This window comes from Reyranella sp. GW821-FHT12G01, from assembly GCF_058806575.1.
Genome location: NZ_JBXAPV010000002.1, coordinates 949,455 through 1,003,284, shown reverse-complemented (window position 1 = coordinate 1,003,284; position 53,830 = coordinate 949,455). Strand labels below are relative to the sequence as shown.

The window sequence follows — 53,830 nt, the reverse complement described above, 5'->3', positions numbered from 1 at the left end:
GGGCAGGATGCCCTGCGCGATGGCCGCGCGAATGTCGTCGTTCAGCGCCTTCGCGAGCGCCCGCACGTCGGGCTTGTCGAGGAGCGTGCGCACGGCAGTGAAGCTCGAGCGCGCCAGCGCCAGCAGCTCGGGATCCTCGGCCAGGAAGTTGAAATAGGCGGCGTAGTGCAGGCGCACGAATTCCTCGGTCGAGGTCGCCTTGGCGCGACCCTCGTTGTGGCGCTGCAGCAGAACGCTGGTGAGCTCGCCCACCACCGCCTCGAAGATTTCGTCCTTGTCCTTGAAGTAATTGTAGAATGTGCCCGAGGCTAAATCCGTGCGGCGCACGATGTCGCGCACGCTGGCCGCGCCATAACCCATCTCGGCGAACACCGCGCGCGCCGCCTTCAGGAGCGCGATACGGTTCTCCGCCTTGTTCTGTTCGCGGCGCCCGGCCCGTTCGCCGCGCGGCTCCGGCGTTGCTCCATCACCCATGTCCCGATGCCCCTTCCGGCTCTCGATCATCGTCCAAGCTGCGCGAGTTCGTGGCGCAGGCCCGCCACCATGTCGTCCATAGCCCGTGCCCCCGCATGCAATGCACCGCGCATGCCAATGAAGCCGTGGATCAGCGTGTCGAACTCGCGATGGATCACCTTGACGCCCGCGTCACGCAGCTTCCGGGCGTAGGCCTGGCCCTCGTCGCGCAGCGGATCAAAGCCCGCGGTGAAGACCAGCGCCGGCGCCACGCCGGCGAGATCGGCGGCGCGCAGCGGCGAGGCGCGCGGATCGTCGATCTCGGTATCGCCATTCAGATAGTGCGTGCGGAACCAGGCCATGTCGGCCTGGGTGAGCAGGAAGCCGTCGGCGCAACTGCGGTGCGAGGGCGTGTCGCCCGCCATGTCGGTCGCGGGATAGATCAGCCATTGCAGGCAGGGCGGATGCGGCTCGTGGCGCACTTCGCGGGCGACCACGGCGGCGAGCGTCCCGCCGGCCGAATCGCCCGCCACGACGATGCGGTCGGGGTCGAGCCCGAGCGTGGCGGCGTCGCCCGCCAGCCAGCGATAGGCGGCCAGCGCATCGTCCACCGCGGCGGGGAACTTGTGCTCGGGCGCCAGCCGGTAATCGACGGCGACGACCGCGCAGCCCGAGCGTGCGCAGAAATAGCGGCAGGCGAGGTCGTACCCTTCGAGGCTGCCGATGACCCAGCCGCCGCCATGGAAATAGACGATCGTCGGCAGCAGGCGCGCCACGCTGCCGGCCGGCCGGTAGATGCGGACGCGCATCGAGCTGGCGGGACCGGGGCCGGGAATCGTGCGGTCGAGGATCTCGCTGACCGGTGCGGGCTTGCCGCCCAGCATCTGCATGAAGGCGTCGTAATCCTCGCGGGCCTCGACCACGCTCATCGTGTGCGCGGCCGGCTGGCCGCTATAGGCGAGAAGCTTCAGGAACCACTGGGCACGGCCGTCCAGCGTCCGGCCGTCGACCTCGACGGGCGGACCGGCCAGGATATTGACCCACGAAATCGGCATGCGCAGGGCCAGGTTGGCGACCTTGCCTTGAACCTCGCGCGCGATCTCCTTCATCGACATGGGATTGTACCTAGCACCGCGACCGCCCGTTGTGGAGCCCGCCGGGTCTGGCTAGTTTGGCGCACGATGGCTGCCGCGGCGCCCGACTTCTTCTCCGATGCGCTTCGCCGCGAGATCATCCGCAGCGAGCAGCAGCGCATGCGCGCGGTATCGATCATCCTGGCCGCGCTGCTCGCGATCACGCTGATCGTCGCCAATTTCTTCCCCGACTATTCCTCCCGCATGTTCGAGCGCGACGTGCCGGGCTGGATGCCGCTGGTGGGCGTCGCTCCCTTCCTGATCTACGAGCTGGGATCGCTCACTTTCCTCCGATACCGTGCGGCGAAGGACCTCGACTTCCCGCGGGTGGCGCGCTTCGGCAATGCCCTGATCGAGACGTCGCTGCCGGCCGCCATCATCGTCACCCTCAGCCACTACATGGACCCGCTGCTGGTCTTCGGGTTCTGGCCGCCGCTGCTCTATTTCATCTTCATCCTGCTCTCGACCCTGCGCCTCGATTTCTGGCTGTCGGTGTGGACGGGGACCGTCGCGGCCCTGCAGCAGATGGTGCTGGTCCTGTGGCTGCTGCCGCTGGAGCCGTGGGGCAACATTCCGCAGGAGACCTTGCTGTTCCATTTCAGCCGCACCTTGGTCCTGTTCGGCAGCGGTCTGGTGGCGGGCTTCGTGGCCAACAGCCTGCGCACCCAGTTCGAGAAGTCGGTGCGGGCGGTGGCGGCGCGCGACCGGGTCACCAACCTGTTCGGCCAGCATGTCTCGCCCGCAGTCGTCGACCGGCTGCTGGCGACGCGGACCGACCCGCCGAGCGAGATGCGCACGGTCTGCGTGCTGTTCCTCGACATTCGCGGCTTCACGGCGATGACGCGCAAGCGCTCGGCCGAGGAGACGGTGGCGCTGCTCAACGCCTTCTTTGCCCAGATGATCGACGTGGTGGATCGCAACAACGGCATCATCAACAAGTTCCTGGGCGATGGTTTCCTCGCGCTGTTCGGCGCACCGCTCGCCGATCCCTCGGCGGCGCAGAACGCGCTGGCCGCGGCGCGGTCGATGATCGACACGGTCGAGGCCTGGAACGGCACGCATCCCGGCTGGGCGCTGCGGGTCGGCATCGGCATCCATCTCGGCCAGGCGGTGACCGGCACGGTGGGCTCGCCGCAGCGCAAGGAATACACGGTGATCGGCGACACGGTGAACCTGGCAGCCAGGCTCGAGCAGCTCACCAAGGATGTCGGCGCGCGGCTCTTGGTCTCGCAGTCGGTGCACGATGCCACGCCCTGCGACGGCGCCGTCGATCTCGGCCCTATCGCGATCCGCGGTTACGAGGAAAAGGTGCGGGTATGGCGGATGGCCTGACCTGGTACTTCGCCTACGGCTCCAACATGGATGCCGCGCGCCTGTTCGACCAGCGCCTCGGGCCAAAGGGCGTGCCGCGCGGCGAGCGGATCGCGGGCCGGCTCGACGGCTGGAAGCTCGCCTTCGACAAGCCCTCGCGGCTCCTGAAAGGCGGATCGGCCGCCAACATCGTGATGGCCGAGGGTGGTGTGGTCCACGGCACGCTGAACGCCCTGCCGGAAGCCGGCTTCGAGGTGCTCGACATCTATGAAGGCGTCGTTGCGGGTCACTATGAGCGCCGCACGATCCGCGTCGTGCGCTCCGACACCGGCGAGGAAGTCGAGGCGATCGTGTATGTCGCGCTGATCCAGGGCGAGGGCCTCAAGCCGCCGCGCGCCTACCTCGATTGCCTGCTGGCTGGTCGTGACCTTCTGCCGCCTGATTATTGGGAACAGCTCGCCGCGACGCCGACGTTCGATTGATCACCCACCCAGCAGGTGCCGTCGCACGTAGCCCTTCAGGTCTTCCATCGATTGCTTCGCCGCAGCGTCGTTGCCGCCGCCGCTGACGCCCAGCGTCTTGCAGGCGGCCATCGCCTTGGCCAGCGCGCCGGGGATCGGCTTGCCGTCGGGGCCGAAGGTCATGATGCCGCTGTCTCGGGAGATCCACGACTTGTCAGGCTGCTGCTGGTTCACGCACTTCGAATAGTTCTCGCCGCGCGGATTGGAGTAGGGCGGGCCGTAGTCGAAGCCGTGCATCGCGCCGGGGAAGATTTTGGTCTGGATCGTGGCGCCCGAGGCGCGCAGTGCCTCGCCGTAGGTCTGGCAGGGCTCGAAGCCGACATAGGTGTCGGCACCGCCCAGCAACTGATAGATCGGCGCGCCCGTGGTGCGCGGCTGGTAATACTGCGCGCTGCACGACGGATAGAAGGGCACGTGCAGCGCATAGCGCGGCCCGCCCGGCGTGCCGCCGGCGGCGAGGATGAGCTGCTCGTGCGAGGCCATCAGCGCCGAGGTACCGCCCTTTGAGAAGCCCATGATGCCGATGCGCTGGCGATTGATGCGCGGATTGGCGGCCAGCGCCTTGAGCGCGGCGAGCGCATCGAGGTTGAAGTCCTGGCCGGTGACGGCGGACTGGTCGAGCACGGTCGAGGTGACGCCGCGCGGTTTGAACGAGTCGATCACCACGGTGGCGACGCCCATCGGCACCAGCTCGCGCACGTAGCGCGCCTCGCGCTCGCCGAGGCCGCCGCTGCCGTGATGGATGACCATCGCCGGCACCGGGCCCGCATTTGCCGGCCAGGTGATCTCGGCCGTGACCTGGACGGGCTGGCCTTTCTGGCGGCTCTCGAAGGAAATGGTTTCGCGCTGCTGCGCCTGCGCACTCGTCCAAAACGCTACGCAGGCGAGCAGTGTGCAGGCAGCAGAGAATGCTGCCCGTCGCATCTCAGGCCGGGACCTTCTGCTTCTCGGCCATGATCTTGTTGCTCATCGGGTCGTAGCCCTTGAGCTCGGCCACGTCTTCCTCGTGCCAGAAGTTCAGCTCGATCATCACGCCGTCGGGGTCGTGCACGAAGACCTGCTGCAGCGGACGCGCCGGGACCTTCTTCACCTCGAAGGCCACGCCGTCCTTCTTGATCTGGTCGATGGTGCCGCGAATGTCGGCGCAGTTGATGGCGATATGGTCGATCGCGCCGCTGCCGGTGTCGGTGCGGCCGCTCTCGGAGATGAGATGCAGGATCGCCTTCTCGCCCGCGTACATCCACGCGCCGGGGAAGGGGAAGGGCGGACGGTCGCCGTTGGTCAGGCCGACATAGCGCTCGTAGAAGCGCACGGTGGCCTCGAGGTCGTTGCAGTAGATGTTGTAATGGTCGAGCGAGAGTGCAGGCATGAGGGCTTCTCCCAAACTGGATGGCGCCCAGCCTACAACAGTCCGGCCCACCCGTCCTACCCGTCGGGGCAGCGGGAACCGCCGGCTTCAGCCGCTCTGCGTTACGGGCTCGGCGTGGCCCAGGACAGCGTTGAAGACCGTCGGCGGGACCGCGACGCGGCTGTCATCGTAAGCCGCGCGCAATCCCTCTGGATCGTCGTCGGGACGGCTCGACAGGGCGGCGAGCCGGTCGATGAAGGCGAAATCGATCTCGGCGTCGACCAGGGTCATGCCACCCCACACGTCCCACGGCAGCATCTCGCGGTTGTTGAGGGCGGCCACGTCGCGGATGACGTTGCTGGCGATGAACCAGAGGCCGAACATGTCGAGAACTCCGAACGCCTGCGGATCGGCCTTGCCGTCGCGGCACAGCGGCCAGGCATCGCCCGCCACCAGGAATTTCTCGCGCGGTACGTCCATCGTGTCGAAGTCGATGCCGAACGTTGCGCGCTGCGGGGCGTCGATCTGGGAGTCGACCAGCACCCAGCGCTGCTGCGTCTCGTTGAAATACTCCGTTACCCAGTGGTCGATGAACATGTCCTTCACGAAGTAGGCGCCGAAGCCGCAGCGCGCCCGTGCCGCGATCCCCTTGTTCCGGAGCATGGCGACATGCATCAGCGTGTAATGGCGGCAGCAGCCGGCGAAGCGCTCGCCGGGCGGGCGGGCCTGCGACAGCGGTCGCGGATCGTGGAGGGCGATCCGTTCCAGGATCTGCTCGGTGCCGCGGACATGCGGCTCGCCGCGCTGGCGGTCCGAGAGCGTGACGCCGTAGAAGTCCGGCATGTGCTCGTGGATGAGCAGGCCCTGCAGGACGCTGGCCAGCTTGCCGACATCGTCGGGCAAGGCGGCGAACTGCAGCGCCCAGATGCCGGCGTCGCTCATGGCGACGGGCGTGCGGAAGGGGGCGAGGTTCACGCAAAGACCCTTTCCAGATTGTCGAGCGCCATGGTCCAGCCGCCGCGATGGCCGTCGCGCGCCTTCTCGTCGAAGAACTGCTCGTGCGTCAGGGTGAGGATCGTGCCGTCATTGTCCGGCTTGAGGTCGACCGTGACCTGCGACTCGCGCTCCGGCGTGCTCTGCCAGGCCCAGGAGAAGACGAGTCGGGTCGGCGGCACGATCTCGCGATAGACGCCGCTCACGCTGTGATGCTCGTCGTCGGGCGTCCAGAACTGGACGCGGAAGCGGCCGCCGACGCGCAGGTCGGTCTCGGCGATGGGTGTCCTGTGGCCGGTGTATCCCCACCACTGGATCATTTTCTCCGGCTGCGTCCAGGCTTCGTAGACTTTCTCGGGCGAGGCTTTGAGGCGGCGCTTGAGGGCGAGGCTGGGCTTGCTGGCCATTTGTCTTCTTCCTCTAAAAATGCGGCGAGACGGTCGAGCTGTTGAGTCCAGTAGCGTTCGTAGTGGGCGAGCCAGTTCATCGCCTGCTCCATCGGCTCGGCCTTGAGCTGGCAGGTGACGGTGCGGCCCGACTTGGAGCGCACGATCAGGCCGGCGTCGGAGAGCACGTCGAGATGCTTCATGATGGCGGGCAGCGAGACCGGGAAGGGCCGCGCCAGTTCGCTGACGGTGACGCCTTCTTCGCTGTCGAGGCGGGCGAGGAGCGCGCGGCGCGTTGGGTCGGCCAGGGCTGCGAAGGTGCGGTCGAGGACGGCGCTTTGATTGTTAACCATAGAGTTAACAATTAGGCATTGGCACCCATCGAGTCAAGACATACGGTCCGGGCTTCCCGAGGAGAGTTTTACGATGAGCCAGCGTCTCGACTACCAGAAGCTATCACCCGCCGGCGTGCGCGCGCTTGGTGGCGTCTACATGTATGTGGCCAACAGCGGCCTGCCCAAGGTGCTGCTCGACCTGGTGTTCCTGCGGGCATCGCAGATCAACGGCTGCGCCTACTGCATCGACTCCCACACGCGTGACCTGGTGAAGGAAGGCGTACCGCTCGAGAAGCTGATGCTGCTGTCGGCGTGGCGCGAGGCCGGTGACATGTTCTCGGAGAAGGAGCGCGCGGCGCTTCAGTGGACGGAGTCGGTGACCCTGATCGCGGCGACCTCGGCGCCCGACGACGCTTTCGCGGCGGCGCAGGCCCAGTTCGAGCCCAAGGAACTGAGCGACCTCACGATCGCGATCGGCCTGATCAACACTTATAACCGCATCGCCATCTCGATGCGCCGCGGCCCGGAGGGCAAGGGCGCGCATTAGGGCGATCACATTTGCCCGTCGTCCTGAGCGGAGCGCAGCGTAGTCGAAGGACCTCTTTTCATTTCCACGAACGTGCGCTGGAAAAGAGGTCCCTCGGCTGCGCTCGGGACGACGGAGTGATCAACCGACCTTCTTCATCAGCGCCTGCGCGGCGGCAGGGTTGCGGACCTTGGCGCCGGAGATGAAGTAGACGAAGGCATCGCCCTTCTTCGCCCAGGCCTTGGCGCGCTTGGCCCACTTGTCGATGTCGGCGGGCTTGTAGCCGGTTTTCACCTTTTCCTCGGACTGCATCAGGCGTGCGTAGGTGAAATCGGCGGTGGGCTCGTCGATCTCGGGGAAGTCCTTGTCGTGGGCATAGACGATCGCGGCGTTGTATTTGCGCGCGAGATCGTAGAAGCGCTCGTCCTTGAAACTGTCGTGCCGCACTTCGAGCGCGTGGCGCAGCGGCAACTTGCCGACTTCGCGCGGCAACAACTTCAGGAACGCCTCGAAATCTTCAGGATCGAATTTCTTCGTTCCCATGAACTGCCAGTTGATCGGGCCGAGCCGATCCTTCAGCTCGACCAGACCCTGCGTCACGAAGCGCTGCACCGATTCGCCGGCATCCGCCAGCACGCGACGGTTGGTGCAGAAACGCGACGCCTTCACCGCGAAGACGAATCCGTCCGGCGTGTCGTCGCGCCACTTCGCCCAGCTCGCGGGCTTGAAGCTCGAATAATAGGTGCCGTTGATCTCGATCGAGGTCAGTTGGCGGCTGGCATATTCCAGCTCGCGCTTCTGCGTGAGGTCGTCGGGATAGAAGACGCCACGCCACGGTTCGAAGGTCCAGCCACCGATGCCGACAAGAATTTTTCCGCTCATGGCGAAACTATAGACAGGTTCGTGGGCAACTGCCTGTGAGTTTGCGGCATTTGTTGAATCATGACGATGGCGACTCCCGCGCAGTCCGAGGCGAACCTCCGCATCGCGCAGTGTGCAAAGTGAAAGCAGTGCTGGCGATGGATGCCAGCGCTCTCGTCGTCCGCCACCCTTCCAATAAGCACAGCTTCTCTTCGTTCAATAAGGCGGCTGAGAAAGTTGCCTTTGGACTGAAATATGACGGTTTTTGTGCCGGAAAATATGAAGAAATTTCGAGTCGTGATTTCGGATGATTGATCCGAGGTCCGTCTTCCCGCGTAATGAGTGGGCGACCGTGGGAAGTCGCAAATACGATGAGGTGTGTGGTGTTGGATTCCAGTGAGACTTGGTCGGGTGGCCTTTCAATTCTCGTTGTGGAAAGCGACCCTGCGGCGAGAAGCGTCCTCGTGAAGCATTTGGCCCAACAAGGGTTCAGGATCTTCGAATCGGAACATGGTGGCCCGTCCATCCGGATGGCCTACCTGCAGGCGTTCGATTACATGGTGGCCGATCTGGATTGGCGCGGCGTCAGCGATGGCGCAACGCTTGCCCGGTGGATGCGCACCAACCGGCCCGATACGCGGGTCGTCCTGACCTCGGTGACCTTGTCACACTGGTTTCCTTCAAACTGCTCGATGGTCGGCCTGCCGATCATCAAGAAGCCATTCGCGCAGGAAGACCTGGAACTCCATCTGGCGCCCGTCGCGGTTCCGGCCATCCCGGGTTCCTGAAACCGCGATCTCTCGGCGGTCGATCAGAGAGAGGGACAGCGCCAAGAGCCGGTGACGGTGATGTATTCGCTCGGCGCCATTCTTCCGTGGGCGACATGCGGCTCGACGGCGGTCAGGCGAAAACGACCGCCGCGTCCGTCGGGATCGAGCGTGACCGACCCGGACGTATTCTGATCGCCCTCGACGAAGCGGCCTTGCCAGGCGCCGCGCGCGGTCAGGCCGATCGAAAAGGATCGCGACAGCCTGATCGGCCCTGATGACTTGAGTTGATCGGGCAGCGGCTCGATCTCCAGCGAAAAGTAGCTCACGACCGCATTGTCGAGCGCCGGCAGGCCCGGGACGGTGCCCATTGGCACGGTCGAGCCGCCTTGTTCCAGTGTCGAAGGATCAGGGCCGAACATCACGGCATAGCCCGTGGCGTGATTGGGGGGCGCATCGGGAGAAGGCCTCGGCATCTCGGCCGTCGGCAGCCTGATCCGGCCCGGTTGGATGCAGCGATGCCTGTCGTCGCCGGGATGAACGAAGGTCTTCGTGAAGTCGAGCTGGGCGTTCTGCAGCCGCACCGTGATCGACAGGTCGCGGTTCGACGGGGGAGCGGCCTTCCCGAGATTGGCAGAAGCCATCACCGGGGCGAACACAGCCAGTGCCAGGACGTGTTTCAGCTTGAGAGTCATGTCGCCTAGAGATCGACCCGGTAGAGGCGCCAGCGCTTCGGCACGCCCTTGAGCTGGTGGACGCCGCGATCCTTGAAGCGCGCTTCGGAGTCCGACAGCAGGTCGCGGACCGCGCTCGAGACCAGGACCTCGCCCGCGCGCGCCTTGGCGGCGACGCGCGAGCCGATGTGCAGCGCAAGACCGACCACGTCCGAGCCGCTTACCTTGTATTCACCGACATGCAGGCCGGCGCGGATTTCCAGGCCGAGCGTGCGCACGGCCTCGCGGATGGCGTGGGCGCACTGAACACCGGCCGCCGGCGCCGCGAACGTCGCGAGCATGCCGTCGCCGGTCGTGACGACTTCCTTGCCGCGCTGGCTCTTCAGTTCCTTGCGAACGGCGGCGTAGTAGTGGTTCATCACCTGGGTCCAGCGCGCATCGCCCAGCCGCGCGGCCTTTTCCGTGGACTGCACGATGTCGACGATCAGGATCGTGGCGAGCGTCTGTTCGAGGTCAGCGCCGCGGTTTGCGGGACGCCGCCGGATCGCGATGCTCGACGCCAGTGGCTCGTAGCTGTGGCTGCGCCGCCGCGTGATGGCGTTCTTCACATAGTCGGTGGCTTCCTTCACCGAGCGGCAGCGGATCTCCTTCTCGCGCGGAGGGACCGTCCAGTAGACCTTGCGTGCGTCACCAACGCCCTGCACCTCGACCGCACCCCATTTCAGGAGAACCGTCGGGCCAACGCGGCGAATCCACCACGCCTTCGACGTGTAGCCGGAGACGTTGGATTGATGGACGCCGATGCGAAGGAACTTGGACATGTGCGGGTGACACGACTGTTCAGGGGGCTCGGCAGACGAATGTGGTCGCGCCTCTCCGTGCTGGCAACACCGTTCGTTCGTCTCTGGTATAGGATGGGTGGCATCGTGGTTGCGGCATCTGCGGTCGCCCTGCCTCTGGCCTGGTACGGCCTGACCGATGAGGCGCTCAGCCCAAGGCCGAAAGAGATCTACGAATACGGCGGCTCTACGCCAGCAACCCGAGGCTCCTGAAGCTCGCGTGGCCCTTGCGGCCGATCACGAGATGATCGTGGATCGTGATGCCCAGCGCCTCCGATGCCGCCTTGATCTCTCGCGTCATCTCGATGTCGTCGCGACTGGGCTTGGGATCGCCGCTGGGATGATTGTGCACCAGGATCAACGCGGCTGCATTCAGTGCCAGCGCGCGCTTCACCACTTCGCGCGGATAGACCGGCGTGTGATCGATCGTGCCGCGCTGCTGCACCTCGTCGGCGATCAGCACGTTCTTGCGGTCGAGGAAGAGGATGCGGAACTGCTCGGTCTTCTCGTGTGCGAGGGCTGCGTGACAGTAGTCGATGAGCTGCTGCCAGTTGGTCAGCACCGGCATGTCCTTGACCTTGCGTTCGGCCAGCCGCCGGCCCACTTCGCGCATCGCCTTGAAGTGGACGAGGGTGCGCTGGTCGATGTCGAACTCGCGGAGCTGCGCGGGCTCGGCGGCGAAGACGTCGCCCAAGGTGCCGAAGCGTTCGAGCAGCGCCTTGGCCATCGGCTTGGTGTCGATCCGCTCGATCGAATAGAAGAGCAGCAGCTCCAGCAGTTCGTAGTCTGCCAGCGCCTCGACGCCGGCCTTCATCACGCGTTCGCGCACCCGGCCGCGATGGCCGTGATAGTGCGGCTTGGGCGCTTCGCTCTCGCCGCTGTTGTGGCCAGTGGGCGCAGGGGCCGCTTCGATGGAAGCCGCCAGCCGTGTCGTCGGGTCCTCGCCGGTGAAATCCCAGCATTGGTCGAGCCTGTTCCACGTGCCGCCGGCCTCGCGCAGGAGGGTGCGATAAGAGAGCGTGTTGCCGCTGACGCGCCATAGCCCGTCGGACGATTGCAGGCGAAGGCCGGCCGCCAGCAGGGCGAGGAGTGCCGAATCGTCGGGACCCGGCGCTGGAGGGTGCGCCTCGACGGGCTTCAGGTGGGACCGGCTTTTTGCCATGCCACGCAACCTTGCCGGGTGAGCAAGGCAAAATCGCGGCGGTCGGGCCTTGTGCTACGATGCTGGCATGTCCGACCCAGAGTACCCGGCGACCGTCCTCGCCGAGATCGATGCGGCCTGCGCCGCCTTCGCCGAACACGAGAATATCCCGGGTCTCGCCGCCGGGATCGTCCAGAACAGCCGCCTCGTCCATGTGACGACGCTGGGCCTCGCGGACCGGGAAGCCGGTCGGCATGTCGGGGCGGAGACGGCCTTCCGCATCGCCTCGATGACCAAGAACATGACCGCGCTCTCCATCCTGTCGCTGCGCGACGCGGGCAGGCTGCAGCTCGATGCGCCGCTGGCGGAGTACGTGCCGCAGTTCGCCGCGGTGAAGCCCACGACCCGCGACAGCGCACCGGTCACGGTGCGTCATCTGCTCACCCACACGGCGGGCTTCGTCACCGACGATCCGTGGGGCGACCGCGTGCTGGGCATGAGTCCGGCCGAGCTCGACCGGGTGATCGCCACCGGCCGTCTGTTCGCGCGCCCGCCGGGCCTCGCCTTCGAATACAGCAACCTGGGCTATGCGCTGCTCGGCCGCGTGCTGACCAATGTGAGCGGCGAGCCTTACCAGGCTTTCATGCGCCGCACCTTCCTCGAGCCGCTGGGCCTGGCGCACACGACGTTCGACGCGCCCGCGGCGACGAAGGGCGATTATGCTTGGGGCTATCGCCTCGACGGCGAGACCTGGTCGCGCGAGCGGATCGAGCCGGACGGCGAGGTCGGCGCCATGGGCGGCCTCGCCACGACCGTGCCCGACTATGCGCGCTACGTCTCGTTCCTGCTCGATGCCTGGCCGGCACGCGACGCGCCCGAGAGCGGCCCGGTCCGGCGCTCCAGCGTGCGCGAGATGGTTTTATGGCACGCGCCGCCCTTCGTGGCCGATGCCGTGCCCGATGCGCGGGCGCCGCAGCCCAGCGCCTATGGTTACGGCCTCACCCATACGAGCGACGCGCTGCTCGGCATGCGCATCCATCATGCCGGCGGGCTGCCGGGCTACGGCTCGCATGTGCTGATGCTGCCGGAGCGCGGCTGGGGCGTCTTCGCCTTCGGCAATCGCACCTACGCAGCCATGTCGCGGCTCACCCTGCAGATCGCGGAGATGCTGCACGCCGCGTCGCCGCCGCGGGCTCTTGCCACCCCGTCACCGGCGCTGGCGCGCGCGGTCGATGCCGTCGTCGCGGCCTACGCTTCGGGTCGCATCGAGGGGCCGGACCGTCCCTTCGCCGTCAACTTCCTGCTCGATACGCCCGCGCCGCTGCGCGACGCGGAGCTTGCCGCCTTGAAGCAGCGGCTGGGTGAGGGACGTCTCGAACGCATCGAGCCGATCCACGCTTCGGGCGGTCGCTTCACCCTGGCCTGCGAACGCGGCCGCCTTAAAGGCACAGTGTTCCTGTCGCCCGAAGCCGATGGCGGCATCCAGAAGCTGGTGTTGACGGCCGCGGCCGCCTGACCGCGGTCAGCCGCCGGCCAGCACTGCGGGCGCAGCACCTGCGGGCGCCGCCGCGGCGATCTCGCCGAGCTTCACCGGCTGCACGGTCGCGGCGGCGGGATCGGGCCGCACGAAGTCGTACTTTTGCACGCTCGCCACGCCCTGCGCCGAGACGCCACTCACCAGCAGGTCCGCGCCCGTCGTCGTGCTGGTGGTCGCGACCCGCGCGCCGCCGGTCCCCTCGAACGGCGTGAATGACGCGATCTCGCGGAACTCGGCATGATGATGCGCCGCCGGATCGTGCAGGTACATCGCGGGGCCGCCGTCGAGTGCGGAGCCGCTGGAATAGATCTTCACCTGTCCCGCGTCGGCGAGCTGGCCGACGACGATGCGCTTGGCGCCGCCCAGGGTGCCGGCCAGCCAGCCGGTGGCGAGCGACACGCCGCCGCGATACTCGTCGCCGAACGGCTTAAGCGTCGCGGTCGTGTCGGGGCGCGGCGGCGCTGCGTCGGCGGCGCCGATCTGCCTCAGCAGCGGGAAGACGAAGACCTTCACCTCGGCGGCGCTGCCCGAGCCCGGCGCGGAGACGATGCTGTTACGGCCGGTGCCGAAGTCGACGAAGCCGGTCGCGAGGCTGACGCCCGACGAATCGCCGGCGTGCGGTGCGAACGAGGTGTAGAGCGGCGGCGCGGTGCCGGGCTTGGGCAGCTTCGTGCCGTAGATCCTGATCTCACTGGCGATGCCGGGGCCGGAGCCGACGATGATGTTGTCGGAGGTCGTGCCGTCGATCTGCGCCGCCGCGACGCTGACGCCGCCGCGCGCGTCGCCGCCGAACGCCTGGAAGCGCGCCAGCTCGGTCGAGAAGGCGGGTTTGCCGGCGTGCGCTTTGCCGTAATAAGCGGCCACCATCGGCGCGTGGTCCTTGCCCGCGCCGACCACCAGGTCGTAAACGCCGTCGCCGTCCAGATCGCCTATCGCGACGCTGACGGTGCCTTCGTAGCCCGGGAAGGGCGTGACGGTGGCGATGAGCTTGTCGCCGTTGGCGTCGAGCACGCGCACCGTCGTCGGCTTGCCGCCGCCGCCCGGCACCACGACCGCATAGGACGAGACAGCGGGGATCACGTTGACCAGCGCCATTAGCCCGTTGTCCTCGTGGTTGAGGCGATGGCAGTGCATCACGTAGAGGCCGATGAAATCGTCGAAGCGCGTGCGCATCGCCATGTAGCCGGCCTGGATGACGGTCTCGTCCGGCATCATGACCGGTGCCGGCACATTGGCATTGTCGACGAAGAACTTGTCGGGGCCGGTGCGCAGTCCGACCGTCGGGTCGAAATACTCGGTCACCTGGAAGTCGTTGACGTGCACGTGGATCGGGTGCTCGTCGTTGTTGTGGTTGAGGAACTGCCATTCCTCGATCGAGCCCAGCCGCGCCTGGATCAGCGGCATGTTGGGGAAGGCCGCGCCATCGAAGGCGTAGGTAAACGACTTGGCGTCGGACTTGGTCACCAGGTCGTTCAGGAAACCGCCCCTGATCATGATCTTGCGCGTGACGTCGGGCTTTGCCTTCGACAGGTCGGCGAACGGAGTCTGGCCCTTGAGCGCCAGGCCCTTCGGGAACGGCACCGTTACGCCTGCGGATGAGCCCTGTGGCGCCGTCGCGCGCGCCAGGACCTGGGTGGGGAACACGAAGAAGCCGTCGGCATAGCTCACCGCCGAGGGCAGCACGCTCAGGCTGCCCAGCACCGCCGGCGGGTTATCGGTGCCGTCGTTGGTATAGACGACGCCCGGCATCACCATCGTGCGCGCACCGCCGCCGCGTTCGGGCATTTCGAGGATCAGGTCGCCCCTGGCCGGTATGGTGACGGCGATGGCGAAGCGGGAGGCCGGCGGGATCAGCAAGCGCGTGCCGTTGTCGGTCGGCGGATACTCGACGGCGCCGTAGGGCTCGCCGTCCTGACCGACGATGGCGATCGGCGGATGCCGGCCGGTCGCCGTCTCGGTGAGCTGTACGTTGAGATAGGCGATGTCGCTCACGTTGGAGAGGACCCAGATTTCGGTCTGGCCGGGCTTGCTCTTGATGACCGGCTGGAACTGGCCGTTCACCGTGAACTGCATGTCGCGCTTGTCGTCGGGCAGGGTGAGGTCGGCCGGGATGTCCTTGTCGGTCTGCCCGTTGGCCGCGGTGAAGCGCATCATGTTGCTGGGGATGTACTGGAAGGCGCCGCGCCGGTTGTTGATCGAGAGCGGGCCGGCATACCAGATGGTCGCGTACTTCGTGCCCTTGGCGGTCTCGAGGAAGTTCACCGGCGCGAGCAGCGGGCGATACGTTCCCTTGGCGAGTTCGTCGCCCTTGGGCGGATCGATCGTGCTGACGAATTGCGGCCAGTAGGGGTTGTTGAGCTGCGCGCTGCCGCCCGCGCGGTCGAACACGTAATTGTACTGCAGCATCATGTTGCGGATCGGGATGCGCTTCTCGGTGACGACCGGCAGGTTGCCGTCGAGACGCCCGATCGCCAGCAGGCCGACCATGCCGAAATAGACATGGGCGGTCGTCAGCATGTGCAGGTGGCTGTGATACCAGTACGCGCCCTGCGGATGGCCCTTCGGAATGTCGTAGGTGTAGGTGGTCGCGGTGCCGGCCGGCATGTGCAGCATCACATTGTCGGCGTTGCCCTTGGGGCTGACATGCAGGCCGTGCGTGTGCAGGTTGAGCGGCGAGTTGACGAGCGGCTCGGGATAGAGCGGCACCGTCTGGTTCACGCCCGTATAGGCCGGATTGTAGAAGTCGCGGATCGTGAGGCCGCCCAGCCCATTCTCGAAATGGACGATCAGGCGCTCGCCGGGAAACACCTGCAGCGTCGGCGCGGGATAGAGGTTCTTGCCCGACTTCTGTCCGTTCGAGGCGGTGCCGCGAATGAGTTCGTAGTCGAGGAGCACGAAGTTCTTCACCGGCCGGGCGACCGTGTCGAGCTTCACCTCTCCCTGGCGCGCGGAGAGCCGGACTTCGAGAACGCCGTCCTTCGAGACGAGAACGACCGGTTCGCGCAGCTCGGCGCGTGGCGCGACGGGCTTCGATGGTTGGGACTGCGGCTGCGCGACGGCCGGCTGGCTTGCACTCCCCAGCATGGACGCGGCAGCGGTGGCGCCGACCAGAAGGCCGCGCCGTGGCAGATCCTGCATGAAATTCTCCCCCAGACCGGCGCGGATGCTAGGTCGGAAGACCCGCGCGAGCAACGCGCGCGGCGGGGGAGAGGAGCGAGTTTCCTACGCCGCCTGGACGAGCCGTGGCGGCGTTTTCTTGCCTCTCACTTCGGCCTCCTCGTACTCGGCCGCTTCGATCGCCCGGTCGAGGGCGGCGCGCAGGGCCTTGGCCGAGTCGAGGGTGATCTCGACGCCGGCACGGGCGCTGGCGTCGAGGTGTTCGTTGAAGAAGTCGAGGGTGATGACGTCGCCCAGCGGCGCATGCCGCGCGTGGTCGTAGGCGACCACGGCTTGCGTGAGCGGAAACCACTCGTCCCCGCGCTTGGCCATGCCTTCGGCCTCGGTGATCTCGACGATCGAGGTGCACATGGGTGCGGTCCTACTTCGCCAGATGCTTGCCGAAGAACGCCCAGACCTTGGCCCAGCCATCCATCGCCTGGTCGATCCGGTAGAGCGGCCGGTGCCAGTAGAAGAAGCCGTGGCCGGCGCCGTCGTAGCGGTGGAACTCGTAGTTCTTGCCGAGCTTCTTCAACTCGGCCTCGTGCTGGTCGACCTGTTCGGGGCTGGGCGCGCGGTCGTCGTTGCCGAAGATGCCGAGCAGCGGGCAGGAGAGGTCCTTGGTCATGTCGATCGGCGCGACCGGCGTCTTGGCGTTGAGCTCTTCCTTGCCCATCACCACGCGGCCGCCCCACAGGTCGACGCAGGCATCGACGTCCTTCTTCTGGCAGGCGTAGATGTAGGCGTGCCGGCCGCCCGAGCAGGAGCCGATGATGCCGACCTTGCCGTTGCATTCGGGCTGGGCGCGCAGCCACTTCACCGCGGCCTCGGTGTCGCCGACCATCTGGGCATCGGCGATGCCGCCCTCGGCGCGCACCTTGGCCGCGACGTCGTCGGGATTGTTCTGGCCACCCTCGCGTTCATAGAGGTTGTGGCAGATCGCATAGTAGCCGGCGTGCGCGAAGCGGCGCGTCGTCTCCATGTAGAAGTCGTCCCAGCCGGGCAGGTGATGGACCAGCACGACGCCGGGGAAGGGACCCTTGCCCTCCGGCTTGGCCACGTAGGCCGTGATCGAAGCGCCCTTGTCGCCCTTCAGGGTGACGTTCGAGCAGGTCATGCCACGGTAGAACGACATCGGCTTTCCTTCCCTTCAATGCTGCGTGCAGGCCCCGATCTTGGCACGCGCACCTTTGCCCGCGCTAGGCGGAGGAAGGGGAGAAACTATCAATGGAGCGCGCAACTCCAGTTGCGCTCATACGTCGTTGATCTGCGAATCTTGAGCGCCACTGGGGTGGCGCGCTCCAGTTACGCCGTCGTCGCCTGGAGCGTCTTGGCCTCGACGTTGTACGGCGGCTTTGCAAGTTCCTTCGGCGAGAGCGTGAAGAACTCGACGCCGGTCTCGGTGATGCCGACCGAATGCTCGAACTGCGCCGAGAGCTGCTTGTCGCGCGTGATTGCGGTCCAGCCGTCGCTCAGGATCTTCACCTGCCAGGTCCCGGCGTTCACCATCGGCTCGACGGTGAAGAACATGCCGGGCTTCAGCACCGGGCCGGTGCCCTTCTTGCCGTAGTGCAGGATGTTCGGCGCATCGTGGAAGATGCGGCCGAGCCCGTGGCCCGAGAAGTCGCGCACGACCGAGTAGCGCTGCGCCTCGACATAGGACTGGATGGCAAAGCCGATGTCGCCGACATGGCCACCGGGCTTGGCGGCGGCGATGCCGCGCATCATCGCCTCGTAGGTGACGTCGCAGAGGCGCCTGGCCTTGATGCTGACGTCACCCGCGAAATACATGCGGCTGGTGTCGCCGTACCAGCCGTCGAGGATCACGGTCACGTCGATGTTGACGATGTCGCCGTTCGCCAGCCGCTTGTCCGACGGGATGCCGTGGCAGACGACGTAGTTGATCGAGGTGCAGATCGACTTCGGGAAGCCGCGATAGTTCAGCGGCGCCGGGATCGCCTTGTGATCGAGGATGAAGTCGTGACAGAGCGTGTTCAGCTGGTCGGTGGTGACGCCCGGCTGGACATAGGGCGTGATGAAGTCGAGCGTCTCGGCGGCCAGCCGGCCGGCCTTGCGCATGCCCTCGAAGCCTTCGGCACCGTGCAGCTTGATGGTGCGCTCGTCGCGGCGCCAATAGTCGGCGCTGTCGTCGACGGCATCACGTTGATTTGTCATGCCGCATATTTGGCATGCGATACCGGCGGTAACAAGGCCGGGACGGCGGCTTGGCCCATGGCCCAGCGTCCGCTAGGGTCCTGAAACCAAACGAAAATTAAGCAGGCACCGCATGTCAGACCCGGCAAAAATCGTCACAGCCTGCATCCTCGTGATCGGCAACGAGATCCTGAGCGGTCGTACCCGCGATTCCAACATCCAGTATCTCGCCACCGAACTGGGCAAGCTCGGCGTCCGGGTCATGGAAGCCCGCGTCATTCCTGACGTCGAGGCGACCGTCGTATCCACGCTGAACGAGGTGCGCGCCAAGTTCGATTACGTCTTCACCACCGGCGGCATCGGCCCGACCCACGACGACATCACGGCGGACTGCATCGCCAAGGCATTCGGCGTCGGCATCTCCGAGCATCCCGAGGCGGTGGCGCGGATGACCCGGCACTACGGCGACCCGGCCCTGTTCACGCCGGCGCGCCGGCGCATGGCGCGTGTGCCGCACGGCGGCGTGCTGGTCGACAATCCCGTGTCGGTGGCGCCCGGCTTCCAGATGGAGAACGTCTTCACCTTCGCGGGCATCCCCAAGGTCGCCGAGGCGATGTTCCAGTCGATGAAGCACCGGCTGGTCGGCGGCGTCCCGGTCGTCTCACGCACCGTGCGCACCAACCTGCCCGAGGGCATCATCGCCGAACCGCTGGGCGCGCTGCAGAAGCGCTACGAGGATCTCGACATCGGCTCGTACCCCGCCTTCCGCAACGGCAAGCCCAGCGTCTCGCTGGTCCTGCGCGGCACGGATGATGCACGGCTGGCGGTGGCCGCCGTCGAGCTGATGGAAACGATCCGCGGCATGAACGGCGAGGCCGAGGAGTTTGTGACCTGACGCGATCGATCCATTGAAAGCGCTCGCCCGACACATCGCGGCGTGGCCGTTGCTGATCGCCATCACCGTGCCGGTGACGGCGTTGATGCTGTGGCTTCATGCACCGGCCGCGCTGATGCTGGGGCCGCTCCTGTCCGGCATCCTGTTCGCCTCGGGCGGCGGCAAGGTGAACTATCCAGTGCCGATCTTCGCCGTGGCGCAGGGCGTCGTCGGCAGCATGATCGCCAAGATGGTACCGCTCTCGATCATGGGCGACATCCTCGGCCACTGGGCGTTGTTCTCGTTCGGCGTCGTCGCGGTGATCGCGGCGAGCACCTGGGTCGGCTGGCAGATGACGCGCTGGGAGATGCTGCCCGGCACAACGGCGCTGTGGGGCGTTAGCCCCGGCGCGGCCTCGGTGATGACCTACATGTCGGAGGACTACGGCGCCGACATGCGCGTGGTGGCCTTCATGCAGTATCTGCGCGTCGTCATGGTCGCAGGCGCCGCAGCGGCGGTGGCGCGCTTCTTCGGCGGCAGTGCGGCCCATGCGCCGAATGCCATCGAATGGTTCCCCGAGGTCGCCTGGCTGCCGCTGGTCGAGACGGTGGCGCTGGCCGTCGTGGGATCGTGGCTCGCGCGCCGGCTGAACATTCCGGCCGGCGCCTTCCTGGTGCCGATGATGGGCGGCATCGTGCTCAATCATCTCGGCTGGCTGCGGCTCGAACTGCCGACCTGGCTGCTGGCCGGCTGCTACGCGCTGGTCGGCTGGAACGTCGGCCTGCGCTTCACGCGCGCGCTGCTGTTCCATGTGCTGCGCCAGCTTCCGGGCATACTGCTCTGCATCTTCGCCATGCTGATCCTGTGCGGCGGCGTCGCGGCCTTCATGGTCTTCGCCGCCGGCATCGATCCGCTGACGGCCTATCTCGCCACCAGCCCGGGCGGCGCCGATTCGATCGCCATCATCGCGGCTTCGACCAACGTCGATGTCTCCTTCGTGATGGCCATGCAGACCGTGCGCTTTCTCGCCGTGCTGCTGGTGGCGCCGTTTCTCACCAGGATCATCGCGGAGCGGATTGGCGGCCTCGGCAAGGGCTGACGACGGCGGCGGCGCTGGTCTAGGATTGCGTCGCAATGACAGATGGCGTGGAACTCGACCGGCGGGAGCGCCGCGCGGAAAAGCGGCGTAGCGAGATCGTCGCCGTCGCCCGGCGGATGTTCCTCGCCAGCCCCTACAGCCAGGTGAGCGTCGAGGCGATCGCCGCGAGCGCCGAGCTCTCCAAGGTCACGGTCTACAGCTATTTCGAGTCCAAGCTCGACATCTACTGCGCCATCCTGGTGGCCGACGCACAGCTCCTGGTCGATGCCTTTCGTGCGGCCTACGACCCGGCGCGCGATCTGCGCACCAACCTGCGCAAGCTGGCGCGGGCCTATGCGACCTTCCTCGAAAGCCACGCCGAGTATTTCCAGCGCTTCTCCTGGTACTACCTGCCCGGCCGCGAGGAGCGGCTGCCGGGCCAGTTCGGCGCCCTGATCGGCGAGAAGTTCTCCGAATCGCAGTCGATCATCGAGCAGTGCCTGGCCCACGCTGCCAACCAGGGCGAGATCCCGAAGCGCGACTTCAAGCCGATGGCGGGCGCGATCTATGCCCAGTGGCTGGGGCTCGCCTATCTGCGCATCGCCAACAGCCCCGAGAGCGGCCGCTCGACCATCGACCACAAGCGCATCGCCGAACAGGCGTTGGACCTGATGCTGCGCGGGCTCGTGGCGGGAGACTAGACCGCGCGGCAGTCAGGTCGGGAACGGCCGTCCGTGCGCGAGGTCGATCAGCGCGCGTGTCATCGGATGGTCGGCTTCGGCGAGTTGCTCGACGACCGAATAGTGATGGTCGCCCGCGCTCTGCAGTACCCGCACCGGATGGCCGCGCGAGACGCACTTGTCGCGGAAGGCGAGCGTCTGGCGGACATAGCCCGCGGTCTCGTCGGCGCCGACCGCCAGCACCAGCGGCATCAGGCTGTCGAGCGGTGGATTGCTGGCAGGGGAGATGTAGAGGACCATGTCCTCGTCGAGCCCGAGGTCGGCGTAGCGCGGATGGTGGCGGTGCGGCTCCATGTCGTAAGAGCCGCTGATCAGCAGGGCGCTGTCGACCGGCGAATAGCGCAGGCCCATCGCCTCGAAATTCCAGGCGAGCGCCATGGCGGCGAGCTGCGCGCCCGACGAGTGGCCGGCCACGACCAGCCGGCGCGTGCCTTCGGGATTGAGGTTGCGCACCACCCAGGCGATGGCCTCGCGCGCCTGGTCCATCATCTGCGGCACGGTGACCTCGGGATGCAGGTCGAAGCCCGGAATCACCACGGTCGCGCCCGTCTTGGTGAGCGGCGGGGCGAGGAAGGCAAAGCCTTCCTTGGACTGGTACCGCCAGGCGCCGCCGTGGAAGAACATCACGATCGGCCCGTCCTTGTGGGCGCCGCTGCTGGCGCCCGGCGGATCGTAGATGTCGAGCGTCTGCCGCGGGCCCGCGCCGTAGCGCAGGTCGCGCGCGCCGGGATGCGTGGTGCGGATCGGCACGCTGCGCGCGACGCGACGCCTTGTGAAGCGCTCGCCGTCGGGCACGGCGACCCGCATGTCATATTGCTGGCGGACTTCGGCGGCGGTGAGGCCGCGCCAGACGATGGGGTCGTTCACGGTGCTCGCCGCCTTGGCGTGCTCGCGGGTCTTCTGGTCGCTCATGTGCCGGACACCACTTCGCCCTTGGCGTCGTAGACGGCAAAGCCGTCGGCCTGCGTCTTGCCGCCATTGGCGTAATCCACCACCCGGTCGGGCGAGCAATGGATGCCCAGCATGTTGAGCACCGTCGGGCCGGGATTGCGGAAGGCGTGCGGGATGCCGGGCGGCAGGGCCACCATGTCGCCGGTCTTGAGATGCTGCGCCTGGTCCTCGCGGCCCTCCTGCCAGACGACGCTCTCGCCCTCCAGCACGAACAGCACCTCGACATAGGGATGCGAATGCAGCGCCGTCGAATAGCCGGGCTGGCAGGTCTGCACGCCGGTCACCAGCGGCACGTCACCGCCTGCCACGAGGCGGCGATAGAAGGCCGTCGGGCCGAAGCTCACTTCCTTGGCTTCCGAAAGGCGTGCGACGACGGGCTCCGTGTTGCTCATCGGACTGTCTCCTCCAGGGAATTCGTGTTGATGCGGCCGAGCAAGCCGGCTTTTTCGAGTGCAGCTTCGATGGCGTCGCGCTCGGCTTGCGAGACCGGCAGCCAGGGCAGGCGAACCGCCGCCGAGGGAAAGCGGCCCTGCAGGACCAGCGCTTCCTTCATGCGCGTGAACATGTCGAGGATCGGGCTTTTGTAGAAGCAGGCGTTGAGATCGTAGAGCCGGTCGCTGATGGTCCGCGCCGTCAAAAGGTCGTTCTTCTGCACCGCATTCCACAGCGCCACGTGATCGGCGGCGAAGACGCTGCCCGCGCCCGACAGCATGCCGTTGCAGCCCAGCACCAGCGAACTCAGCAGCCAGGCACTGTGCGTCGTCAGCACATGCACTGGACGCTTCATCGACTGCATGGTGCGGATGGTCTGCTCGTGCATCACCGGATGGTTGCAGCGGTCCTTGATCGCCCGCACCGACGGCACGGTCTCGACCAGCTTCACCAGCGTGTCGAGCGAATGGCCCTGGCCGGTACTCATCTCGTACTGGAAGACCAGCAGCGGCAGGTCGGTCGCGTCGGCGATCGCCTGATAGTGCGCGATCACCATTTCGGGCCGGGCCTGCGAACCGCGCGCGAACTGGCTGGGCGGAAACACCAGCAGGCAGGAGGCGCCGGCGCGATCGGCCTCGCGTGCCTTCACGGCGGCGTCGCGACCGCCCTCGGCCACGATCCCGTGCATCAGCGGCACGCGGTCGCCGACCTCGTCGGCCATGATGTCAATGATGCGCGCATGCTCGTCGGCCGTGAGCGCATTGCCTTCCTGCGCCACGCCGCCCACCAGGATCGAGCTGATCCCTTCGGTCGCGGCGATGTCGCCGATGTGCCGGCGGAGCGTGGGCTCGTCGATCTCGAGATCCGGGGTGAACGGCAGCAGCGCGGCCGGCACGACGCCGACCGGTTCGTAATTGGGGAAGGGACGGGCCATCAGTCGGGCTTGATGCCGTTGGCGCGGATCAGCGCGCCCCAGCGTTCGGCCTCGGCATCGATGAAGGCCTTTGCCTGGGCCGGCGTGTTGCCGACCGGCGCGGCGCCGAGCTTCAGCAGCTCGGCATGCATCTCCGGCGTCTTCACCATGCGGGCGATTTCGGCCGCGAGCTTGTCGAGGATGGCGGGCGGCGTGCCGGTCGGCGCCACGATCGCGTACCAGGAGCTCGAATCGAAGCCGGTGATGCCCAGCTCGTCGAGCGTCGGCACGTCGGGCAGCAGCTCCGAGCGCTGCGTCGTGGTGACGGCCAGCGCACGCAGCTTGCCGCTCTGGATCAGCGGCGCGGCCGAGGGCACCACGTCGAGGATCATGTCGACCTGGCCCGAGACCGTATCGGCGAGCGCCGGCGCGCTGCCCTTGTAGGGCACGTGCAGCACGTCGATGCCGACCTTGCCCTTGAACAGCTCGGCGACGAGGTGCTGGAAGTTGCCGTTGCCGGAAGAGGCGTAGGTCATCTTGCCGGGCTTTGACTTCGCGAGCGCAATCAGCTCCTGCAGGTTCTTTGCCGGCACGCTCGGATGCACGGCGAGCACGCCCGGCGTGTTGGCCACGACGCTGATGGGCACGAAGTCGGTGGCGGGCTTGTAGGGCAGGTTGTCGTAGAGGCTCTGGTTGATGGTCAGCGAAGACGGCGAGCCGGTGAACAGCGTGTAGCCGTCGGGCGCGGACTTCGCGACGATCTCCGCGCCGATGGCAGCACCTGCGCCGGGCTTGTTGTCGACCACGACCGGCTGCTTGAACGCTTCGCCGAGATGCTTGGCGACCAGTCGGCCCACGATGTCGGTGGCGCCGCCGGGCGGGAAGGGGATGACCAGCCGGATCGGCTTGTTGGGATAAGTGTCGGCGGATTGCGCCCGGAGGGGACCGGCGGAGAGGAGCGCCGAGGCGGTGGCCATGCCGGCGGCGGTGAAACGCCTTCTGCCCAGGACAAACGCTGATCCGGCCATGCGACCCCCAAGAGTTGTAACTTTACGATATTGGGAATTCGTTCACTGTTCAAGAGACCACAATTATCAGGATTTTTGTGTCGATTGGCAGCGCCCACGACGGGAATCCGTGTGGATCGGACATGGCAAGGCCGCCCCGCCGTCTTGATGGTACGGCGCGATCCCGCTCGGTATCCCCGGTCTCCCGGACGCCTTCTCAGTTCTGCTGGCTGCGGCCCACGGTGACGATGCGGCCGTCCGACATCAGCACGACGATGCTGCTGGATTCGATGCCGAAATCGACATGGAGCAGCGGCCGCTTGGCGGCGCGCAGCGCGTTCCACGAGTCGCGGTCGAAGCTGTCGGCCACCGTCGTTGTGAAATCGCCGAGCTTGAGGTCGGGGTCGGCGTGGCCCTCCGGCCATTCGGGCAGGCTCGCGGTCGTATCATCGAGCATGAAGCGGATGCTGCTCAGCGCCCTCGTCATGTCCGCCCGGGTCGCGAGACTGGTGTTGTAGATCTCGACGATGAAGCCTTGCGACGGCACGCTGTAGACCGGACGGCCGTCGGGCGCGCGGATCACCAGCGCGGTCGCGGCGTTGTAGCAGTCGGTGCCGTCGGAGAAGACGTCGACGCGATAGCCGGCGCCGGCCGCCGTCCACGGCAGGCTGTTGGACGTGGAGCAATCGCCCTTGGTGCGTCCCGCCGCGACCTGCGCGGCATGATTGGCCGGCCGCTTCGGGATCTCCTGTTCGCGCAGCCGCTGCACCAGCCAGGGCTGCAGCGCCTTCTTCATGGCCGCCGTGTTCGCCATCTTCGCGAGCGCAGGGATGCCAGCGACCGGCTTGATCTCGAGCGCAATCGGCGCGTTGCCCGGCTGGACCTTGTTGGGCTGCTCGCGCATCGCCTCGCCACCCGGTCGTCGCGCCACGAACAGCACCACGGCATCGGCGCAGGTCGGCCCGCGCACGATCGCGTCGCCGAAATAGCCCGGCCCAGCCTTGTCCCACGGAACGCTGACGCGCGTGTTGCAGTCGGCGGCATGGGCAATGCCGCCCCACAGGATCAGCATCGCTGCGAGGAAAATCGATCGAACAGTCATCGTCGGCCGCAGTCTAGCGGCTAGGCCTTTACCGCGCGATGTACCGTGGTGACGCGCGTTACCAACAGCTTGTCGATGCGGCGGCCGTCCATGTCCAAAACCTCGAAACGCCAGCCGCCGACGTCGACCGTGTCGCCTTCCTTGGGCAGGCGACGCATCGCCGCCAGGACCATGCCGGCCGCGGTGTGGAAGTCGGCGGTCTTCTTCGCCGTGATGCCCAGCATCTCGACGAGTTCGTCGGCCGGCATGCTACCCGCGACCAGCCATGAGCCGTCGTCGCGCTCCGTCGCTTCCGGTTCGACCGGCCCCTCGTCGGTCTCGAAGGCGCCCACGATAGCTTCGAGGATGTCGGCTGTCGTGACGATACCCAGAAGCTCGCCGTATTCGTCCTGCACGAGGACCATGTGCGCCGGCGAGTTTTTAAGCGTGTCGAGCACATCGAACGCGTTCATGGAATCGGGGACGATGGGCGCGGGTCTCACATGGGCGCGCGGATCGGCGGCCCCGTCGCGGATGAAGGCATCCAGCAGATCGTTCTTGCGGACGATGCCGGCGATGTGGTTCGCGGCCGGATCCCAGGCGGGAAGCCGGGAATGGACGCTCGACTGGAGCGTTTGCAGCAAGGCCGCTGGCTCGAGCGAGAGATCAACGAGATCGAGTTCGTGGCGCGGCGTCATCACGGCGCGCGCCGGCCGGTCGCCCAGCCGCATGACGCCGCTGATCATGCCGCGTTCGCGCGGCTCGATGGCGCCCGAGGATTCGCCGTCGGCGATCAGCGCCTTGATCTCCTCGGCGGTTACCGAGGAGTCGCCGCCCTGCCGTCCGCCCAGCAGACCGAGGATCGTCTTGCCCGAGATGTCGAGCACCCACACGAGCGGTGCGGAGATGCGGGCCAGCATCGTCATGCCGGGCGCGATCGTCGCGGCGACCGCCTCGGCATTGCGCAGCGCGATCTGCTTCGGGACGAGCTCGCCGATGATCAGCGAAAGATAGGTGATGAGCGCGACGACGCCGCCATAGGCCAGCGGCTCGGCGAAACGCAGGGGCATGCCGGTATCGACCAGCACCGAGGTGAGACGCGCGCCTAGGGTGGCGCCGGAGAAGGCGCCGGCCAGGATGCCGACCAGCGTGATGCCGATCTGCACGGTCGAGAGGAAGCGGCCGGGATCCTCGGCCAGCCGCATCGCCGCGGCCGCGCCGCGCGAACCGCCATCGGCCATGGCCTTCAGCCGGCCCCGGCGCGCCGAGACGACGGCCAGTTCCGACATTGCGAGAATTCCATTGATGAAGATGAGAGCGACGGCGATCAGAAGCTCGATATAGACCATCGCCTCAGTCTATCTGCGCTTGGCGACGGAACGAAGGCGGGGGCGGGCGTGGGTTTTGCAGGGAGACGCACGAAATATCCCCGTAAAACCCCTTCCTCGAAAATCGTGTACCTTTATCCCCATGACCGCTTTGCATGACATGACCGCCGGCGAAATGCTCGCCGCCTACAAATCCAAGTCGCTGTCGCCCGTCGAGGCGACCGATGCCGTGATTGCCCACATAGAAGCCTGGGAGCCGAAGCTGAAGGCGCTGTACGCGCCCGACTTCGAGGGCGCGCGGAAGGCCGCCAAGGCTTCGGAGGCGCGCTGGCAGAAGGGAGCGCCGCAGGGCGCGCTCGACGGCGTGCCGATCACGATCAAGGAGAACATCGCCACCAAGGGCGTGCCGGTGCCGCTGGGCACGGCGGCGACCGAGCTGGTGCCCGCCGCAGCGGATGCGCCAGCCTCGGCTCGCGTGCGCGAAGCGGGGGCGGTGATCCTCGCCAAGACGACGATGCCCGATTACGGCATGCTCTCGTCGGGCCGCAGCTCCTTCCATCCGCTGACGCGCAATCCGTGGAACCTCGACTGGAATCCCGGCGGCTCCAGCGCCGGTGCGGGCGCGGCGGCGGCGGCGGGCTACGGTCCGCTGCATCTCGGCACCGACATCGGCGGCTCGGTCCGCCTGCCGGCGAGCTGGAATGGCATCTTCACCCTGAAGCCCAGCCTCGGCCGCATCGCCGTCGATCCGCCGTTCTTCGGCCGCGCGATCGGGCCGATGACGCGCACCGTCGCGGACGCTGCGCTGCTGATGGGCGAGCTGTCGAAGCCCGACGCGCGCGATCACATGAACCTGCCGCCGGCCGACATCGACTGGAACGCCGCACCGCTCTCGCCCAAGGGGCTGAAGATCGGCCTGCATCTCGACGCGGGCTCGGGCCTGCCGGTCGATCATGAAGTGAAGGAGGCCATCGAGGCCGCCGCGAAGCTGTTCGCCGACGCAGGCGCGCATATCGAGCCGGTGGCGCCGTTCCTGTCGCCCGAGATGCTGCACCTGCAGGACCTGTTCTGGCGCGTGCGGAGCTGGGTCGATTTCTCCGCGCTATCTCATGCGAAGCAGGCGAAGGTGCTGCCGTTCATCGCCGACTGGTGCCGCGGCGGCGCCGACGTCTCGGGCGCCCAGGTGATCCGAGGCGTGAACAACTACATGGCCATCCGGTCCGCGACGACGCGCGCCACACAGCCGTTCGACTTCGTGCTGTCGCCGGTCGCGCCAGTGCCCACCTATCGCGCCGACTGGGAGACGCCGACCAACGACGTGAACCGGCCGCTGGAGCACATCTCCTTCACCATGCCCTACAACATGAGCGAACAGCCGGCCGCCTCGATCAACTGCGCCTACACGAAGGAGGGCAAGCCGATCGGCCTCCAGATCGCCGGCCATCGCTTCGACGATTCCGGCGTGGTGCGCCTGTCGCGCTGGTTCGAAAGCGTGCGCGGGGCGCAGAAGAAGTGGCCCGAGCCGCCGAAGTAAGGCAGGCCAACGCCATGGACTACGACGTCATCGTGGTCGGCTCCGGTGCGGCCGGCCTGTCGGCCGCCCTCGCCGCGGCGCATGGCGGCGCGCGCGTGATCGTGCTGGAGAAGTCGCGCTGGCTGGGCGGCACCACGGCGATGTCGGGCGCCGGCACCTGGGTGCCGGGCAACCATCACATGAAGGCCGCGGGCATCGAGGATTCGCCCGAGGAGACGATGCGCTACATCAAGGGCGCGGCGCCGCCCGGATGGGAGGAGAGCGAGCACGAGCTGTGGCAGGTACTGGCGGAACAGTCCGCGCCGATGCTGCGCTTCCTCGAGGACGAGACGCCGCTGCGCTTCGAGCTGGTCAATCATCCCGATCCCTATTCCGATCTGCCCGGCGGCAAGCCGTTCGGCCGCATGGTCTCGACCACGCCGATCAGCAAGTTCCTGCTCGGCCGCTGGTGGAACCGGGTGCGGGCGTCGGTGAAGACACAGCTCTTCACCTATCGCGAGCTGGTCGATGGCGTGCTCAAAAACCCGGTGCGCGGCGCGCTCGGCATGGCGCCGACCTTGTTGTGGCGCCTGCTCACGGCGCGGGTCGGGGCGGGCAATGCGCTGGTCGTCGGACTGGTGCGCGGCTGCCTCGACAAGGGCTGCCGCATCGAACTCGAAGCGCCGGTCCATCGGCTGGTGATGGACGGCGACGCGGTGGCGGGCGTCGAGGCCACGGTCGACGGCAAGCGGCAGATCATCCGCGCGGCGCGCGGCGTCGTGCTGGCGACCGGCGGGTTCGACTGGAACCGCGATCTCATGGAAAAGCATTTCCCCGGCATCGATCTCACCGGCGCGCCCGATACCAATACCGGCGACGGGCAGGTGATGGCGGCCGAAGTCGGCGCCGAATTGGCGCACATGGACCAGGCGCTGATCTCGCCCGCGACCTTCACGACCTACGAAGGCCGCCGCCATGCCCAGCCGCTGCTGGAAACCTACGCGCCGCATGTGATCCTGGTGAACCGCGATGCCCAGCGTTTCGTGAGCGAAGGCAGCCCGGCGCTCGGCGTCGCGGTCGACGAGCGTGGACCCGATGGCCGTCATCTGCATCTGCCGGCATGGCGCATCTTCGACGCGCGCTACGCCAAGTCGATGACGCTCTCCATGCACTTCGGCTCGAAGGAGAAGGGGTTCATCCGCAAGGCCGACACGATCGAAGCGCTCGCCGGGCAGATCGGCCTCGATCCCGCGGCGTTGCGCGCCACGGTCGACCGCTTCAACGGCTGGTCGAAGGAAGGCGTCGATCGCGATTTCCATCGCGGTGAGACGGTATGGGAGCGCTTCTATACCAAGAACCGCGCGCTCGGCACGGTCGAGCAGGGGCCGTTCTATGCCGCGCCCTTCCTCTACGTGAGCCTCGGCACCAAGGGCGGTCCGCGCACCGACCGGCACTGCCGCGTGCTGAGGCCCGATCGCAGCGTGATCGGCGGGCTCTATTGCGCGGGGATCGCGATGGCCAGTCCGATCGGCACCAAGTCGGTGGGCGCCGGCACGACCATCGGTCCCTGCCTCACCTTCGGCTACGTCGCCGGCCGGGAGATCGCGAGGCGCAATGTCTGATCGGCCTCTTGGAATCTTGATGCTCGACACGCGGTTCCCGCGGATCGTGGGCGATGTCGGGAATACGGCATCGTACGACTTCCCGGTGATTCTCCGGACGATGGAAGGCATCGGCTCGGCCGACGCCGTCGCGGCGCATCCCGACCGGCCGCGCGTGCTGGCGGCGTTGAAGGCGAATGCCGAGGCGCTGGCGGCGGAAGGCGCGGTCGGGCTCGGCACGAGCTGCGGGTTCCTGGCGCTGTATCAGGACGATCTCGCGAAGGTGTCGCCAGTGCCGGTGGCGACCTCGGCACTGCTGCACATCAAGGAGCTGAAGGGCCGCAAGGCGGGGGTGATCACGGCGTCGGCCGAGAACCTGACGCCGGCGCATCTCGCGGCGGTCGGCGCACCGGTCGATACGCCGGTCGTGGGATTGCCCGAGGACAGTTCCTTCGCCGGCACCTTCCTGCGCAACGGGCTGACGCTCGATCGCGAGACGGTGGAGCGCGAGGTGGTTGCGGCGGGGCGCGATCTTTTAGCCCGTCACCCCGAGGTCGATACGCTGGTGCTCGAATGCACCAACCTGCCGCCGTACAAGGCCGCACTGGAAAAGGCGCTGGGCCTTCCCGTGCTCGACGTGCTCGATCTCCTGAACGACTTCTACGTCAGCCTGGGAAGGCGAGCTTCGGCAGGACCATGACCGACCACGGCCAGACCGTGATGATGGCGACGGCCGCGACCAGCAGGAAGAAGAAGGGCAGCGAGGCCTTGGCGACGTACATGCTGTCCTTGCCGCTCATCGCCTGAAGCACGAACAGGTTGAAGCCGACCGGCGGCGAGACTTCCGCCATCTCGATCACCAGCACCATGAAGATGCCGAACCAGACGAGATCGAAGCCCGCGGCCTTGATCATGGGCAGCACGATCGACGTCGTGAGCAGGATCATCGAGATGCCGTCGAGCGCGGTGCCGAGCACGATGTACATGACGGTGAGCACGGCGATCAGCATGAACGGGCTGAGGCCGAGGCTGTTCACCCAGGCCGCGAGCGCCAGCGGCACGCCGGTATAGCCCATGGCCACGGCCATGAACGATGCGCCCGCCAGGATCAGCATGATCATGCAGGTAAGGCGCACCGTGCCCATGACGCTCTCCCAGAACGATTTCCAGGTGAGCATGCGTGACCACAGCGAGATGGCGAGCGAGCCCATCACGCCCCACGCCGCGCACTCGGTCGCTGTCGCCCAGCCGAAGATCAGCGAGGCGAAGACCAGCAGGATCAGCAAGGTGCAGGGAATGAGGTTGGCCGATTCCTTCAGGCGTTCCTTGAAGGTGAGGTGCTTCAGGTCGTCGGGCGGCGTCTTGTCGGGATTCCTGAGCGACCAGACGATGATGTAGCCCGAGTAGAGCGCCATCACGATCAGGCCGGGGATGAAGCCCGCGAGGAAGACCTGGATGATCGAGACTTCGGCCGCCACCGCGTAGACCACCATGGTGATCGAGGGCGGGATGAGGATGCCGAGCGTGCCGGCGCCGGCCAGCGAGCCGAGGCTCATCTCCTCGTCGTAGCCGCGCTTCTTCAGTTCCGGCAGCGCGATCTTGGCGATGGTGGCGCAGGTCGCCGCTGACGAGCCCGAGACCGAGCCGAAGATGCCGCAGCCCAGCACGTTCACGTGCATCAGGCGGCCCGGCAGCCATCCAACCCACGGCGCGAGACCTCTGAACATCTCTTCCGACAGCTTTGTTCGGAACAGGATCTCGCCCATCCAGATGAACAGCGGCAGCGCCGCCAGGGTCCACGAGTTCGCGCCGCCCCAGGTCGTGGTGGCGAGGATCTGGCCTGCCGTCATCTTGCCGGCCAGCAGCAGGGAGACCCAGCCGCACGCCATCAGCGACATCGCGATCCACACGCCGGCACCGAGCAGCAGGGCAAGCACACCCAGCAGCAGCAGGCCCATCTCCAGCAGGTCCATCGTCAGACTCCGCTCTCGGCCGCGCGTTCGATGATCTCGTCCGCCGTCTTCGGCGGATCGCGCATGTAGCAGGGCTTGTTGCCTAAAAGCACGCGCACGAATTCGTCGGCGAAGGCGACCAGCAGCAGGACCACGCCGACGGCCAGTGCCGATTGCGGGATCCAGATCGGGATCGCGATCACGCCTTGCGCGTATTCAGCGAAGCGCCAGGAATCCCAGACCATCTTGGTGAGGAACCAGGCGAACAGCGCGAGGAACGCGCCGCCAGTGAACAGCGCGACGAGTTCCACGAGGCGCCGCCGTGAGCCCTCGAAGCGGTCGACCACCAGGGTGACGCGGATCAGGTCACCCTGCTTGAAGGTATGTGCGAGACCGAGGAAGCACATGGCGGCGCAGAGCCATCCGGAGATCTCGTCGCCGCCCTTCAGGTTGATGCCGAACTCGCGGCCGACCGACATCAGCATCATGACGACGCAGATGGCGATCAGCATCAGCCCGGCGAGAGCGCCGCAGACCCAGTAGAGAGCGTCGAGAAAGCGGCGCAAGATCGACTACTGCTTCTTGTAGGCGTCTACGAGCTGCTGGCCCTCGGCGCCGGCCTTGGCCAGCCAGTCCTTGGTGAGCTGCTCGCCGAACTTCTTGAGGTCGGCCATGAGCTGGGGCGAGGGCTCCAGCGTCTTCATGCCCTTGGCCTTCAGCTGGTCGGTGTACCAGTTGGTCTTCTCCTCGCAGAGCTTCCAGCCGCGCACTTCCGCCTCGGCCGCCGCCTTGAGCAGCGCGTCCTGCTGGGCCTTGTCGAGCTTCCCGAAGGCTTCCTTGTTCACGAAGATCATGTTCTTCGGCAGCCAGGCCTTGGTGTCGTAGAAGTGGTCGAGCGACTCCCAGACCTTGCTGTCGTAGCCGGTCGAGCCCGAGGAGATGAACGAGTTGGCGACGCCGGTCGCCAGCGCCTGCGGCAGGTCGGCGGCCTGGATCGTGACGGGCACCATGCCGGCCAGTTCGGCTAGGCGCGTCGTGCCGACATTGTAGGCGCGGAACTTCAGGCCCTTGAGGTCGGCGGCCGAGTTCACGTCCTTCTTGGTGTAGAGGCCCTGCGGCGGCCACGGCACGGCGAACAGCAGCATCATGCCCTGCGCATCGAGCTTCTTCTCGATGAACGGCTTCTGCGCCTTCCACAGCTTCATCGCCTCGGGATAGGAGGAGGCGAGGAACGGCACGACGTCGGCGCCGAACAGTGCGTTCTCGTTCTCGAGGTTCGACATCAGCAGCTCGCCCATCTGGGCCTGGCCCGACTGAACGGCTCGCTTGATCTCGGGCACCTTGAACAGCGAGGCGTTGGAATGGACCGTGATCGCGAGCTTGCCGTCGGTCGCCTTCTTCACATCGTCCGCGAACGTCTGGATGTTCTCGGTGTGATAGTTGGTGGCCGGATAGCCGGTCGGCATGTCCCACTTGGTCTGGGCCAGAACCGGCGTGGCGAGCAGCGTCGCGACGGTGGCGAGAAGAAGTCTGCGCTTCATGGATAAAGTCTCCCGGATGGTTGCGTGAAAGTCCCCTGGCCGGATCGTTACAACGACCTCAGCGGGGCAGCAAGCGACGGTAGAGCGGCTGCAGCAGCGTCGGGATGATGTAGATCGGAAACTGCACGGCGGCGATGAACAGGAAGATGTCGGGATCGGCCGTCGCCGGCAGCACCGCCATCAGCAGCGCATTGTGCCGCCCGCCCGAGCAGTACCCCACCGTGAAGGCGCTGCGCCGGTCGAGGAACGGCAGGGTCGCGACCGCCATCACCAGATTGCAAAGAAGCATCCCTCCGAAAGAGCCCGCGATGAAGCCCGCGAGCTTCACCGGTTCCGCCACGGCGCGGGCAACGACTCCATCCATCAACGGGATGGCGAAGACCATCAGCACCGCCACCGAGACACCATCAAGAGTCGTGCCAGCCTCGACGATGCGCGAGCCCAGCCAGCGCCGGATGACGAGCGCGCCGACCAGCGCGATCGCCACGATCATCGCCAGTCTCAAACTAAGGTCGAAGGCTCCGATCTTGAGGTCGAAGCCCAGCAGCCACAGCGCCAGCGGCGGCAGGGTGAAGGGCACCAGGAAGTTGGTGAACAGCGACAACAGCAGCGCGAGCGACGAATCGAGCCGCAGGAACGTGGCGGTGGTCGCAGCCGAGATGATGCCCGGCGCCATGGCGCTGAGGCAGAGCGCGGTGACGAGGCTCGGCCACAGGCCCAGCCCCTGCCAGATCGGCCACACGATCAACGGCACCGCGATCAGGTTGAGGACCGCCAGCAGCAGGGCGGGGCCGGGCCGGCGCAGCAGCGCGCTGAGGCGCACCCAGTCCATGCGCGCCAACGCCAGCATCAGCAGCACCACCACGAGCGGCAGCACCAATGGTCGCGCCGCGGCGGCCACGTCCTGGAACAGCAACCCGAGCAGGAGCGAGAAGGGCAGCAGCGTGGTGGCGTGCTTCCCCATGCGCTGCAGGACGGCGAGCGGATTCATTGAAGCCACCCTAGCACGTGCTAGCCTGCGGCCGATGAATACTCCCCCCGGCGTCTGGCTCGACGATCTCACCTCCCAGGAGGCCATGGCACGGTTCGACGGCAATGCCGTCGTCGTGATTCCCGTGGCCGCGTCCGGCGCGTCCGCCGCGGCGCATCTGCCACTCAAGACCGCGGTCACGATCGCCCGTGCCCTGGGGCAGAGGCTGGTCGATCGCCTGGCCGTTGTCGTGACGCCGGTCGTCGATGCCGATGGCTGTCTGCATCCTGAGACGCTGAGGCAAATCCTGCTGGACCGCGTCGACAGGCTGCGGTCGCAGGGTGCGCAACGGCTGGCGATCCTCGATGCGAGTCTTTCTCACGCGGCGGCATTCGACATATCGCGCGACGTGCCAGTGCTGCGTGCGAAGAAACGATCCGATGCCGATGAATACGGCACTTCCTGCATGCTTGCGCTCGATCCGCGGAGCGTGCGCATGGCGTTGCTCCCGGTCGGCTCGCGCGCGCAGGCCTTCGCGGGCGAGCGCATGTTGTCCGACGAGGTCGATGCCATCTTCGATGCACTCGTTACGAAATGGCCCGACATCGGCTGACGAAAATTTGCAGCATGCGGTAGCGTTTTCTCTGCCGTGCTGGCAAGAATGCGCGCCATGCCGCTGCACTGGACCGTCGACTCCAAAGACCGACTCGTGACCACGGTCGCCGATGGCGACGTGACGCGAGAGGATGTCGAAGCCTACATCAAGGCGATGAACGGCGCGGGCACGCTGCCTTACCGCAAGCTGTTCGACGGCAGCCGCGGCGAGACCAGCATGACGGCGGAGGACATGCTGGCCATCGGCGTGGGGATCCGCGAGCGCCATGCGAAGGGCGGCACCCCGGGTCCGCTCGCTGTCGTCATACCGCCGGACAAGGCCGAACTCGTGTCGCGCGTGCTGGGCATCCTTGCAACGGCCGACCGGCCGATGCGCGTCTTCTCCGAGGTCGAGCCCGCGCGCCGCTGGATCGCGAGCCAGGCGAAGTAGGCGACGCCGCGCGCCGGAATCGGCTATGGTCCCGGCTCACGCGAAAGCAGGAGTTTTCATGAAGTTGTTCGGACTGTCGGCCTTCGCTGCCGTGTCGCTGATCGGGTCGCTGGTCGCCACCACAGCCGGTGCGCAGACCGCCATCCAGGCGGGCGAATGGGAGACGACGGAGAAGACCACGATGGAAGGCGTTCAGCCGATGCCGCCCACGTCGAAGAAGGTCTGCCTCAAGGCCGACGAGGCCCAGCTCGAGCGCCTGCTCTTCCCGACGCCCGACGAGATCAAGCAACATGGCTGCAAGTACGAACCGGCCGCGGCCAAGGCCGGCATCCTCGCCGCGACGCTGACTTGCCCGCCGAACGACCAGATGCCGGGCGTCACGGCCAAGGCCGAGATCACCTACACCCAGACCAGCTACCAGGGCCTGGGCCAGCTCGAAGCGGCCGACAAGTCTGGCACGACGGTCAAGGGCAAGAGCGAACTGAGCGGCAAGCGCCTCGGCGACTGCCCGAAGTAAGGGATAAGCTGGCGGTATCTTAAGCCGGCATCCGCGCCAGGCCGCCGATCGAGCGGTCGTATTCGGCTTCGGGAACGCCGTAGAAGCCGTTGGCCGCGGCCTGCAGGCCGTCGCGGTCCACGATCTTGATCAGGCTGCGGCTCGAGCGGACCAGTCCGGCCCCTTCGAGCGCGTGCAGGGTCTCGGTGACGCCCTGGCGCCGTACGCCGAGCAGGGACGACAGGAACTCGTGAGTGATCACGAGATCGTCGCTGCTCAGCCGGTCGTGCCACATCAGCAGCCAGCGCGCGAGGCGCTCGTCGAGCCGGCCTCTTCCGTTGGCCAAAGCGGTCTGGCTGCCCTGCAGCAGGAAGACATGCACGTAGCGCAACAGCAGCGAGGTGAGGCGCGGGCTGCGCTGCATCACGGTCCGCAGATCGGCGGCGCCGATGCGCAGCGCGCTGCCCTTCGATTGCACGAGTGTCTCGTTGGCCGAGCTGTCGTCGCCCAGCACGACGCCGAGGCCCGTCATGCCTTCATGGCCGACCATGCCGACTTCGATGCGATGGTCGGGATGCGTCGTGCCGACGACCGAAATGAGTCCGCTCTCGATGAAGTAGATGTCGGCGATCGGCTGGCGCGGCGTTTCGAGCACCTGCTTCGCTTCGAGGTCGATCCGTTCGAGCGCGGGTCTCAGAAGGTCGAAATCTGCAGCCGGCAGAGTCGCCAGCAGGCGGTTGTGCACGTGCTCGGCTGCTCGGTTCACGTGCTTTCTCCATGCGAAGCACATGAACACTGATGCCAGGTCCCCACCCGGGCTTGGGTGACGGCAGGCAGTCGTCGGACGTTGCTCCCTGTCGAGCTTTACCAACGTGTTGCAGTGTCGTGTTGGTCTGTCCGATTACGGACACTGTTCCAGACAGTACGCTTTCATACTGAGGTGCGCGGCCACCTCAGGCAAAGGCGGGCATCACCTGTTCGCCGAAGCGACGCATCGAGGCCAGGTTCTGCGCGTGGCTCATCGCCCCGAAGCCGGTCTGGCAGAGGAGATGCTGCACGCCCACGTCACGCAGCTCCGCCACCTGTTCGCGCACGCGCTTGGCCGAGCCATAGAGCGAACCGGTGCGCAGCACGAAGGGCACAGCCTCGGAGTCGGGCACCTTGGGATCGGTCCAGGCGTTGAGGGTCGCGGGCTCGGGCTCGAAGTCGGCTGGATTGTGCGCCTCGCGCACATGCATCATGTGCGCGCGCGTTTCGACGAGCAGTTCCGCCAGCGCATCCTCGGCTTCCGCATCGGATTCCGCGACGTAGACGTTGCGCCAGAGCGCACTCTTGGCGAGCAGCCGCGCCTTGGTCGCGGCATCGTGGCCCCCTTCGTCGATGCCGGCGGCATAGGTCGCCCAGCGTTCCTTGATGCGCTCGACCGGCAGGCGCGCGGTCAGGATCGGGATGCCGAGCTTGCCACACTCCTTGAACGAGCCGGGCGAGATCACGCTGCGCCACAGCGGCGGACCGGGCTGCTGGACGGGCTTGGGCCGGATCGCGGGCACGTGCAGCTTGTGGAAGCGGCCGTCATAGTCGAGCGGCGATTCCGTCCAGGCGCGTTGCAGGATGTCGACCGTCTCTTCCATGCGCTCGCGGCTGTCGGTGCTGCGAAGCCCGTGGCCGACGAATTCGTACTCGTTGTAGGCGGTGCCCTTGCCGATGCCGACGTCGATGCGGCCCTTGCTGAGATTGTCGAGCAGCGCCAGCTGGACGGCCAGGCGCACCGGATGGTGGAAGGGGGTCTGCACCACGGCGAAGCCCAACCGCACCTTCTCCGTCTTCATCGCGAGCGCGGCCGCGAACATCAGCGAATCGCAGTAGACGCTTTCGCCGGTGAAATAGTGCTCGGTCAGCCAGACGTCGGAAAAGCCGAGCCGCTCCGCCTCGCAGGCTTGCGCCACGATCTGGTCGATGCGGGCGCCGTCTTCCTCGGGCGACGGTGACATTGCGAGGGTAAGCCAGCCAAACTGCATCGAACTCTCCGCGTGGTGCTTGCAGTTCTATAGCATGCTTGTCTTACTGTGGCGGTGCTACAGGTCCTGAAGAACACCCTACTCATCCTGGTCACCGTCGCGCTGTGCACGCTGGCGGCCGAGGGAATGGTGCGCTGGCTCGACACCGAGGCGCCGAGCGATGCGCTGAAGCATCTCGGCGAGATCCCGCTTGCCCCGGGCGTGCAGCGTGCCTGGTTCCCCGAGAATCCGCCGCCGCTTCCCAACCGCCGGCCCGCCACCAAGGAGGGCCTCGACCTGATCCGCCTGGTCGAGGAGAGCGGGGTGACCGAGGGCACACGCAAGTCCGACATGTTCAAGGTCTGGAACAGCGCCTTCATCGGCGGCGACCCCTGCCAGCACCCCTATCTCAAGGACGCGCCGGGCCGGATCTACGTCTACGACCCGCCGGATGGCGAACCCTATCCGCGCTTCCGCTTCCTGCCGGACACGACGACCCCGATCGGGCTGGTGACGAACGCCTACGGCTTCCGTGGCCCGCCGGTGCCCGTCACCCGCCAGCCCAGGACGATCCGCATCGCCTTCATCGGCGCCTCGACTACCGTCAGCTCGCACAACTTCCTCTATTCCTATCCCGAGCATGTCGGTTTCTGGCTCAACAAATGGGCGGCCGCGAAGAAGCTCGACCTCCGCTTCGAGGCGTTGAACGCCGGGCGCGAGAGCATCGCCTCGCCCGACATCGCGGCCATTATGAAAAACGAGGTGGCGCCGCTCGCGCCCGATCTCGTCGTCTATTACGAAGGCGCCAACCAGTTCGAGCTGAAGACGCTGGTGGCCGACCTACCGCCCAGGACCTCCGACCTGCCGATCATGGCGCGGCCCAAGCCCGGCCCGCTGGGGCAGATCCTGGAGGATCTGGGCTACACGTCGGCGCTGGCCCGCCGCCTGCAGGACCTGATCGCCCGGTTCGGCCCGCGGCCTGAGGGCGCCTCGACGGCACCCGGTGCGGACGGACGCGAATGGCCCAAGCCCGACTACAAGCTGGTCTGGCCCAAGGGCGTCGACGAGCGCGATCCCGACCTGACGAGCCAGGACCTGCCGGTGAACCTGCCGACGATCCTGGGCGATCTCGGCCGCATCGAGGCGACGACGGAGAAGATCGGCGCCGAACTCGCGGTGGCTTCGTACAAGTGGCTGGTGTGGGACGGCATGGTGCTCGATCCGCTGCGGCACCGGTTGATCCTGGAATATCTCAACTACGGCTACGCGCCGTTCCGCTACCGCGACCTCGAACGGCTGGCGATCTTCCAGAACCGCGTGCTGGAGAAGTTCGCCAAAGCGCACAAGATCGACTTCCTCGATGTCGCGCGGCTGATGCCGTCGGATCCCGATCTCTTTATCGACGCGATCCACGGCACGCCCGAGGGCGAGCGGCTGCGCGCCTGGATCGTGCTGCAGCTGCTGGTGCCGATCGTCGACCGGCATCTCGCGGACGGCACCTGGCCCCGCAAGAGCTTCCCCGCCGTGGCGCCGCCCGCGCCCTACACGCCGAGGGTCGTCACTTTCGACTGCCACAAGAAAGCGGGCTGAACGCATCCGCGGAATTGTTGCAGTCCACAGGAAGTAACCCTAGGGTGCGTCGTCACTCGGGGAAGCTAAAACAATGAAGTTCGTATGGACGGCGATCGTTGCGATCGCCTGCTTTGGAATGGACGCGCGGCCGGCGCTGGCGCAGCAGTCCACTCACGGCTGCGCCTGCCTTCACAACGAGACGCAGGTGCCGATCTCCTATCGCTACAGGTGGGGCGAGGGTGAGTGGCAGACGCGGCAGCTCCAGAAGGGCTACCAGGTCGCGATCTGCTGGCCCTACAAGGACGCGCAGAAGAGTTCGCCGAACCTGGCGTTCCAGCTCGACGTCGACATGTCGAAGGGCAGCGCCTGGACGACCTACACGATCGCGCGGGTGCAGACGGCCGGCAGTGCGTGCAGCAACGTCGGCGGCGGCGGGCATTACAATGTCGCCTACCGGCCGAACACCAACAACATGTTCATCCAGATCCAGAAGCGTAACTGAGTTCTGCGACGCGAGCCCGCTCGCGTTGACAGCCAGATAGGGCGCGCCCACGCTTCCGACAAAACCGGAGGAAACGAATGGCGCGCTACGATCGCGTGATCCGCGGCGGAATGGTCGTCGACGGCAGCCGTCTGCCGCGCTTTCGCGGCGACATCGGCATCAAGGACGGCCGCATCGCGGAGATCGGCCAGATCTCAGCAAGCGACGCCGACGAGGTGATCGATGCCGGCGGCCTGATCGTGGCGCCGGGCTTCGTCGACCTGCATACGCACTACGACGCGCAGCTCTTCTGGGATCCCTACTGCACGCTCTCCTCGTGGCACGGCATCACCTCGGTGGTGATCGGCAATTGCGGCTTTGGCTTTGCCCCTGTGCGGCCGGCCGAGCGCGAGCGGGCGATGATGTCGATGACCCGGGTCGAGGCGATCCCGATGGCCTCGATGCAGCAGGGCATGCCGTGGAACTGGGTGACATTCCCGGAGTTCCTCGACAGCGTCGATGCCGCGCCCAAGGCTGTGAACATCCTGCCCTACGTGCCGGTGTCACCGCTCTTGATCTGGGTGATGGGCTTCGAGGCCGCGAAGGCCGGCAAGATGCCGACGCCGGAGCAGCATGCGGAACTGAAGCGCCTGCTCAATGAGGCGATGGATGCCGGCGCCTGCGGCTGGTCGGCGCAACGCATGAAGCCCACCGGGCCGTCGGCGGTGCAGCGTGACTATGACGGCACGCCGATGCCGACCGACGTGATGCACGACGAGACCTGCCGCGAGTTCGCGCGCGTGCTGGCCGAGCGCAACGAAGGTTTCATGCAGATGCTGCTGATCTCGGGCGACAACGCCAGGGATCGCGCCTTCTACGAGGAGCTTTCTACCTTGAGTGGCCGGCCCATGATCATGAACGTGATCCAGGCCTTCGATCACCGGCCCGAGATCCACCGCCGCGGTCTCGCGTGGCTGAAGAGCTGCCGCGAGCGCGGCATCCGCGTGGTCGGGCAGGGGCTCACGACCGACGCGGGCTTCACCTTCACCTTCGAGGACTGGAACCTGTTCGACGACTCGCAGGACTGGTGCGATGCGACGACCGGCACGCGCGAGGAGCGGCTGGCCAAGCTCGCCGATCCGGCGCGCCGCGCGAAGTTGCGCGAAAACCTGCCGATCACCGCGACGGGGCCGCTGCCGCAGATCGCCATCGTCGGGCCAAAGACCGAGCGCAACAAGAAATGGCTCGACTACACGCTGGCCCATGCCGGTGAGAAGATGGGCAAGCATCCGGTCGACGTCATGCTCGACATGGCGGTCGAGGAGAATCTCGAGACCGAGTTCTTCGCCGCACCTCCCAATGGCAGCATCGAGTACCTGAAGGAACTGGTCGACGATCCCTACATCCTGTTCGGCGTGTCCGACGGCGGCGCCCACACCAAGTTCCTCACGGCCGGCCGCTATCCGACCGAGACGATCTGCAAGGTGGTGCGCCAGCACGGCATGCTGAGCCTCGAGGATGTGCACTGGCGGCTGTCGGCCTTGCCGGCCGAGGTCGCGGGCTTCCGTGGTCGCGGCATGCTGAAGAAGGGCGCGCCGGCCGACATCGTGATCTACGACTATGACGGGCTTAAAGTCCTGCCCGACGAGATCGCGCACGACCTGCCGGGCGGCGAATGGCGCCGCGTGCAACGTGCCTCGGGCTACAAGTACATCCTGGTGAACGGCGAGGTCACGATGCGCGATGACAGGCCGACCAACACCTATTCAGGGCGTTTGCTGCGGCACGGGGCGTAAGCCCTCGGTCGTCCTTCGCTGCGCTCAGGACGACAAAGTGCGCGCCCTACTGACAGGCCTGCCCCTTCACCGGCACGCGCAGTTTCCAGCACAGGTTTTCGCCCTCGGCGGCGCGGCCGGAATTGCAGAAATAGACTTCCTTGTCCTTCTGCAGCCACAGGCCGCCCGGGATCGCGGCCTTGATCTCGTAGCTCATTGAAATCAGCAGGCCAGGCGACATCGAGGCCGCCTCGGAATATTGCGACACGCAGGCCTGCGGCTTTCCCGCTTGCGGCTGCTGCGGTTGAGCCCACGCGACACCGCTTGCCAGCCAAACGAGCGCGAAGGCCAAAAGCGACTTCATCGGAACCCCTTACCAAAAACTACTAAGATTTTAGGTTAATATGGGTCCGGATGCAACGCAGGCGGGTAATCTCCCGCGCAATACCCCACCGTCAGTCGTAAAATTGGGGAGACCGCTTCTGGGCCGTGCTCTGTGGCTTGTCGTGGTTGATCCAGAGCTCGGCCTTCTTCTCCGCCAGAAGATCGGCGATGCGCTTGTAGGAGGCCTGGGTCTGTTCGGCGCTGGTGTTCATGGAGGCGACACGGCGATTGTCCCAGTTGTCCTTGAAGTGCGCGGCATCGCCCGACAGCACGATCCATCCGGTCTTCGGAAGATGCACGAGCAGCGACTGATGGCCGGGCGTGTGCCCCGGCGTGGAGATCACCGTGGCACTGCCGTCGCCGAACACGTCGAGGTCGCCGGTTAGGGCCTTCACCGGCCGCTCCGCCTTGAAGGGCGCTTGCTTGCCGGCGGCAAAGGCGAAGTCGAGTTCGGCCTTCTGGATCAGCAGCGTCGACTTGGGGAACATGTCGACATTGCCGACATGGTCGCCGTGGGTGTGCGAGACCGCGACGAAGGTCACGTCGTCGGGCTTCACGCCGACCTCGGCGAGCTGCGCCGCCAGTGTCTTGGCGCGCGTGGCGGTGCCGACCGGCGAGGTCATCGGCTTGTCGAGGATGGCGTCGGGATAGCCGGTGTCCCACAGCAGCCACTGGTTGCCGTGCTTCATCAGATAGCAGTTGTCGGAGAGGTCGAGCGGCTTGCCGACATTGACGCCGGGCGACCAGCGCGACTGGTCGGTGGCGGCGTTGTGGCCGCAATCCATGACATAGAGTTTCTCGACGGTTCCCCCTGACTGGCCCTGCGCCTGGGCGAGCGACAGCGGCGCGGCGGCGAGGAGCAGGGAGGTGAAGAGGGCGGCGACGGACCGGCGCATGCTCTACTCCTTCTCGACCACGGTGGTTTCGAAGTCGGCCGGCATGGTGATCTCGATCAGCTCGAGATCGTCGGAATGGTCGATTTCCTTGTGCTTCACGCCGGGCGGTTGATAGACGGTCGAACCGGCGACCAGCTTGTGCTGGCCATAGCCTTCGTATTCGAAGATCGCCCAGCCCTTCAGCACGTAGACGAACTGGAATTCCAGCGCATGGCTGTGGCGCGGCGCGTCGGGATGCTGGCCGGGCACGGCGCGGATCACATGCGCGCCGACCTTGCCGCCGGTCAGTTCCTTGAGGCCGAGTGGCCGGTATTCGAAGAAGGGACGCAGTCCGTCCTTCTGGAACGAGTCCGGTCCGAGATGGTTCACGATGCCGGGGCCGCCGGTGGCCGCTTCTTCCTTGAGCTGTTCCTGCTCGGCTTCGCCGGTCGTGGGAAACAGGTCGGGCATGCCATCCTCCATTTTGATTTGGAGGCGAGCATGCACCGTTCCCCGGCCGCGGTCAGCAGCCGGGGGAGGCAAGTCCGATCAGCAGCGCGTGACTTCGCGCATCTGCCAGCACTGCGCGTCGCCTTCGATCGGCCGGCCGGAATTGCAGTAGTAGAGATCCTTGTCCTTCTGCAGCCACAGGCCGTTCGGCACGGCGGCTTTGATCTCGTAACCGGCCTTGATCATCGTGATCGCCGACTGGCCCGGGATCGCATTGTACTGCGTCAGGCAGGCCGGAACGGCCGTCTGGCCCTGTCCCGGCGCCTGCGCGCCCTGTACGGGCGCCGGCTTGGCGGGGGCCGCGCTCTGTTGCGAATAGGCGATGGTTCCGGCGGCCACGGCCACCAGCACGGCGAGCGCAGACGCGCCCGCAACGAGCATTTTCATATCCAGCTCCTGCGTCGTTCCCCGACTATGAAACTGACGGGTTCGCGTCCCCACGCCGAACCCACCCACACACAGGGCGGAACCTAGATATATTGCACTCGCGGCGCAACCTTGAAAAAGCGCCTCGGAATCAGGGGAAATTACTGCGCGGTCACCGAAATCGTGACCGTGTAGCTGGCCGGATCGCGGCGGCTGTAGAGGATCAGCAGGTAGGGGCCGGGCTTGGGCAGGGCGCCGACCCAGGCGGCAGGCTCCTCCATCGGGCCGGCGTCGTGCATCGGCTTGCCGTCGAGCGCCAGGGTGCCGTCGGGGTTGGTACGGACGGCGGTGCCAGGCTCCCAGACCTGGAAGACGACATTGTTGCCGGGCGACGTGACCATGATGTTCATCGTCTGACCGGCCTGTCCCGGCACGTAATAGAGACCGCGCGCCTTGGTGTCGGCGAGGCTGCCGGTGACCGTCGTGCTGGCCGGTGCCGGCGACAGCGTGACGGTACGGATGGCGGGAACCTGCTGGGCGAGGGCGGGCGCAGCGGCGAGGAGCGGCAGGGTGCCGAGGAGGAAGCGTCGGTTCATCGCACTACCCTAGCAGACAGTTTCGACCGTGCAGACTATCGTCGGGAAAACTGGGGGAGGACGACCATGCCGAAAACATTGTTCATCGATTCGACGCCCGACATCGACCAGGTCTGGAAGCGTGTCCATGGCGCGAGCGACATTCCCGTCGTCGTCAACATGGGGCCGGTTTCCGAGGATCAGGTGCCGTGCAAGGTCGAGGGCTACGACACCGTCATCAACGACGCGACCTATTTCAGCGAGCCGACGCTGAAGGCCTGCACAGGGCTGAAGCACATCGTCTTCCTCGGCACCGGCGCGGCGAGCTTCGTCGACGTCGCGGCAGCCGAACGGCTCGGCATCAAGGTGTCGACGATCGGCGGTTACGGCGACACGACGGTGGCCGAGCATGCGATGGGCCTGGTCTTTGCCGCAGCCCGGCACATCGCGACCATGCACGGCATCGTGCGCGGCGGCGGCTGGCGGCCGATGCAGGGCATGGAGCTCAAGGGCAAGACGCTGGGCATCGTCGGCCTGGGCGGCATCGGCCGCGAGATGGCGCGCATCGCGCAGGGCATCGGCCTGAAGGTGATCGCCTACAACCGCTCGCCCGTCTCGGGCGGCGCCGTGAAGACGGTGGGGATCGACGAGCTGCTGGCGCAGTCCGACATCGTGAGCCTGCATCTCGCGCTGAACGATTCTACGCGCGGCTTTCTCGACCGGGCGAAGCTCGAGAAGACCAAGTCGGGCGTCATCATCGTCAACACCGCGCGTGCGGGCGTGGTCGACGAGACGGCACTGATCGACCTGCTGCGCGCGGGCCGCATCGGCCACTACGCGACCGATGTCTTCGGCAAGGAACCGACGCCGCCCGAGGAGCCGCTGTTGAAACTCGACAACGTCACCCTGACCGCGCACGCCGGCTACAACACACCGGAAGCCGCGATGACGATGTACCGCCGCGCGATCGACCTGGCGGCGAAGGGGTGAAGGTCATTGGAGCGCGCAACTCCAGTTGCGCTCATATCTTGCTGAACAACGAAGGAAGAGCGCAACTGGAGTTGCGCGCTCCGATTAGGCGCCTCAGGTAATCGCGTTCTCGGTGTCGGGATCGAAGAAGTGGAGGCGGCCGGGCTGGACGCTGAGGCGGACCTGGTCGCCGGCGGCGATTGCGGATTCAGGAGGCACGCGGGCGGCGGTCACGCGGGCGTCGCCGACGCGGGTTTCGAGCAGGATCTCGGAGCCGAGCTGTTCCACCACCTCGACCTTGGCCGCAAAGCTGCGGCTCACGACGCCGTCGCCCAGGATCAGGTGCTCGGGCCGCAGGCCCATGATCACGCGGCGCCCGAGGTAGGCTTCGAGGGCGCGGCTGCTGGCCTCGGTGACGGCGAGCTTCACCGCCGCCGACTGTGCCACGATCGTGTCGCCTTCCTTCGCGATGGTGACGTCGAGGAAGTTCATGGCCGGCGCGCCGATGAAGCCCGCGACGAACTTGTTGACCGGATTGCCGTAGACGGTGAGCGGCGTGCCGGCCTGCTGGACGCGGCCATCCTTCATCACGACGACGCGGTCGCCGAGCGTCATCGCCTCGACCTGGTCGTGGGTGACGAACACCGAGGTCGTCGGCATCTGGGCGTGCAGCCGCTTGATCTCGATGCGCATCTGCGCCCGCAGCTTGGCGTCGAGGTTCGAGAGCGGCTCGTCGAACAGGAAGACCAGCGGGTTGCGCACGATGCAGCGGCCGAGCGCCACGCGCTGCTGCTGGCCGCCCGAGAGCTGGCGCGGCTTGCGCTTCAGGAGGTCGTGCAGCCCGAGCATGCCGGTGGCGCGGTCGATCGCGGCCTTGATCTCGGCTTCGGGAATCTTCTTGTTGCGCAGGCCGAAGGCCAGATTGTCGTAGACGCTCATGTGCTGGTAGAGCGCGTAGTTCTGGAACACCATCGCGATGTCGCGGTCGCGCGGCGGCAGATGGTTGACGACCTGGCCGCCGATGCGGATCTCGCCGCCGCTGATGTCCTCCAGCCCTGCGATCATGCGGAGCGTCGTCGACTTGCCGCAGCCCGACGGTCCGACCAGCGCCACGAATTCCTTGTCGGCGATGGTGAGATCGACGTCCTTCACGGCGTGATGCATCGTGCCGTAATGCTTGTTGAGCTTGTCCAGTACGATCTCAGCCATGATCCCCGCCGACTTTGCTTACGCTGCGCGTGATGCCCCGCCGCGCAGGTGCGCGGCGGGGGTATCGCTTCGGGCCGTTAGGGCGTCGCCGCCTTGGTGACCAGCGGCGCGCCGTCGGCAAGGACCTTGCCGATATCCTCGCGCTTGCCGGTGACGGCCTTGGTGACGGCGTCGTTGAACGCCTTATGCACGGCCGGCCACTGCGGGAAGTAGTAGGCGCCACGCACCTTGTCGGGTGAATCGAGGGCCGCTTCCTTCAGCAGCTTCATGAACGGGTCCTGGGCCGCGATCTTGTCCCAGAACTGCGTGTTGGGCGGCGGCGCGCCGGTCGCCTTCCACAGCTTCATCTGGCCTTCCTCGTCCATCATCATGGCGCCGAGCATCTGCTTGGCCAGCGCCTTGCGCTCGGGCGAGATCGACTTCGGAATGGCCCAGCCCCAGATGTCGTCCCAGGCGAAGTTCTTCTGGCGGTTGGGACCGAGCGGGAAGCGCGCGGCGGCAACCTTGCCCACGACCTTCGACTTGGCGGTGTCGTTGAAGGTGCCCCACCACAGCGAGTCGGCCACGGTGAAGGCGGCATCGCCCGCCATGAACACCGCGTTGGCTTCGTTGCGGTCGTAGGCCGGCATGCCGCGCGGCGAGATCTTGTGGGTGTTGATCGCATCCCACCAGTATTCGACGGTCTGCTTCATGCAGGGATCGCCGAGGCCCGACTTCCAGCCGGCGGCCGCCAGCTTGGCGTTGTCGCGTTCGTAGAAGGGCATCAGCACGTCGCAATTGTTGCCCCACATCGACCAGAACCAGCTGAACCAGCTGTTGTTCATCGACATGGCGCCGACATAGCCGAACTTCACCTTGTTGGCGGCCTGCAGCTTCTTGCTCATGTCGACGACTTCGGCCAGCGTCTTCGGCACTTCGTTGGGCTGCACCAGGTCGGAGCGATAGAAGAACACGCTGAAGGTCTGGCCCATCGGCACGACCGTGTTCTGGCCCTGCGCATTGCCGAACACGACCTTGTCCATGCCCCATTTCTCGGCGAACTGGAGGCCCGGCACGTCGTCGGTCGGCTCGAGCAGGTGAGCCCAGAGCTGGCCCCAGTCGTCATTGTGCCAGATGACGTCGTACTGGTCGGAGTTCGAGGTCAGCGACGCCGTCATCTTCTCGACGTAGACGCCGTAGGAGTTCGGCACCTTCACGATCTTGATGCCGTTCTTGGCGCCCCAGGTCTCGAACATGGCGATCGAGGCGTCCTGGATCGGGCTCGGCTGGTAGCCGATGCGCAGTTCCTTGACCGCCTGGGCGTTGGCGCCGCCTGCGACGAGCAGTCCGGCGGCGGCTGCCATCGCAGCCAGTGTCCTACGTCTCACGCTCATCTCGTTTCCTCCTCGATTGGATCCTGGTCTTTGTCTTGTTGTTAGATCCGCCCCATCAGATCCTGAGGCCGCGGATCACGTATTTCTGGCCGAACAGGGCCAGCAGGAAGGCGGGCACCAGCGCCATGACCGCGGTCGCGGCCATGAGGTTCCAGCGCAAGCCCATTTCGGTGACGAACTGCGCCATCACCACGGTGATCACCGGCACCTTGTTGCCGGTCAGGATCAGCGCGAACAGGAACTCGTTCCAGGTGAACAGCCAGCACAGCACGGCCAGCGCCGAGATCGCCGGGATCGCCGACGGCAGCGCCACCCGCACGAAGGCGCCCCAGCGCGTGCAGCCGTCGATCAGCGCGGCATGCTCCATCGACGGGTCGATGCCGTCGAAGAAGCCCTTCATCAGCCAGGAGAAGAAGCAGATGTGCACGGCGATGTGCGGCAGCAGCAGTCCGAGATAGGTGTCGTAGAGGCCCCAGCTCTGGGCCACGAAGTAGAGCGGCAAGACCCAGGAGATGTAGGGCACGCAGCGGAACACGTAGATCGTGCCGAACCAGGTCTGTGCCGCCGGCCCCTTGAAGCGCGACAGCATGTAGCCGCTCGACACTGTCACCAGCAGCGAGAAGATCGTCGCCAGGGTCGAGATGATGGCCGAGTTGATGAAAGCGTGGATCAGCCGGTCGTCCTGCAACACCTCGGCGAAGCTCGCGAGGGTGAACTCGGTGCCGCGATGGACGTAGTAGACACCCGACTCGGGCCGCAGCGAGGTCAGGATCAGCCACAGGACCGGGAAGGCGAAGGCGAAGCAGATGCCGAACAGCGCCAAGCCGAACAGCAGGCGGCGCACGCCCTTGGGCAGGCCGGAGAACATCAGGGAGCGGCGGACCATCGCCATCGGATCAGGCCTTCGTGACGCGATCGACGATGCGGTAGAGACCGATGCCGACCACAAGGATGATGAGACCGCCCACGATTGCCGCCGCCGAGCCGCGACCGAGGTCGAGGTTCAGGAAGGCGAGCACGTAGGCGTAGAGGCTGAATAGTTCGGTCGAACGGCCGGGGCCGCCGCCGGTCAGGGTCCACACGATGTCGAAGGTGCGGAACGCGTCAATGGCGCGGATCACGACGCAGACCACGATCACCGGCTGCAGCATCGGCAGGGTGAGGTGGCTGAACACGCGCCAGGTCGAGGTGCCGTCGATCTCGGCTGCTTCGAACGGCTCCTTGGGCAAGCTCTGCAGGCCCGCGAGCAGGAGCAGGGTGAACCACGGCGTCCACAGCCAGATGTCGGTCAGCACGATGATGCCGAAGGCGCTCCAGCGCTCGACCAGCCATGGCTGGCCCTCGAGGCCAAGCCCTTCCAGCACGGCGTTCACGACGCCGAACTGATCGTTGAACATCCAGCGCATCATGATGGCCGCGATCACCGGCGCCACCATCAGCGGCACCATCAGTACGGTCTGCACGATCTTCTGGCCGCGGAACGGCCGGTTGAGGAGGAGGGCGAGGCCGAGCCCCAGGACCAGCGCGCCGGCCACGCTCAGCACCATGAAGATGAAGGTGTTGGGCAGCACGACTTCGAGGAACGCCGGATCGGTGATGACCGACTTGTAGTGATCGAGCCCGACCCAGGTCTTCTTGGGATTGTACAGCGCCCAGTCGCGAAAACTCGCATTGGCGCCGATCACGATGGGCACGACCTGGAAGAGGCCCAGTAGCAAAGCTGCGGGCGCAATGAGGAACAGCATGAACCGCTGCTGTTCGCCGAACATGGGTCGTCGTGTTGGCGTCACGCGCCGTCCTCCCCCCGTACCACTCTTCTTCGTGCCGACGCTTGTTTCGCGCCGTTTTTACACTCGCTGCGTCACGGCAACTTCTGTTTGAAGAGCCGCGACAGGTTGAACGCTAGCATTCCGATAGCAAGGCGGGAAGTCGCATCCTGCGTGTGGACGAGGCTATTCGAGTTTGACGTCCATGCTGTAGTTGGCGTTGCCGCGCGTGCTGCCGATCGCGATGATGTAGGTGCCCTTGCGTAGCAGGCGGCCCGTCCAGCGCGTCGCATCCTCGCCGGGGCCGCCGGTGCGCAGCGCCTTGCCGGTGAAGATCAGTTGTCCGTCGCCGTCGCGGTGGATCGCGGTGTCGGGCTCATAGATCTGGAAGATCGCATTGCCGCCGGGCGTCGTCATCGACACGGTCATATATTGGCCAGCGTCTCCGGCCAGCGAATAGAGATTGTACTCGCCGCGCTGGACATGACCGCCGACGGTGCCGCTCCTCGCGCCGGAAGAAAAGTAGATCGGTCTCGGCGCAGGAACGGGGTCGGCCGCCGACAGGCCGGCCGGCACGGCGATCAGCGCAAGCAGGACAGAGAAAACGGAAAGCGCGATCTTCGTCATGGTGCGTGAAGGGTGTCCCGCCCGATCATCGGACGCAAGAGCGCGCCGTCTTCCTTTGGTCATTCGTGCGCTATACTATGCCTCGCTTTCCCGCTCCCAGAGGACCGGAAAGCACATGGCGCATATCAGGCTCAATACCCATCCTGCCCAGGGCGGCCAGCCGGCCCCTCCGGTGGTCTGGGGCGCGCGCGATCCTGCCGTCAGAGGCCCCGTCGTGGGCACGGTCGGTCTCACCTCGCATCGCAACGTCATCGGCGTCCATTCCGGCAGCTACGGCATCTATCGGGCGCTCGCGATCGCGGCGCAGGAGCTGAAGGCCGATCACCGGCCCGACCTCACCAACACCTCGCCGGCCGAGCGCATTGGTCCCTTCGAAGGCTGGTTCGACCCGAAGAAGATCGTGTCGCTCGATCCGTGGGGCCACCTGGTCTCCGAGGTGTTTGCCGACAAGCTGGCCGCGGGCTGGGACATTCGCCCGACCATCGCGATCACCAAGGCGCATGTGAACATGCCCGAGATCATGGAGGCGATGGCCGCCGGCCGGCTGAAGCCCGACAACGACATATTGAGCGGCTCGGGCGACGTGAAGGTGACCAAGGCCGCGATCGAGCCGGTCTGGTGGCTGCCCGGGATCGCCGAGCGTTTCGGCGTCAAGGAAACCGACCTGCGCCGCACGCTCTTCGAGCAGACCGGCGGCATGTACACCGAGCTGGTGACGCGGCCCGACCTCGAACTCTTCCTGCCGCCGATCGGCGGCGCCACGATCTATTTCTTCGGCGACGTGTCGAAGCTCGGCAAGCCCGGGGCGAAGATCGCCTGCCGTCTCCACGACGAATGCAACGGCTCCGACGTGTTCGGCTCCGACATCTGCACCTGCCGGCCCTATCTCGCGCACGGCATCGAGATCTGCATCGACATGGCCCAGAAGGGCGGCGTCGGCGTCGTGATCTACAATCGCAAGGAAGGAAGGGCGCTGGGCGAAGTGACGAAGTTCCTCGTCTACAACGCGCGGAAGCGTCAGCCCGGCGGCGATTCGGCGGCGCAATACTTCAACCGCACCGAATGCGTGGCGGGCGTGCAGGACATGCGCTTCCAGGAGCTGATGCCCGACATCTTCCATTGGCTCGGCATCAACCGAATCGACCGCTTCGCCTCGATGAGCAACATGAAGTCCGACGCGCTGCGCGAGCAGGGCATCGAGATCGTCGAGCAGGTGCCGATCCCCGAGCATCTGATCCCCGCCGACGCGCTGGTGGAGATGGATGCCAAGAAGGCGGCCGGCTATTTCAGCCCGACCAAGCCCGGCTCCAACGAGCTGGCGCGCGCCAAAGGACGGGGGCTCGACGAATGAGCGGCTTTCCGTGTCATCCAGTGTATGGACGCGCATGCTGAGAAACGATCTGGCCTACCTGCGCACGCCCGTCGCGATCCGCGAGCGGGCGGCGATGGTCCTGAAGTATGTCGTCGATGGGCAGTCGCAGTGGTTCCAGCTCGATCCCAACGGGCTCGAGACTGCCGTGCAGGCGACGCTGGCCGTCGCGCGCGAGCGCTTTCCCGATCCGGCGACGATCCCGTTCCATTCGCGCTGGCGGCACTTCGAGGCCGGCGGCCGTGACCGCTGGAGCGCACTGGCCGGGCGGCTGAAAGGCCTGCCGCCCGAGGAGATCGCGCGCCGCCGCATGGACCTCGCGGTCGTCTCGGTGCTGCTCGATGCCGGGGCCGGGCCCGACTGGAGCTATCGCGAGCCGGGGACGACCGAGACCTACGCGCGCTCCGAGGGGCTGGGCGTCGCGAGCTTCCATATGTTCGCCAACGGTGCGTTCAGCCGCGACGCCAAGGGCGATCCGCTGCGGGTCGATGCCGAGCGGCTGGCGAAGCTCACGCCCATGGATATCGCTATGGGCTTCCAGGTGAAGGCGCACAATCCGCTGCTTGGCCTCGAAGGCCGCGCCGAGTTGCTGCGCAAGCTGGGCAATGTCGGATTGGAGCGGCCGGGTGCGCTGTTCGACATCGTGGCGGGCAGCGCGACGGGCGGCAGCGAAGTGAAGGCCGAGGCCATTCTGGCCGCCGTGCTCGACAAACTGTCGCCGATCTGGCCGTCGCCGCGCGGCGACGTGTGGGAGCATCCGGCGATCGGGCTGGTGCCGTTCCACAAGCTCTCGCAATGGATGAGCTATTCGTTGGTCGAGCCGATCGAGGGCGCTGGCCTCAAGGTCGTGGCGCTCGACGCGCTGACCGGCCTGCCGGAATATCGCAACGGCGGGCTTCTGGTCGATGCCGGCGCGCTGCGGCCCAAGCAGCGCGTGCTGCTGGAGAAGAGCTTCGGGCCCGGCGACGAGGCGATCGTGGAATGGCGGGCGCTCACCGTGGCGCTGCTCGACCAGATCGCCGAGCATGTCCGCCTGCATCTTGGTGTGGACGCCGCCCGCCTGCCGCTGGTGAAGGTGCTGGAGGCCGGCACGTGGTTTGCGGGGCGCCGTCTGGCCGCGGAGCGCCGTCCCGGCGGCGGCCCGCCCATCGCCGTCGAAAGCGACGGCACGGTGTTCTAGAAGTTCCTGGGGAGAAGAAGACAATGTCATTGCCGCACTCGATCCATGTCGTCACGCATCCGCTGGTGCAGCACAAGCTGAGCAAGCTGCGCGACAAGGCGACGTCGAGCACGAATTTCCGGCGCCTGCTGCGCGAGATCGGGCTGCTGCTGGGCTACGACGCCACGCGCGACCTGCCGATGATGCAGGCGCGCATCGAGACGCCGATCGAGGCGATGGATGCGCCGCTGCTCGACGGCAAGAAGCTGGTCGTGGTGCCGATCCTGCGCGCCGGCCTCGGGCTGGCCGAGGGCGTGATCGACCTGGTGCCGCTGGCCCGTGTCGGCCATGTCGGCCTCTACCGCGACCCGCGCACCCTGCAGGCGGTCGAGTATTACCTGAAGATCCCGCAGGACATCTCCGACCGCGACGTCATCGTCTGCGATCCGATGCTGGCGACCGCCCATTCGGCCATCGCGGCAGTCGACCGGTTGAAGGAGTCCGGGGCCAAGCGCATCAAGTTCATCTGCGTGCTGGGCTCGGAGCAGGGGGCGCGGACCTTCGCCGAGGTCCATCCCGACGTCCCGGTGTTCGCGGCAGCGATCGATGCAAAACTCAACGATCACGGGTATATTGTTCCCGGGCTCGGCGATGCGGGAGACCGTCTCTTCGGGACCAAATAACGATAACGGGAGAAACACCAATGTCTCCGGACCTGAAGTACCTCCTCTTTTCCGTGATCCTGACGTTCGTACAGATGCTGGTGGCGGCCACGGGCGCCAACCAGGCGGTCGGCCTGCCAACCTTGGCCGGCAACCGCGAAGGCCTATCCGAGATCAGGGGCTGGGCGGGACGCGCCAAGCGCGCGCATCTCAACATGATCGAGAACCTGGTGCTGTTCGCGGCGCTGGTGCTGATCGCGGCGGTGGCCGGCAAGGCCAATGCCATGACCGCGATGGGAGCGATGATCTTCTTCTGGGGCCGCGTCGCCTATGCCGTGATCTACGTCGCCGGCATTGCCTGGCTGCGCACCCTGGCGTGGTTCGTGTCGGTCATTGGCATGGTGCTCATCGCCATCGAACTGCTGAAGGCAATGTAAAGGAAGGGCCGTGGGGGGGGGGGGGGGGGGGGGGGGGGGGGGGGGGGGGGGGGGGGGGGGGGGGGAC

The 53,830-nt window shown here is 66.4% G+C and carries 60 protein-coding genes (1 of these 60 running past the window's edge); 23 read left to right on the top strand and 37 right to left on the bottom strand.

Annotated features, from left to right (window positions below; genetic code table 11):
• Positions 1-474, bottom strand: partial view of a TetR/AcrR family transcriptional regulator gene (locus AC1RP5_RS24310; RefSeq protein WP_493114986.1) — the 5' portion only. 156 nt of this gene lie to the left of the window's left edge; the window shows 474 of its 630 coding nt (coding positions 1-474); the start codon lies at positions 472-474; its stop codon lies beyond the left edge, outside the window.
• Between the two features lie 26 nt (positions 475-500).
• Complete coding sequence (gene lipP1, locus AC1RP5_RS24305; protein ID WP_493114984.1) at positions 501-1,568, bottom strand: LipP1 family hormone-sensitive lipase; 1,068 nt, start codon at positions 1,566-1,568, stop codon at positions 501-503.
• Between the two features lie 66 nt (positions 1,569-1,634).
• Here lipP1 and AC1RP5_RS24300 point away from each other — a divergent pair, with 66 nt between their 5' ends.
• Together AC1RP5_RS24300 and AC1RP5_RS24295 are read left to right on the top strand one after the other, a co-directional pair.
• Positions 1,635-2,918 carry an adenylate/guanylate cyclase domain-containing protein gene (locus AC1RP5_RS24300; protein ID WP_493114982.1) on the top strand — a complete coding sequence of 428 codons (1,284 nt, stop codon included), beginning with the start codon at positions 1,635-1,637 and terminating at the stop codon, positions 2,916-2,918.
• A complete protein-coding gene (locus AC1RP5_RS24295; protein ID WP_493114980.1) occupies positions 2,903-3,379 on the top strand; it encodes a gamma-glutamylcyclotransferase family protein in 477 nt (158 codons plus the stop codon). The genes AC1RP5_RS24300 and AC1RP5_RS24295 overlap by 16 nt, the downstream gene beginning before the upstream one ends.
• On the opposite strand, the gene AC1RP5_RS24290 is transcribed toward AC1RP5_RS24295, so the two are convergent.
• The 5 genes from AC1RP5_RS24290 to AC1RP5_RS24270 form a co-directional block, all read right to left on the bottom strand.
• Positions 3,380-4,342: a dienelactone hydrolase family protein gene (locus AC1RP5_RS24290; RefSeq protein WP_493114979.1), complete on the bottom strand. Its 963-nt coding sequence runs from the start codon at positions 4,340-4,342 to the stop codon at positions 3,380-3,382.
• A gap of 1 nt (position 4,343) precedes the next feature.
• A complete protein-coding gene (locus tag AC1RP5_RS24285; RefSeq protein ID WP_493114978.1) occupies positions 4,344-4,787 on the bottom strand; it encodes a VOC family protein in 444 nt (147 codons plus the stop codon).
• Positions 4,788-4,874: 87 nt separating this feature from the next.
• Entirely contained in the window at positions 4,875-5,741 is an 867-nt protein-coding gene (locus AC1RP5_RS24280; RefSeq protein ID WP_493114976.1) for a transglutaminase domain-containing protein, read from the bottom strand.
• A complete protein-coding gene (locus AC1RP5_RS24275; protein ID WP_493114975.1) occupies positions 5,738-6,166 on the bottom strand; it encodes an SRPBCC family protein in 429 nt (142 codons plus the stop codon). Before AC1RP5_RS24275 ends, AC1RP5_RS24280 begins: the two co-directional genes overlap by 4 nt.
• Positions 6,076-6,498, bottom strand: a complete 423-nt coding sequence (locus AC1RP5_RS24270; protein WP_493114973.1) for an ArsR/SmtB family transcription factor — start codon at positions 6,496-6,498, stop codon at positions 6,076-6,078. The genes AC1RP5_RS24275 and AC1RP5_RS24270 overlap by 91 nt, the downstream gene beginning before the upstream one ends.
• Positions 6,499-6,571: 73 nt before the next feature.
• On the opposite strand from AC1RP5_RS24270, the gene AC1RP5_RS24265 reads away from it, so the two are divergent.
• Positions 6,572-7,027, top strand: a complete 456-nt coding sequence (locus AC1RP5_RS24265) for a carboxymuconolactone decarboxylase family protein (RefSeq protein WP_493114972.1) — start codon at positions 6,572-6,574, stop codon at positions 7,025-7,027.
• Between the two features lie 120 nt (positions 7,028-7,147).
• Here AC1RP5_RS24265 and AC1RP5_RS24260 read toward each other — a convergent pair whose 3' ends face one another.
• Positions 7,148-7,888, bottom strand: coding sequence for a DUF72 domain-containing protein (locus AC1RP5_RS24260; RefSeq protein WP_493114970.1), 741 nt, complete (start codon positions 7,886-7,888; stop codon positions 7,148-7,150).
• 119 nt (positions 7,889-8,007) lie between these two features.
• Here AC1RP5_RS24260 and AC1RP5_RS24255 point away from each other — a divergent pair, with 119 nt between their 5' ends.
• Both AC1RP5_RS24255 and AC1RP5_RS24250 read left to right on the top strand, forming a co-directional pair.
• Positions 8,008-8,178, top strand: a complete 171-nt coding sequence (locus AC1RP5_RS24255; protein WP_493114969.1) for a hypothetical protein — start codon at positions 8,008-8,010, stop codon at positions 8,176-8,178.
• Between the two features lie 27 nt (positions 8,179-8,205).
• The gene (locus AC1RP5_RS24250) at positions 8,206-8,655 is read left to right on the top strand and encodes a response regulator (protein ID WP_493114967.1); all 450 of its coding nucleotides are present in this window, start codon (positions 8,206-8,208) and stop codon (positions 8,653-8,655) included.
• A 23-nt stretch (positions 8,656-8,678) separates the two neighbouring features.
• Here the strand turns inward: AC1RP5_RS24250 and AC1RP5_RS24245 are convergent, their stop codons facing one another.
• The 3 genes from AC1RP5_RS24245 to radC form a co-directional block, all read right to left on the bottom strand.
• Positions 8,679-9,329, bottom strand: a complete 651-nt coding sequence (locus tag AC1RP5_RS24245) for a hypothetical protein (protein WP_493114965.1) — start codon at positions 9,327-9,329, stop codon at positions 8,679-8,681.
• Positions 9,330-9,334: 5 nt separating this feature from the next.
• Positions 9,335-10,129 carry an adenylate/guanylate cyclase domain-containing protein gene (locus tag AC1RP5_RS24240; protein WP_493114964.1) on the bottom strand — a complete coding sequence of 265 codons (795 nt, stop codon included), beginning with the start codon at positions 10,127-10,129 and terminating at the stop codon, positions 9,335-9,337.
• Between the two features lie 205 nt (positions 10,130-10,334).
• The gene (radC, locus tag AC1RP5_RS24235; RefSeq protein ID WP_493114962.1) at positions 10,335-11,309 is read right to left on the bottom strand and encodes a RadC family protein; all 975 of its coding nucleotides are present in this window, start codon (positions 11,307-11,309) and stop codon (positions 10,335-10,337) included.
• Positions 11,310-11,376: 67 nt separating this feature from the next.
• Here radC and AC1RP5_RS24230 point away from each other — a divergent pair, with 67 nt between their 5' ends.
• Positions 11,377-12,804 (top strand): serine hydrolase domain-containing protein, encoded by a 1,428-nt coding sequence (locus AC1RP5_RS24230; RefSeq protein WP_493114960.1) that lies wholly within the window; start codon positions 11,377-11,379, stop codon positions 12,802-12,804.
• A gap of 6 nt (positions 12,805-12,810) precedes the next feature.
• On the opposite strand, the gene AC1RP5_RS24225 is transcribed toward AC1RP5_RS24230, so the two are convergent.
• The 4 genes from AC1RP5_RS24225 to map all read right to left on the bottom strand — a co-directional run bounded on the left by AC1RP5_RS24225 (position 12,811) and on the right by map (position 18,156).
• Positions 12,811-15,963 carry a multicopper oxidase domain-containing protein gene (locus tag AC1RP5_RS24225; protein ID WP_493114958.1) on the bottom strand — a complete coding sequence of 1,051 codons (3,153 nt, stop codon included), beginning with the start codon at positions 15,961-15,963 and terminating at the stop codon, positions 12,811-12,813.
• An 84-nt stretch (positions 15,964-16,047) separates the two neighbouring features.
• Positions 16,048-16,353 (bottom strand): DUF6295 family protein, encoded by a 306-nt coding sequence (locus AC1RP5_RS24220; RefSeq protein WP_493114956.1) that lies wholly within the window; start codon positions 16,351-16,353, stop codon positions 16,048-16,050.
• 10 nt (positions 16,354-16,363) lie between these two features.
• The gene (locus AC1RP5_RS24215) at positions 16,364-17,116 is read right to left on the bottom strand and encodes a dienelactone hydrolase family protein (RefSeq protein ID WP_493114954.1); all 753 of its coding nucleotides are present in this window, start codon (positions 17,114-17,116) and stop codon (positions 16,364-16,366) included.
• A 170-nt stretch (positions 17,117-17,286) separates the two neighbouring features.
• Positions 17,287-18,156: a type I methionyl aminopeptidase gene (gene map / locus AC1RP5_RS24210; protein ID WP_493114953.1), complete on the bottom strand. Its 870-nt coding sequence runs from the start codon at positions 18,154-18,156 to the stop codon at positions 17,287-17,289.
• A 112-nt stretch (positions 18,157-18,268) separates the two neighbouring features.
• On the opposite strand from map, the gene AC1RP5_RS24205 reads away from it, so the two are divergent.
• Genes AC1RP5_RS24205 through AC1RP5_RS24195 form a run of 3 tightly spaced genes read left to right on the top strand, consistent with a single transcriptional unit; the run spans position 18,269 to position 20,788 of the window.
• A complete protein-coding gene (locus AC1RP5_RS24205) occupies positions 18,269-19,030 on the top strand; it encodes a competence/damage-inducible protein A (protein ID WP_493114951.1) in 762 nt (253 codons plus the stop codon).
• A gap of 13 nt (positions 19,031-19,043) precedes the next feature.
• Complete coding sequence (locus AC1RP5_RS24200; RefSeq protein WP_493114949.1) at positions 19,044-20,108, top strand: AbrB family transcriptional regulator; 1,065 nt, start codon at positions 19,044-19,046, stop codon at positions 20,106-20,108.
• 35 nt (positions 20,109-20,143) lie between these two features.
• Positions 20,144-20,788: a TetR/AcrR family transcriptional regulator gene (locus tag AC1RP5_RS24195; RefSeq protein WP_493114947.1), complete on the top strand. Its 645-nt coding sequence runs from the start codon at positions 20,144-20,146 to the stop codon at positions 20,786-20,788.
• 12 nt (positions 20,789-20,800) lie between these two features.
• On the opposite strand, the gene AC1RP5_RS24190 is transcribed toward AC1RP5_RS24195, so the two are convergent.
• From AC1RP5_RS24190 to AC1RP5_RS24165, 6 genes are all read right to left on the bottom strand, one after another.
• Positions 20,801-21,739: an alpha/beta hydrolase gene (locus AC1RP5_RS24190; protein WP_493114945.1), complete on the bottom strand. Its 939-nt coding sequence runs from the start codon at positions 21,737-21,739 to the stop codon at positions 20,801-20,803.
• Positions 21,736-22,170: a cupin domain-containing protein gene (locus AC1RP5_RS24185; RefSeq protein WP_493114943.1), complete on the bottom strand. Its 435-nt coding sequence runs from the start codon at positions 22,168-22,170 to the stop codon at positions 21,736-21,738. The genes AC1RP5_RS24190 and AC1RP5_RS24185 overlap by 4 nt, the downstream gene beginning before the upstream one ends.
• Complete coding sequence (locus AC1RP5_RS24180; RefSeq protein WP_493114942.1) at positions 22,167-23,144, bottom strand: dihydrodipicolinate synthase family protein; 978 nt, start codon at positions 23,142-23,144, stop codon at positions 22,167-22,169. Before AC1RP5_RS24180 ends, AC1RP5_RS24185 begins: the two co-directional genes overlap by 4 nt.
• Complete coding sequence (locus AC1RP5_RS24175) at positions 23,144-24,151, bottom strand: Bug family tripartite tricarboxylate transporter substrate binding protein (RefSeq protein ID WP_493114941.1); 1,008 nt, start codon at positions 24,149-24,151, stop codon at positions 23,144-23,146. The genes AC1RP5_RS24180 and AC1RP5_RS24175 overlap by 1 nt, the downstream gene beginning before the upstream one ends.
• Positions 24,152-24,347: 196 nt before the next feature.
• Complete coding sequence (locus AC1RP5_RS24170; protein WP_493114939.1) at positions 24,348-25,232, bottom strand: hypothetical protein; 885 nt, start codon at positions 25,230-25,232, stop codon at positions 24,348-24,350.
• A gap of 20 nt (positions 25,233-25,252) precedes the next feature.
• Positions 25,253-26,560 (bottom strand): hemolysin family protein, encoded by a 1,308-nt coding sequence (locus AC1RP5_RS24165; RefSeq protein ID WP_493114937.1) that lies wholly within the window; start codon positions 26,558-26,560, stop codon positions 25,253-25,255.
• Positions 26,561-26,681: 121 nt separating this feature from the next.
• On the opposite strand from AC1RP5_RS24165, the gene AC1RP5_RS24160 reads away from it, so the two are divergent.
• Genes AC1RP5_RS24160 through AC1RP5_RS24150 form a run of 3 tightly spaced genes read left to right on the top strand, consistent with a single transcriptional unit; the run spans position 26,682 to position 30,353 of the window.
• A complete protein-coding gene (locus AC1RP5_RS24160) occupies positions 26,682-28,073 on the top strand; it encodes an amidase (protein ID WP_493114936.1) in 1,392 nt (463 codons plus the stop codon).
• Positions 28,074-28,087: 14 nt separating this feature from the next.
• On the top strand, positions 28,088-29,674 hold the full coding sequence (locus AC1RP5_RS24155) for an FAD-dependent oxidoreductase (RefSeq protein ID WP_493114935.1): 1,587 nt from the start codon (positions 28,088-28,090) through the stop codon (positions 29,672-29,674).
• 19 nt (positions 29,675-29,693) lie between these two features.
• Complete coding sequence (locus AC1RP5_RS24150; protein ID WP_493114933.1) at positions 29,694-30,353, top strand: aspartate/glutamate racemase family protein; 660 nt, start codon at positions 29,694-29,696, stop codon at positions 30,351-30,353.
• On the opposite strand, the gene AC1RP5_RS24145 is transcribed toward AC1RP5_RS24150, so the two are convergent.
• The 4 genes from AC1RP5_RS24145 to AC1RP5_RS24130 are packed head-to-tail and all read right to left on the bottom strand — an operon-like array spanning position 30,319 to position 34,137.
• Complete coding sequence (locus tag AC1RP5_RS24145) at positions 30,319-31,626, bottom strand: TRAP transporter large permease (RefSeq protein WP_493114932.1); 1,308 nt, start codon at positions 31,624-31,626, stop codon at positions 30,319-30,321. The genes AC1RP5_RS24150 and AC1RP5_RS24145 overlap by 35 nt on opposite strands.
• A 2-nt stretch (positions 31,627-31,628) precedes the next feature.
• Entirely contained in the window at positions 31,629-32,171 is a 543-nt protein-coding gene (locus tag AC1RP5_RS24140) for a TRAP transporter small permease (RefSeq protein ID WP_493114930.1), read from the bottom strand.
• A 6-nt stretch (positions 32,172-32,177) separates the two neighbouring features.
• Positions 32,178-33,146: a TRAP transporter substrate-binding protein gene (locus tag AC1RP5_RS24135; RefSeq protein WP_493114928.1), complete on the bottom strand. Its 969-nt coding sequence runs from the start codon at positions 33,144-33,146 to the stop codon at positions 32,178-32,180.
• A gap of 58 nt (positions 33,147-33,204) precedes the next feature.
• The gene (locus AC1RP5_RS24130; protein ID WP_493114927.1) at positions 33,205-34,137 is read right to left on the bottom strand and encodes a hypothetical protein; all 933 of its coding nucleotides are present in this window, start codon (positions 34,135-34,137) and stop codon (positions 33,205-33,207) included.
• Here AC1RP5_RS24130 and AC1RP5_RS24125 point away from each other — a divergent pair.
• Genes AC1RP5_RS24125 through AC1RP5_RS24115 form a run of 3 tightly spaced genes read left to right on the top strand, consistent with a single transcriptional unit; the run spans position 34,109 to position 35,678 of the window.
• Positions 34,109-34,729: a creatininase family protein gene (locus AC1RP5_RS24125; RefSeq protein ID WP_493114925.1), complete on the top strand. Its 621-nt coding sequence runs from the start codon at positions 34,109-34,111 to the stop codon at positions 34,727-34,729. The genes AC1RP5_RS24130 and AC1RP5_RS24125 overlap by 29 nt on opposite strands.
• Before the next feature lie 57 nt (positions 34,730-34,786).
• On the top strand, positions 34,787-35,161 hold the full coding sequence (locus tag AC1RP5_RS24120; RefSeq protein ID WP_493114923.1) for a hypothetical protein: 375 nt from the start codon (positions 34,787-34,789) through the stop codon (positions 35,159-35,161).
• A 58-nt stretch (positions 35,162-35,219) separates the two neighbouring features.
• On the top strand, positions 35,220-35,678 hold the full coding sequence (locus AC1RP5_RS24115) for a DUF3617 domain-containing protein (protein WP_493114921.1): 459 nt from the start codon (positions 35,220-35,222) through the stop codon (positions 35,676-35,678).
• A gap of 19 nt (positions 35,679-35,697) precedes the next feature.
• On the opposite strand, the gene AC1RP5_RS24110 is transcribed toward AC1RP5_RS24115, so the two are convergent.
• Both AC1RP5_RS24110 and AC1RP5_RS24105 read right to left on the bottom strand, forming a co-directional pair.
• A complete protein-coding gene (locus AC1RP5_RS24110; RefSeq protein ID WP_493114919.1) occupies positions 35,698-36,423 on the bottom strand; it encodes a Crp/Fnr family transcriptional regulator in 726 nt (241 codons plus the stop codon).
• Positions 36,424-36,610: 187 nt separating this feature from the next.
• Positions 36,611-37,675 carry an LLM class flavin-dependent oxidoreductase gene (locus AC1RP5_RS24105; RefSeq protein WP_493114917.1) on the bottom strand — a complete coding sequence of 355 codons (1,065 nt, stop codon included), beginning with the start codon at positions 37,673-37,675 and terminating at the stop codon, positions 36,611-36,613.
• A 48-nt stretch (positions 37,676-37,723) separates the two neighbouring features.
• On the opposite strand from AC1RP5_RS24105, the gene AC1RP5_RS24100 reads away from it, so the two are divergent.
• From AC1RP5_RS24100 to AC1RP5_RS24090, 3 genes are all read left to right on the top strand, one after another.
• Entirely contained in the window at positions 37,724-39,244 is a 1,521-nt protein-coding gene (locus AC1RP5_RS24100; RefSeq protein ID WP_493114916.1) for an SGNH/GDSL hydrolase family protein, read from the top strand.
• Between the two features lie 73 nt (positions 39,245-39,317).
• On the top strand, positions 39,318-39,728 hold the full coding sequence (locus AC1RP5_RS24095) for a hypothetical protein (RefSeq protein WP_493114914.1): 411 nt from the start codon (positions 39,318-39,320) through the stop codon (positions 39,726-39,728).
• Positions 39,729-39,805: 77 nt separating this feature from the next.
• Entirely contained in the window at positions 39,806-41,503 is a 1,698-nt protein-coding gene (locus tag AC1RP5_RS24090; protein ID WP_493114913.1) for an N-acyl-D-amino-acid deacylase family protein, read from the top strand.
• A 46-nt stretch (positions 41,504-41,549) separates the two neighbouring features.
• On the opposite strand, the gene AC1RP5_RS24085 is transcribed toward AC1RP5_RS24090, so the two are convergent.
• The 5 genes from AC1RP5_RS24085 to AC1RP5_RS24065 form a co-directional block, all read right to left on the bottom strand.
• On the bottom strand, positions 41,550-41,846 hold the full coding sequence (locus AC1RP5_RS24085; RefSeq protein WP_493114911.1) for a hypothetical protein: 297 nt from the start codon (positions 41,844-41,846) through the stop codon (positions 41,550-41,552).
• 91 nt (positions 41,847-41,937) lie between these two features.
• Positions 41,938-42,762 (bottom strand): N-acyl homoserine lactonase family protein, encoded by an 825-nt coding sequence (locus AC1RP5_RS24080; RefSeq protein ID WP_493114909.1) that lies wholly within the window; start codon positions 42,760-42,762, stop codon positions 41,938-41,940.
• A gap of 3 nt (positions 42,763-42,765) precedes the next feature.
• Positions 42,766-43,212 carry a cupin domain-containing protein gene (locus tag AC1RP5_RS24075; RefSeq protein WP_493114908.1) on the bottom strand — a complete coding sequence of 149 codons (447 nt, stop codon included), beginning with the start codon at positions 43,210-43,212 and terminating at the stop codon, positions 42,766-42,768.
• A gap of 78 nt (positions 43,213-43,290) precedes the next feature.
• Positions 43,291-43,638 carry a hypothetical protein gene (locus AC1RP5_RS24070; RefSeq protein ID WP_493114906.1) on the bottom strand — a complete coding sequence of 116 codons (348 nt, stop codon included), beginning with the start codon at positions 43,636-43,638 and terminating at the stop codon, positions 43,291-43,293.
• Between the two features lie 140 nt (positions 43,639-43,778).
• The gene (locus AC1RP5_RS24065) at positions 43,779-44,213 is read right to left on the bottom strand and encodes a hypothetical protein (protein WP_493114904.1); all 435 of its coding nucleotides are present in this window, start codon (positions 44,211-44,213) and stop codon (positions 43,779-43,781) included.
• 66 nt (positions 44,214-44,279) lie between these two features.
• Between AC1RP5_RS24065 and AC1RP5_RS24060 the strand changes: the two genes are divergently transcribed.
• A complete protein-coding gene (locus AC1RP5_RS24060) occupies positions 44,280-45,182 on the top strand; it encodes a 2-hydroxyacid dehydrogenase (RefSeq protein WP_493114902.1) in 903 nt (300 codons plus the stop codon).
• 93 nt (positions 45,183-45,275) lie between these two features.
• Here AC1RP5_RS24060 and AC1RP5_RS24055 read toward each other — a convergent pair whose 3' ends face one another.
• The 5 genes from AC1RP5_RS24055 to AC1RP5_RS24035 all read right to left on the bottom strand — a co-directional run bounded on the left by AC1RP5_RS24055 (position 45,276) and on the right by AC1RP5_RS24035 (position 50,136).
• Positions 45,276-46,370, bottom strand: a complete 1,095-nt coding sequence (locus AC1RP5_RS24055) for an ABC transporter ATP-binding protein (RefSeq protein WP_493114900.1) — start codon at positions 46,368-46,370, stop codon at positions 45,276-45,278.
• 77 nt (positions 46,371-46,447) lie between these two features.
• Positions 46,448-47,743, bottom strand: coding sequence for an extracellular solute-binding protein (locus AC1RP5_RS24050; protein WP_493114898.1), 1,296 nt, complete (start codon positions 47,741-47,743; stop codon positions 46,448-46,450).
• Between the two features lie 55 nt (positions 47,744-47,798).
• Complete coding sequence (locus tag AC1RP5_RS24045) at positions 47,799-48,635, bottom strand: carbohydrate ABC transporter permease (protein ID WP_493114897.1); 837 nt, start codon at positions 48,633-48,635, stop codon at positions 47,799-47,801.
• 4 nt (positions 48,636-48,639) lie between these two features.
• Complete coding sequence (locus AC1RP5_RS24040; RefSeq protein WP_493114896.1) at positions 48,640-49,512, bottom strand: carbohydrate ABC transporter permease; 873 nt, start codon at positions 49,510-49,512, stop codon at positions 48,640-48,642.
• Positions 49,513-49,695: 183 nt separating this feature from the next.
• On the bottom strand, positions 49,696-50,136 hold the full coding sequence (locus AC1RP5_RS24035) for a hypothetical protein (protein ID WP_493114894.1): 441 nt from the start codon (positions 50,134-50,136) through the stop codon (positions 49,696-49,698).
• A gap of 115 nt (positions 50,137-50,251) precedes the next feature.
• Between AC1RP5_RS24035 and AC1RP5_RS24030 the strand changes: the two genes are divergently transcribed.
• From AC1RP5_RS24030 to AC1RP5_RS24015, 4 genes are read left to right on the top strand one after another with little or no spacing between them, the layout of a single operon-like run.
• Positions 50,252-51,487, top strand: coding sequence for a GTP cyclohydrolase II (locus AC1RP5_RS24030; protein ID WP_493114892.1), 1,236 nt, complete (start codon positions 50,252-50,254; stop codon positions 51,485-51,487).
• Between the two features lie 34 nt (positions 51,488-51,521).
• Complete coding sequence (locus AC1RP5_RS24025; RefSeq protein WP_493114891.1) at positions 51,522-52,685, top strand: URC4/urg3 family protein; 1,164 nt, start codon at positions 51,522-51,524, stop codon at positions 52,683-52,685.
• Between the two features lie 23 nt (positions 52,686-52,708).
• Positions 52,709-53,347 (top strand): uracil phosphoribosyltransferase, encoded by a 639-nt coding sequence (gene upp, locus AC1RP5_RS24020; RefSeq protein ID WP_493114889.1) that lies wholly within the window; start codon positions 52,709-52,711, stop codon positions 53,345-53,347.
• Positions 53,348-53,367: 20 nt separating this feature from the next.
• Entirely contained in the window at positions 53,368-53,763 is a 396-nt protein-coding gene (locus AC1RP5_RS24015; protein WP_493114887.1) for an MAPEG family protein, read from the top strand.
• Positions 53,764-53,830 lie beyond the last annotated feature (67 nt).

Coding starts and splice junctions, on each gene's coding strand:
- lipP1 (WP_493114984.1), bottom strand. CDS start 1,568: ATGTCGATGAAGGAGATCGCGCGCGAGGTTCAAGGCAAGGTCGCCAAC.
- AC1RP5_RS24300 (WP_493114982.1), top strand. CDS start 1,635: ATGGCTGCCGCGGCGCCCGACTTCTTCTCCGATGCGCTTCGCCGCGAG.
- AC1RP5_RS24295 (WP_493114980.1), top strand. CDS start 2,903: ATGGCGGATGGCCTGACCTGGTACTTCGCCTACGGCTCCAACATGGAT.
- AC1RP5_RS24290 (WP_493114979.1), bottom strand. CDS start 4,342: ATGCGACGGGCAGCATTCTCTGCTGCCTGCACACTGCTCGCCTGCGTA.
- AC1RP5_RS24285 (WP_493114978.1), bottom strand. CDS start 4,787: ATGCCTGCACTCTCGCTCGACCATTACAACATCTACTGCAACGACCTC.
- AC1RP5_RS24275 (WP_493114975.1), bottom strand. CDS start 6,166: ATGGCCAGCAAGCCCAGCCTCGCCCTCAAGCGCCGCCTCAAAGCCTCG.
- AC1RP5_RS24270 (WP_493114973.1), bottom strand. CDS start 6,498: ATGGTTAACAATCAAAGCGCCGTCCTCGACCGCACCTTCGCAGCCCTG.
- AC1RP5_RS24265 (WP_493114972.1), top strand. CDS start 6,572: ATGAGCCAGCGTCTCGACTACCAGAAGCTATCACCCGCCGGCGTGCGC.
- AC1RP5_RS24260 (WP_493114970.1), bottom strand. CDS start 7,888: ATGAGCGGAAAAATTCTTGTCGGCATCGGTGGCTGGACCTTCGAACCG.
- AC1RP5_RS24250 (WP_493114967.1), top strand. CDS start 8,206: ATGAGTGGGCGACCGTGGGAAGTCGCAAATACGATGAGGTGTGTGGTG.
- AC1RP5_RS24245 (WP_493114965.1), bottom strand. CDS start 9,329: ATGACTCTCAAGCTGAAACACGTCCTGGCACTGGCTGTGTTCGCCCCG.
- AC1RP5_RS24240 (WP_493114964.1), bottom strand. CDS start 10,129: ATGTCCAAGTTCCTTCGCATCGGCGTCCATCAATCCAACGTCTCCGGC.
- radC (WP_493114962.1), bottom strand. CDS start 11,309: ATGGCAAAAAGCCGGTCCCACCTGAAGCCCGTCGAGGCGCACCCTCCA.
- AC1RP5_RS24230 (WP_493114960.1), top strand. CDS start 11,377: ATGTCCGACCCAGAGTACCCGGCGACCGTCCTCGCCGAGATCGATGCG.
- AC1RP5_RS24225 (WP_493114958.1), bottom strand. CDS start 15,963: ATGCAGGATCTGCCACGGCGCGGCCTTCTGGTCGGCGCCACCGCTGCC.
- AC1RP5_RS24220 (WP_493114956.1), bottom strand. CDS start 16,353: ATGTGCACCTCGATCGTCGAGATCACCGAGGCCGAAGGCATGGCCAAG.
- AC1RP5_RS24215 (WP_493114954.1), bottom strand. CDS start 17,116: ATGTCGTTCTACCGTGGCATGACCTGCTCGAACGTCACCCTGAAGGGC.
- map (WP_493114953.1), bottom strand. CDS start 18,156: ATGACAAATCAACGTGATGCCGTCGACGACAGCGCCGACTATTGGCGC.
- AC1RP5_RS24205 (WP_493114951.1), top strand. CDS start 18,269: ATGTCAGACCCGGCAAAAATCGTCACAGCCTGCATCCTCGTGATCGGC.
- AC1RP5_RS24195 (WP_493114947.1), top strand. CDS start 20,144: ATGACAGATGGCGTGGAACTCGACCGGCGGGAGCGCCGCGCGGAAAAG.
- AC1RP5_RS24190 (WP_493114945.1), bottom strand. CDS start 21,739: ATGAGCGACCAGAAGACCCGCGAGCACGCCAAGGCGGCGAGCACCGTG.
- AC1RP5_RS24185 (WP_493114943.1), bottom strand. CDS start 22,170: ATGAGCAACACGGAGCCCGTCGTCGCACGCCTTTCGGAAGCCAAGGAA.
- AC1RP5_RS24180 (WP_493114942.1), bottom strand. CDS start 23,144: ATGGCCCGTCCCTTCCCCAATTACGAACCGGTCGGCGTCGTGCCGGCC.
- AC1RP5_RS24175 (WP_493114941.1), bottom strand. CDS start 24,151: ATGGCCGGATCAGCGTTTGTCCTGGGCAGAAGGCGTTTCACCGCCGCC.
- AC1RP5_RS24170 (WP_493114939.1), bottom strand. CDS start 25,232: ATGACTGTTCGATCGATTTTCCTCGCAGCGATGCTGATCCTGTGGGGC.
- AC1RP5_RS24165 (WP_493114937.1), bottom strand. CDS start 26,560: ATGGTCTATATCGAGCTTCTGATCGCCGTCGCTCTCATCTTCATCAAT.
- AC1RP5_RS24160 (WP_493114936.1), top strand. CDS start 26,682: ATGACCGCTTTGCATGACATGACCGCCGGCGAAATGCTCGCCGCCTAC.
- AC1RP5_RS24155 (WP_493114935.1), top strand. CDS start 28,088: ATGGACTACGACGTCATCGTGGTCGGCTCCGGTGCGGCCGGCCTGTCG.
- AC1RP5_RS24150 (WP_493114933.1), top strand. CDS start 29,694: ATGCTCGACACGCGGTTCCCGCGGATCGTGGGCGATGTCGGGAATACG.
- AC1RP5_RS24145 (WP_493114932.1), bottom strand. CDS start 31,626: ATGGACCTGCTGGAGATGGGCCTGCTGCTGCTGGGTGTGCTTGCCCTG.
- AC1RP5_RS24135 (WP_493114928.1), bottom strand. CDS start 33,146: ATGAAGCGCAGACTTCTTCTCGCCACCGTCGCGACGCTGCTCGCCACG.
- AC1RP5_RS24125 (WP_493114925.1), top strand. CDS start 34,109: ATGCGCTGCAGGACGGCGAGCGGATTCATTGAAGCCACCCTAGCACGT.
- AC1RP5_RS24130 (WP_493114927.1), bottom strand. CDS start 34,137: ATGAATCCGCTCGCCGTCCTGCAGCGCATGGGGAAGCACGCCACCACG.
- AC1RP5_RS24120 (WP_493114923.1), top strand. CDS start 34,787: ATGCCGCTGCACTGGACCGTCGACTCCAAAGACCGACTCGTGACCACG.
- AC1RP5_RS24115 (WP_493114921.1), top strand. CDS start 35,220: ATGAAGTTGTTCGGACTGTCGGCCTTCGCTGCCGTGTCGCTGATCGGG.
- AC1RP5_RS24105 (WP_493114917.1), bottom strand. CDS start 37,675: ATGCAGTTTGGCTGGCTTACCCTCGCAATGTCACCGTCGCCCGAGGAA.
- AC1RP5_RS24095 (WP_493114914.1), top strand. CDS start 39,318: ATGAAGTTCGTATGGACGGCGATCGTTGCGATCGCCTGCTTTGGAATG.
- AC1RP5_RS24090 (WP_493114913.1), top strand. CDS start 39,806: ATGGCGCGCTACGATCGCGTGATCCGCGGCGGAATGGTCGTCGACGGC.
- AC1RP5_RS24085 (WP_493114911.1), bottom strand. CDS start 41,846: ATGAAGTCGCTTTTGGCCTTCGCGCTCGTTTGGCTGGCAAGCGGTGTC.
- AC1RP5_RS24080 (WP_493114909.1), bottom strand. CDS start 42,762: ATGCGCCGGTCCGTCGCCGCCCTCTTCACCTCCCTGCTCCTCGCCGCC.
- AC1RP5_RS24075 (WP_493114908.1), bottom strand. CDS start 43,212: ATGCCCGACCTGTTTCCCACGACCGGCGAAGCCGAGCAGGAACAGCTC.
- AC1RP5_RS24070 (WP_493114906.1), bottom strand. CDS start 43,638: ATGAAAATGCTCGTTGCGGGCGCGTCTGCGCTCGCCGTGCTGGTGGCC.
- AC1RP5_RS24065 (WP_493114904.1), bottom strand. CDS start 44,213: ATGAACCGACGCTTCCTCCTCGGCACCCTGCCGCTCCTCGCCGCTGCG.
- AC1RP5_RS24060 (WP_493114902.1), top strand. CDS start 44,280: ATGCCGAAAACATTGTTCATCGATTCGACGCCCGACATCGACCAGGTC.
- AC1RP5_RS24055 (WP_493114900.1), bottom strand. CDS start 46,370: ATGGCTGAGATCGTACTGGACAAGCTCAACAAGCATTACGGCACGATG.
- AC1RP5_RS24050 (WP_493114898.1), bottom strand. CDS start 47,743: ATGAGCGTGAGACGTAGGACACTGGCTGCGATGGCAGCCGCCGCCGGA.
- AC1RP5_RS24045 (WP_493114897.1), bottom strand. CDS start 48,635: ATGGCGATGGTCCGCCGCTCCCTGATGTTCTCCGGCCTGCCCAAGGGC.
- AC1RP5_RS24040 (WP_493114896.1), bottom strand. CDS start 49,512: ATGTTCGGCGAACAGCAGCGGTTCATGCTGTTCCTCATTGCGCCCGCA.
- AC1RP5_RS24035 (WP_493114894.1), bottom strand. CDS start 50,136: ATGACGAAGATCGCGCTTTCCGTTTTCTCTGTCCTGCTTGCGCTGATC.
- AC1RP5_RS24030 (WP_493114892.1), top strand. CDS start 50,252: ATGGCGCATATCAGGCTCAATACCCATCCTGCCCAGGGCGGCCAGCCG.
- AC1RP5_RS24025 (WP_493114891.1), top strand. CDS start 51,522: ATGCTGAGAAACGATCTGGCCTACCTGCGCACGCCCGTCGCGATCCGC.
- upp (WP_493114889.1), top strand. CDS start 52,709: ATGTCATTGCCGCACTCGATCCATGTCGTCACGCATCCGCTGGTGCAG.
- AC1RP5_RS24015 (WP_493114887.1), top strand. CDS start 53,368: ATGTCTCCGGACCTGAAGTACCTCCTCTTTTCCGTGATCCTGACGTTC.